Origin of the sequence: Belnapia mucosa, from assembly GCF_016775475.1 — a bacterium.
In the GTDB taxonomy this organism is placed as follows: Bacteria; Pseudomonadota; Alphaproteobacteria; order Acetobacterales; family Acetobacteraceae; genus Belnapia; species Belnapia mucosa.
On sequence record NZ_JAEUXJ010000026.1, the window covers coordinates 1 to 40,432 of the forward strand.

The following is a 40,432-nucleotide window of genomic DNA, read 5'->3' on the forward strand; positions in this document are numbered from 1 at the left end:
CCCAGCCAGCAGGGTGAATCAAATTTCGAGGCCGAGAGGAATCCCCAATGACTCCGATCGGTCAGATTTTGCTCTAGCGTAACCACGATGGCCTCGTACCCGGCCCGCTCGGCCCGCGCCACGAAGCTCGCCGTCAGCTCGTTCCGCGCCGACCAATAGAGCTGGAACCAGCGCGGACCGTCGCCGATCGCCCTGGCGATCGTCTCCAGCGGACGCGACGCCTGACTGGAAGTGACGAAGGGAATGCCCATCGCGGCCGCCGCGCGCGCGGCGGGCAGGTCGGCCTCCCGGTGCGCCAGATCGAGGACGCCAACAGGCCCGAGCAGGAGCGGCAGCGGGAGCCTGCGGCCGAACTAACTCGACGGACAGGTCCCGCTTTGCCACGCCGCGCATCATGCGCTGCATGATCCTGTGGCCATCGAAGACCGCACGGTTGGCGGCGATCGTGCGCTCCAGGCCGGCGCCGCCTGCGAAGTAGGCGCCAGCATTGCGGCTCAGCTTTGCAAGAGCAGTGCGTTCCAACTGCTCCGGCGATACCGGGACCGACTGCCGCCGGCCAGCCAGGCCGGAGAGGTAGATCCGTGCCTGGCGCGCGCGACCGTGGCCTGCCATGCATCCTGCTCCACTAACATTCCTCGTGGCGGCACCGAAGGCGGATCTCAGACCGGGTCGCGCTCGATGAGGCTGCATCTGGGCGGGTAGGTCAGATCTCCAGCAACGCGTAAAGCGGATCGCAATGGCACTCTTGAGCCGATCGTCCGAAGTCGGGCTACATCATTTCCTTGATACCGTTGCGGATCAGCCACCAGTTGATGGGATAGGGAGTGGCAAGGCTGCAAAGCATGGCGATCATGCGCCATGAACCAGAACTCGGGCATGGCGGTCTCGAGCCGCGCCCCAAACACCTGATACAACAGGTACGATTTGGCGAAGACCATGTGGCCGCGCATCCCGGCATGCCGGGCCGTCAGCGACAGGTGTCGGTCATGATCACCCGCACCAGGCCCTTGCCAACCGAAGACCGCGCATGGGCTTGATGGTGACGTACCGGAAAGCGATATCGATCGCGAAGGCGAAGAGGTAGTCGGTGACCTGGACGGCAAGCATCCGTGCTGCCGCTAATCGGCTCGCCGCCATTTCGCCTCACCCTCAAGCAGTGCGGTCACCTCCGCGTCCTCGATTTGGCGGAAGTCATCGTAGAAGGCCCCGACCGAGCCGAAGAGGGTTGGCTCGGCCAGGAACACCGCCTCGTCACAAAACGGCCGAAGCGCCTCCGCGACCTCGCGCGGTGCTACCGGGGCGGCGAGGATGCGGCGCGCGGCACCGGCACGCTCCAGCGCGAGCAATGCAGCGCGCACCGTCGCGCCGGTGGCGATACCGTCGTCCACGAGGATGACCGTACGGCTATAGGGCACCACAGGGGCATGCCTGTGCAGCCACCGGCGCCGCATGCGCTCGATCTCGGCGAGTTGGTCCGCTGCCTGCTCCGTAATGAAATTAGGCGGTACGCCGAGCATTTCCACGACATCGTCGTTCATCACCGTCTGCGGTGGCTCGCCCTCGACTATGGCGCCCAGCGCGAGCTCGGGCTGACCCGGCGCTCCGATCTTGCGCACCAGCAGCAGGTCGAGCGGTGCGTCAAGGGCTTCGGCAATGGGCACGGCCACCGGCACGCCGCCGCGCGGGAGGGCGAGCACGACCGGCCGGGAATCCTTCAGGTACAGCAGGCGTTCGGCCAGGCCGCGGCCGGCTTCGGCGCGGTCACGGAACTTCATGGCAGACGACCTACCCGGTCCATGACCCGATCACGGGCGAGCACGACGACAGCACCGAGGGTTCCGGGTTCTTCGAATTGATGTCCGGTGCCCTGCACGACCCGGATCTCGGCCGCAGCCGGCATTTGCGCCGCAGCGCTGCGGTTCAGGGCCAGCACTTCCTCGTCGAGGCTGCCTACGATCAGCAGCGTCGGGGCACGCGTATGGGACGGCACTTCGAGTCCGGCGAGGTCAGGTCGGCCGCCGGGGGAGTCGACGGCGCACACTCGGTCAGGACGCAGGGCTGCGGCAGCCAGCATTGCCGCCGCGCCGGTCGAGCCACCGAAATAGCCGATCGGCACCGCCCCGCTTACGCTGGCTGGCGAGGTCAACCAACCGGTCGCATTCATCAGCCGCTTGGCGAGCTGCGGAATGTCGAACACTTTGCGCCAATCCTCGGCCTCCTCCGGTGGCAGCAGGTCGAACAGCAGCGTCCCAGGGCCGCCCTGGCACGTCGCCGCCGCGACGAAGGCGTTGCGTGGGCTCAACCGGCTGCCGTCGCTACCACGGGCGAATACCACGACACCGTGGCGCGGCTCGGGCGCGGGGAGGACGCCGTACAGGCCAAGCGGTGGGATGATGTTCCCGCGAGGTTCGGCGCCCATCCTGACTGCTTTATCTCTGACTAGGCCACGGGAGGCGGCATCTCGCGCGGCCCGGGCGGCGAGAGCGGTGGGATTTCCGGACCAGGCCCCGGGGTAGGGACATCCGGCCCCGGCATCGGCGGGATATCGGGTCCGGGCGGCGTCGGCGGTGGAAGATCGGGCCCCGGCTCGGGCGGCCGCGGCATGGGCGGCTGCGGCGGTTCCGATGGCGCTATGAGGCTACGGTGTTGCCCGAGAGGCATGGTGTCGCCCTTTATCTTGGCTGTGCGGTGGGAGCACCACCAGGTGTGCCGGGCGGTGGGATCACCGGTGTGGTGCGTGGAGTCGGATCGGGGACAGTACCCTGGATGCCCGGGTCTACGCCCATGGGCGGGCGGATCACGCCGCGGGCCCGGCCTCCGCCTTCCCGATCTTCGACGGTATTGTCACCGGTAGGCCCGCCGCCCAGGCGGTCGCGCCGGGGGGCTGCTGCGCCGCTGCCGGGGCGGGCGCCGTCCACCTCCGGAGGTGTGCGCCGAAGGGCATCCGGTACGGGCGAGGCACTCGACTGGGCCGCGGCGGGTCCAACCGTGCCCAGCACAGCCGCGAGCGCCAGCACGGCCGGAAAGAAGGGGTGCGCCACGCTCGGCCCTACGCACCCGGACCGGTGCGCGGACCGCCGGTCTGGGAGTGCTCTCCACCTGGGCGTGACACACCGGACAGGGCATCGCCCGCAGGCTTCGGCCCCTCGCCCATGGCCACGTCGCCAAGCGAGAGGATGCCGACCAGCCGCTTGTTGCGGTCCATGACCGGCAGGCGTCGCACCTGCTGCTCGCCCATCCTGCGCGAAACCTGGTCGAGATCCTCGTCCTCGAAGCAGTATTTCACGTCCGGGGTCATCACGTCGCGCACCTTGGCGTCGAGCGCCTTGCCCTCGGCCACGCCGCGCACGGCGATATCGCGATCCGTCACCATGCCGACCAGCCGGTCATCCTGGCCTACCGGCAGCACCCCCGCATCGCACTCCGCCATGCTGCGCGCAGCCTGCTGGATCGTATCGTCCGGACTGGCCACGCGCAGGTTGCGCGTCATCTTGTCGCTGACCTTCATATCCGTTCCTCCAAGGCCGGTAATGAACAGCAGGAGCGGGTGTACCCCACGTTGCCATTGAGGCGTCGGGCGCAAATGATTGGCGACACCTCGGCCGGCCTGCTGGATCAACGTGCTGCCGCGTGCCACGTTCGGGCGGTCGAGGGCAGCGCGCGGAACGACCCCGCACATTGCCGTGCGGGTCGGTGCGGGCAAGGCTTCCGTAGGATGACCGCACGAGGTGGCGGTCCTCGTGGCGAGTGGAACCGTCCCTGCCGTCACGCTTTGGCTGGCAATGCAGCACACACCAGGACACGTACCGATGCCGCCGGAAAAACCCGCCGAGGCCGAGGCATCGCCGCAGGACACGGCAACCCATTCGCGTCGTCTCTTGCTCGGCAGCGGCGTCGCTGCCGCGCCGGCGCTGCTCGCTGCCGGCGCCGCTCCGGTCACGGCACAGACGCAGGCGCCGCCGCGCAGCCTCGGCGATCCGCGCACCGAGTATCCGCGCCCGCCCTTCCCGCGACAGGAACAGCCTTGGCCGGGCCTCGCCGCCCGCATGCAGCCGCGGCCGGATCATGGCGAGACGAGCTACCGCGGATCGGGCAAGCTCGCCGGCCGGAAGGCGCTGCTGACCGGCGGCGACAGCGGCATCGGCCGCGCCGCCGCGATCGCCTATGCGCGGGAAGGCGCGGATGTGGCGATCAACTACCTGCCCGCCGAGGAAGAGGATGCGCAGGAGGTCGTGCAGTTCATCCGCCAGGCCGGACGCAAGGCGGTGGCGTTGCCGGGCGATATCCAGAACGAAGGCTTCTGCCAGCGGTTGGTGGCGGATGCGGTACGCGAACTCGGCGGCCTCGACATCCTGGTCAACAACGCCGCACGGCAGAGCGCACAGAAATCCCTGCTGGAGATCAGCACCGAGCAGCTCGATGCCACGCTGAAGACCAACCTCTACGCGATGTTCTGGATTACCAAGGCGGCGCTGCCCCACTTGCCACCGGGCGCCACCATCATCAACACCGCCTCGGTCGTCGCCTATGACCCGCCGGCCATGCTGCTGGACTACGCCACCACCAAGGCGGGCATCGTCGCCTTCACCCGCGCGCTGGCGAAGCAGGTGGCGGAGAAGGGCATCCGCGTGAATGCGGTAGCGCCCGGGCCGTTCTGGACGCCGCTGCAGCCCAGCGGTGGGCAGATGCCGGACGCCTTGCCGCAATTCGGCGCCGAGAGCCCGCTCGGCCGGCCGGGCCAGCCCGCGGAGCTCGCCGCGATCTATGTCCTGCTTGCCTCGGCGGAGGCGAGTTATGCCTCGGGTGGCGTCTTCGACAGCACGGGCGGACGACCAGGGCCGTAACTCGGCATGGCGGGAGCCGGGCATACCATTTGCAGGCCGGCCAGGCTCGACCGAAGGCCGAGCGGCATCGGCGCAGACCGAGGCGGCAGTGAAGGAGCAATCTTTAGAAGAGACCAGCATGCATAGGGCAAAGCCGGGCGGAGAGGACGCTGGCGCTTGGTGGCGCTCCGACCTCCGCTTCCTTCGCCGCGTGCTCATCGTCGCCGCGGTCGCAGGCCTCGCCTTGCTGCTCTGGGCCATTCGCTCCGCCCTGCTGCTGGCCTTCGCGGCCCTGGTCGTTGCCGTGCTGCTGCTGGCTGTGACCAAGCCGCTGGAACGATGGTTCGGGCTTCGGCGCATCTGGTCGCTGGCGGCCCTGGGTACGGTCCTGGTGCTTGCCCTCGCGCTGGTGGGCGTGATGGTCGGGGGCCAGCTCAGGTCTCAGGTCGCGCAGCTTGGCGAGCACCTGCCCGGTGCCGTGCAGAAATTCGAGACGCGCTTCGGCATCGACCTCCCTGTTCCCGGCGAGCGCAACAACCAGGACGCCGCTCCCGGTGGCAGGATGGGCAGGACAGGCCAAGCCCCGTCCTCGGGTCAGGAGGGCGGGCTCGATGGCTCCCTGATCCGCGACGTAGCGCGACGAGCTGCCGGGATCAGCTTCGGGATTTTCGAGGCGCTCTCGGCTTTGGCGCTCGCTGTGATTGGCGGCTTCTTCCTGGCTGCCGATCCCGGGCTCTACCGCCGCGGCTTGGTGGCCTTGCTGCCAAAGACCCAACATGCGCGTGCGGACGAGGCGCTGTGCGCGAGCGGCCGCGCGCTCCGTGTCTGGCTCCGGGCGCAGCTTCTCTGCATGCTGCTGGTAGGCGTCCTGGTCGGCCTCGGAACCTGGGCGATCGGCCTGCCGGCGCCGCTCGCAATTGGTCTTTTCGCCGGGCTAGCGGAGTTCGTGCCGTTTATCGGCTCCGTCCTCGGCATCGTGCCGGCCCTGCTGCTGGCCCTGGGGCAGGGGTGGGAAGTGACGCTGTGGACCATCGGGCTCTACGTCGCCGTCCAGCAGCTGGAGGCGAATCTGGTGTTCCCGCTACTCGGCCAGAAGATGATCCACATACCGGCCATGGTGCTGCTCTTCGCCATCGTGGCGTTCAGCGCGGTCCTCGGCATCGGTGGCACGGTGCTGGCGGCGCCCTTGACCGTGGTGGCCTTCGTGCTGGTGCAGAAGCTCTATATCCGCGACGTCCTGGGCGAGCGGATGCAGGTTCCCGGTGAGCCCGACGCGCCATCATCCGGTCCTGGTCACCGTCCCGGCGAGGGTTGAACCCGACGGTGGTGAGGCTTGCAAGGCCGCAGGTGCCCGCGCCGGCGCCGCTGGCCGGGTTTGCCTGCACGGCCTATCGCCAGGAGCCTGGGTCGTGCCAGGCAGCCCGATACGGTCCCCCGGCGCCGTGAAGGTCGCCGTCAACCTCCCGCCGCCTGCTGGTATCGGCTGAAAAAGCGCCCGTCGATGCAGTGTATGGCGGGATCGGCGACGAAGCGCAGATGAGCGTCACGCGCAGCGCAGAGGCCACAGCGCCGGACCACCGGGTTGGGAGCAAGGCCGGTTGGGTTGAAGAACAGGTCGAAGGGGATCGCGCCGCCGTTCTTGAGCAATGCCTGGCCAGCCTCAAGACGCGCGACGCGGACGCCGGTCCGAACCACAACACCGCGATGACAAAGCACCAGGACAACGCGTCAAGCCGCCGCCGACGCCACCGGGGTTAGCGCATGCCCGGCACCAAGCAGGACGACGCGGCCGCTATGCGACCCGTCAGGCGCGGGCCGTAATGCGTGCCTGTATCCGTACGGCAGGATGGCGACGGGTCGTCACCGCAGCAGCACCAGCGCTGCATCCAGGCGGATGCGGAACAGGGAATAGGGCCTGTGCCGAAGGTCCTTCCCACTCTGGCATTTCTACTGGCGACGCAACTGGTTCGCCGTGACGTAGAGATACCCGTCGGTAGCGAGGGACATTATGTCCGGCCAGAGCAGGCGCGTGTCGTGCGCCACCGTCTCCCAGGCCATCCGGATTCTGGCGCAGGATGGCGTTGTGCTCGTAGCCTGTAACATAGATCCGGCCGGCCGCGTCGGATTCCAGTCCATCGGCGCCGCCACCCTTGTCGCCTTCGTCCCGCACCGTCGCCGCCACTGCGTCATCGCTGAGCGAGCGGTCGGCCAGCGCTTCCGCCGAGACACTGAACAGACGGCGGGAAGCGAGCGGACAGTAGTAGAGCCGTGCGCCATCGGCACCGATGGCGATGCCTTCCGATCGCATGGTCACTGGCTTGGTCGTGTCGTCCGGCTGGCGCTCCATCAGTGCCCTGCCCTCGACGGGCAGGAAGTCCGGCGGTGGGATGGCCTTGGTCGTGGGGTGATCGTGCAGCCGGCGCCAGCTGTCGCCCGTGGCGAGATCCACGACGATGATGCCGTTCGGTTCTTGGTCGACGCTGTCGGTGATGTAGGCCGTGCCCTCTGCCCCGCGCCGCAGGTCGAAGCGCAGGTCGTTCAGGTAAGTGGTCGGCAGCGCCACCTCGCGCGGAAAGATGATGCGCTTCATCACCCGGTTGGTCGCCAGATCTACGCAGCTCAGCTTCGGCGGGCCGACCCTGGTCTGCTGGAACATTGGGCTGCCGGTATCCAGGATCCACAGGCGATCAACTGGGTCCACCACCGCGCTCTACACCGAAACGAGTGCGGTGGCGGGATCGTCCGGATCGGTGCGGTTGAACGCCTCGTCGGGATAGGCGACGGGCTTGCCGTCGCGTAGCTCGGCCACCGTGAAGCGGACATCATCGCCCCATTTGAGGAAGTTGAAGAAGATGCGGCCCGACTGTGAGACGGTGACGCCGGTGGGCATCGGCCCTTCGAATTCCGCGACCACCTCTAATGTTTCAAAGGCTTCCTCGGGCGGCGGCCGGAAAGGTTGTACGGTCTTGGTCATTTCGGCACCACGGGGGTCTTGACCTGCGGCAGGCCGCAGCAGGGTCTCGTCCAGCTTCAGGTGATCGGCGACCAGGCGGGCCGGCGTGTTCGCCATCCAGTTCGCCAGGGAGACGTCGGCATATTCGCCGCTGGCGAATATCTCGAGAAAGCGCACTGGTGTATCGCCGGTGTTCTGGATGTAGTGCCCGAAGGAACGGGGCACGTTACCCACATCGCCCGCTCCGAAAACTACGGTATTGGCGTTGCTGCCGCTGGCGAAGACCGTCATCTGGCGCGGCCGCTGATGTAGTATTGCCACTCGTCCGCCTGGGGGTGCCAGTGCAGTTCCCGCAACCCACCTGGCTCCAATTCGACCAGCGCAACGGACATGGTCCGGGATGCCGTGAAGTTGCGGCAATCCGCGATGCGCACCCAACCACCTCGGGTGCGCATGGGCGGCACCTCCATCAGAGCGAAGTTGAAGGGTTCCGGCACGGTCGGTTGCGAGCTCGACCGCAGATCGTCCCAGAGCGAGCCGGGCTTGCGGCCGTTGAAGATGTAAAGTTCCTCGGACGGACTTCGTTCGAAGGCCTCGGCCGGCCAGCCGAAATTCTGCGCCAGTACCCCCTTCGGCGTGTGCGCGAACCAGTCGGTGATGAGGAAGGTACTATCCTCGGAGAAGGCGCCATCATCGAAGGCCAGCAGGAACTTGCAGCCATCCGGGCCCAGACCCTGGATCGAATGCGGGATGCCGGCCGGAAAGAACCAGAGGTCACCCTCCTTCACATCCGCCGCGAAGTGGCGGCCCTCCTGATCCACCGCGGTGATACGCGCAGCACCGTAGAGCATGAAGGCCCATTCGGATTCCTTACGCCAGTGCAGCTCCCGGATTCCACCCGCGTCCAGCCTCATGTTCACACCGGCGGTCCGTTGGGCAATCGGGAACTGCTGCACCGTTACCTCACGCGCCCACCCGGCCGCGGTGCGCCGGTTGTGCGTCGCTCAAAAGGAGTAACGGAGCGCACCGAGGTTGCCGTGGTCGGTGGGTGGTGGTGTAAATTCGCCGGGGTTGGTCGCTTCGATGGCCCTGTTGCTCGGGCCAGGGTCGGCGGCGGCATGGCTTGAGGGATCGGGCATGACCTGCCTTTGACTATGGACGAATCAAGTCGCCACGGGACACCGACGCGAATAGCCAGATTAATGTCGCCTGCGTCCGGGGAGGTCGAACCGCCACAGCATCAGGTGCAGCAGATCGCGCACGGGCGGTGGCAACCCTGTTTAGCACAAGGGCGTTGGCCCGCAGAGATGACGGGGCTGTGCCGTCCCACTCCCGTATCGCGCATTCTTAAAAGCATCGTCTCTCATGCAGGTTCAGGCCGCAGTTCTCGAAAAGCCCGATGGTACGCTGACGCGGCGCAGGATCCGCATCGAGTCCGTTGAACTCGACGGCCGTTGCCCCGATGAGGTTCTGGTCCGGGTGACAAGCTGCGGCGTCTGCGGCACGGACCACGGCTGTATTCACGGGCTCGAGCCTTATCCCATTCCGGGCGTACTCGTGTCGTGTACGCCGTCGGGCGCGAGGTCACCCGGCTTAAGCCTGGCGACCGGGTCGTCATGGGTTTCCCTTTCTGCGGCGTGTGCCGAAATTGCCGCCGTGGTCAGCCGCGCTACTGCGAACAGGGCCGTAAGCTGATGTTCAGCGGCTACCGCCTGGACGGCTCGAGCCCGCTGAAACGCAAGAGCGGAGAAAGCTTGGCCGGACGCTTCTTCCAGCGGTCCTCCTGGGCAACCCATACGCTCGCTCCTGAGCGCCAGTTGGCCAAGGTGCCGGACGGCATCGACCATGACCTTTTTGGGCCGCTCGGCTGCAGCATCTCCACCGGAGCCGGCACGGTGCTGAATGAGCTACGTTCCGCGCCGGGCTCCAGCCTCGTCATCTTCGGTGCAGGTGCGGTGGGGCTCTCAGCGGTCATGGCCGCGCGCCTTACCGGGCTCACGACGATCATCGCCGTGGCCAAGGAGGCGCACCGACTGGCCCTGGCCCGCGAGCTCGGCGCCACGCATGCCCTCCAACCCGGCAGCACTCTGCTCGATGCCATCAAGGATCTAACGGGCGGCGGCGCCGACTACGCCATCGAGTCCAAGAGCGGGGCGAATCTAGTCGCGGAGGCGTGCCAGGCGCTCGGGGTGTTGGGCGTCTGCGCCATGGTGGGCGGCGCCAAGCCCACCGCCGAGGTCCGCCTGAATCACCCGGACATGCTGCTGCACGGCAAACGGCTGATCGGCATCCTGGGCGGTGGCCAAACGCCCGACTTCCTGCTTACCCTGATGCATCTACAAAGCCAGGGCCGTTTCCCGCTCGAGCGTCTCGTGCGCTGGTACGATTTCGCCGACATCAACCAGGCCATCGACAACAGCGACGCCGGTGCCGTCGTGAAACCCATTCTGCGCATTGCCTGACCTGGCCGTATCGCCACAGCCCTTCGCCGCCGAACGCATGGAGCCCGCATGGACGTCCTCCTCAAAGTGAATGGCACGGAGCATCGCCTTGCGGTCGATGTGCGCACCACCCTGCTTGACGCGCTGCGGGAGCGGCTGGAGCTGACCGGCACCAAGAAGGGTTGCGACCTCGGCCAGTGCGGCGCCTGCACCGTACTCCTGGACGGGATGCGCGTGCTGTCCTGCTTCACCCTTGCCGTCGCGGCGCAGGAGGCGGAGATCACCACCATCGAGGGGCTGGCCGGTGAGAACAAGCCACTGCACCCGATGCAGAAGGCTTTCCTCGAGCAGGATGCCTACCAGTGCGGCTACTGCACGCCAGGCCAGATCCTCTCTGCCATCGCCTGCGTGCAGGAGGGGCACGCAAACTCGGCCGACCAGATCCGCGAATACATGAGCGGCAACCTGTGCCGCTGCGCCGCCTACCCGAAGATCGTCGCCGCCGTGCAGCAGGCGAAGTTGCTGATGGAAGGCCCCTGACATGCGCCCCTTCGACTACCAGCAAGCCCAGGGCACGGCGGCCGCGCTGGCGCTCGCCGCGCAGCACCTCGCCCCGCCCGGCGAGGAGCGCATCCTCGCGCCCGCCCAGTACCTGGCCGGCGGCACCAACCTGCTGGACCTGATGAAGATCGGCGTTGCCCATCCGCCCGCGCTGATCAACATCACGGCGCTGCGGCAGGACCATGGCCGGATCGAAACCGACGCATCCGGCCTCAGGCTCGGTGCACTGGCACGCATGGCCGAGGCGGCGGAGCACCCGGCGGTGCTACGTGACTATCCTGCAATCGCGCAGTCCCTTCAGCTCGCCGCCAGCCAGCAACTGCGCAACATGGCGACGCTCGGCGGCAACGTGCTGCAGCGGACGCGCTGCAATTACTTCCGCGATCCAAGCTGGCAGGCCTGCAACAAGCGGGTGCCGGGAACGGGCTGTGCCGCCATGGCTGGCGTGAATCGCAGGCTCGCAGTGCTCGGCGTCAGCGAGCACTGCATCGCCCACTATCCCGGCGACTTTGCGAATGTCCTCGCCGCCCTCGGTGCCGAGGTGGAAATTCTGAGCTCGGATGGCACCGCGCGTCGCATCGCGTTCGAGGAGCTGCACAGGCTGCCCGGCGACGCGCCGCATATTGACACGAACTTGCGGCCGGGCGAGCTGATCATCAGCTTCCGCGTGCCTGCGGGGCCGTGGACCCGGCGGTCGCTCTATTTGAAGATTCGCGACCGCGAATCCTACGACTTCGCCCAGGCCTCGGCGGTGGTGGCGCTCGATCTTCAGGACGGAGTCGTGCGCGAGGCACGGGTCGGCCTGGGTGGCCTGGTGGCGAAACCCTGGCGCTCGCATGAGGCGGAGGCGGCGTTGCGAGGGCGAAAGCTTGATCAGGCCTCAGCCCAGGCGTCGGCCGACGCGGCCTTCCAGGGCGCGGTGACCCATGGCGAGAACGCCTTCAAGCCTGAGCTCGGGCGCCGCACCCTGGTGCGCGCCCTGCTCCAGGCCGCAGCGATGGAGACCTGACCCATGCCCGACGGCAACCAGACCATCATCGGCCAGCCGGCCATCCGCATCGACGGCCGCGCCAAGGTGACCGGCATGGCCCGCTACGCCTCGGACGAGGTGGTGGCGAACCCGGCCCACGCTTTCCTTGTCACCAGCGCCATCGCCCGCGGCCGCATCCGCGGTTTCCGGCTTGACGCCGCGCGGGCCGTGCCTGGCATCCTCGACATCCTGATGCATGGGAATGTCGGTGGCGAGGCGGAGAAGCCCAAGCCCATGTCGGGCGGCGACACGACGACGACGCTGGAATCCGACCGCGTCTGGCATGACGGCCAGATCATCGCCGTCGTCCTGGCCGAGAGCTTCGAGGCGGCGCGCGAGGCGGCGCACAAGGTGGAGGTGGACTATGAGGCCGAGCCGCCCTCCGCCACCTTCGGCAGCCCGGGCGTCGAGGAGGAGGTGCGCAAGGCCGGCGAGCACAAGGACTACAAGGTCGGCGACGCCGAGGCCTCCTTCGCCGTCGCCGAGGTGAAGGTGGACGCGCGCTACGGCACGCCGACCCAGCATCACAATCCGATCGAGCTATTCACCACCACCTGCGAATGGCGCGGCGGCAAGCTGACGGTCTACGAGCCCAGCCAGTTCGTCTATGGGTTGCGGGGCAGCCTGGCGAAGCAGTTGCGGATGGACCCCGGCGACATCCACGTGGTCTCGCGCTTTGTCGGCGGCGCCTTCGGCTCGCGCGGCGGGATCACGGCCCGTACCGCCTGGATCGCGGTCGCGGCGCGGCGGCTGAACCGGCCCGTGCGGCTGGTGGCAACGCGCGACCAGGGCTTCACTATCGTCACCTACCGGGCGGAGACGCGTCACCACATCCAGCTCGGCGCCACGCGCGACGGCCGGCTGACCGCCCTGCGCCATGAGGGTTGGGAGGTGACCTCGCGGCCATCCGAGTACAACGTCTCGGGTACGGAAACGACTGCGCGTGTCTATGCCTGCCCAAACATCCTGACCAAGGTGAACATCGTCCACGCCGACCGGAACACGCCGGGCTTCATGCGCGCGCCGCCCGAGACGCCCTACATGTTCCCGCTCGAGGTTGCGATGGACGAACTGGCGGTCGCGCTGAACATGGATCCGGTCGAGCTGCGCCGCATCAACGACACGCAGACCGACCCTGCGACCGGCAAGCCCTACAGTTCGCGCTCGCTGATGCCGTGCTTCGACCAGGCAGCGGAGCGCTTCGGCTGGAAGGGCCGCAACCCGGCACCTGGTACGATGCGCGATGGAGACTGGCAGGTTGGCTGGGGCTGCGCCACCGCTGCCTATCCGGCGAATATCGGCCCGGCCGCCGCCCGCGTGACCCTGACGCTTGAGGGCAAGGCGCGCGTGCAGATCGCCGCGCATGACATCGGCACCGGCGCCTATACGGTGATTGCCATCACCGCGGCGGACCGGCTGGGGCTCGAGATCGGCAAGGTCGTGGTCGAACTGGGGGGGTCGGAACTGCCGGCGGCCGGGCTGGCGGCAGGGTCGAGCCACACGGCCGGGATCTGCAACGCGGTGGCCAAGGCCTGCGAGGGGGTCCGGCAGCGGCTGGCACAGGCCGCGGTGACAAGCAATGACGGGCCCCTGGCAGGCCAGGATCCGGCGAAGCTGACGCTGTCCGCTGGCGCACTGCGCGCCCCGGGCGGTGCCGCCGAGGATCTGCCGAAAGCCCTCGCCCGGGTCACCACCGGTGTGCTTGAGGTCTATGCCGAGAACATCCCGAAGGGATTGCCGCCGGAGTCCATCGGCAAGGTCTATCAGGGCCAGATGGCCATGTCCCGGGGCCACAGCCGCGAGGACGCCACCACCTACACGTTCGGCGCCCAGTTCGTGGAGGTGCGGGTGCATGCTCTGACGCGGGAGGTGCGGGTGCCACGTGCGGTCGGGGCCTTCGCCGCGGGCACCATCGTCAACCCGTTGACAGCCCACAGCCAGTACATGGGCGGCATGATCTGGGGGATCAGTGCGGCGCTGCACGAGGCCACCGAGATCGACCCGCATGCGGCCCGCTACGTGAACGACAACATCGCCGAGTACCTGATGCCGGTGAACGCCGATGTGCGCAGCATCGAGGTCATCATGGTTCCGGAGCAGGATGCGCAGGTGAACCCGCTCGGCATTAAGGGCATCGGCGAGATCGGCATCGTCGGAATGAACGCGGCAATCTCCAACGCCGTGTGGCACGCGACCGGCAGGCGCATCCGCGACCTGCCGATCCGGATCGAGGACCTGCTCTGACGCCAGGCGCGCGGCAGGCCTGCCCGCCGCGACGGGCTCGCCACGGCTATCCATCCGACCAAGGAGGCTCCGCATGAAGGCCGTCGTTTTCCACGGTATCGGTGACATCCGGCTCGACGAGGTGAAGGACCCGTCCGTCCAGGATCCGACGGACGCGGTCGTCCGCATCACTTCCTCGGCCATTTGCGGCACCGACCTGCACATGATCCGCGGTACCTTTGTCGGCATGCGGCCGGGCACGATCCTGGGCCATGAGGCGGTGGGCATCGTCGAGGAAGTTGGCCGGGGCGTACGTAACTTCCGCCGCGGCGACCGGGTAGTGATTCCATCCACCATCGCCTGCGACAATTGCAGCTATTGCCGCAGCGGCTACACCGCGCAATGCGACGACGCCAACCCGAACGGTGCCGCCGCCGGCACGGCCTTCTTCGGCAGCCCACAGGCGGCTGGCGGCTTCGACGGGCTGCAGGCCGAGTACGCCCGGATACCCTTTGCCTACCACAACCTGATCCGTCTGCCGCAGGCGGTTTCGGACGACCAGGCGATCCTGCTCTCGGACATCTATCCCACTGCTTGATTCGGCGCGGTGTTGGCCGAGGTGGGCGACGGAGACGTGGTGGCGGTCTGGGGATGTGGCCCGGTCGGGCTCTTCGCGGTGATGAGCGCTTTCCAGCAGGGCGCACACCGGGTCATCGCCATCGATGGCCATGCCGACCGGCTGGAGCGCGCCCGGGCGCTCGGCGCCGAAACGGTCAACTTCAACGAGGAGGACCCGGTCGAGGCGATCAAGGAACTCACCCGCGGCATCGGCCCGGATCGTGCCATCGACTGCGTTGGCGTCGACAGTGAGCGGCCGAAGCAGGACCCAGCGGCGGAGAAGGCCGGTCAGCAGGCGCAGCAATTCGCCCAGGAGGTCCAGCAGATCGTCCCCGACGCCAAGCCGCAAGGCAGGCAGTGGAAGCCGGGCGATGCGCCGTCCCTGGCGCTGACCTGGGCGGTGGAGACGCTAGCCAAGGCCGGCACGCTCGGCATCATCGGCGTCTATCCGCCGACGGATCGCTTTTTCCCGATCGGCATGGCGATGAACAAGAATCTCAGCATCAACATGGGGAACTGCAACCACAGAACCTCAATCCCGAAGCTGGTCGAGATGGTCGAGGGCGGCACGGTGGATCCTACTGCGGTGCTCTCGCATGTCGAGCCGATGTCGGACGTGATTGCGGCCTACAAGGAGTTCGACCTGCGCAACCCGGGCTGGATCAAGGTGGAATTGAAGCCGGGGACATGACCGGCTTCGGCGAATGTGACGGATTGGTCAGTACCGTCTACCGTCCCAGCTAACCGGCTTCTCCGGTATGAGGAACGACGCTACGGAACAGTACGGCAGGGAAGGTGTCAGGCATGGCTGCCTCCGGTTCTGGCCTGTCGCGGCCCTGTTGGCCGGGCTTGGGCTGGCCTTGGCTTCTGGACTACAGCGCTACCTTTCCCTCGATGCCCTCGTGGAGTACCGCGAGGCTCTGTCGCAGCAGGTGGCTGCCTCGCCGGTCCTGACGGCGCTGGGCTATGTCTCGGCGTATGTGATCGCGGTCACCTTCTCGGTTCCGGCTGGTCCCGTGCTGACCATGGCAGGAGGGCTGCTTTTCGGCCGTTGGCTCGGCACCGCGCTGGCCCTACCGGCCGCGACGCTTGGCGCCTGCCTGCTGTTTCTCGCCGTCCGCTCGGCATTGGCGCCGGCGGTGGCGCGGCGAGCGGGACCATTTCTTGATCGACTCAAGCCAGGGCTGGAGCGGGACGGCTTCTGGTACCTGCTCTCGCTGCGGCTCCTGCCGATCGTGCCTTATCCCGTTGGAAGCATCGCGCCGGCGTTGGTCGGGATGCCCCTTCCGGCTTTCGCCGTCGCGACCGGGCTTGGGATCCTGCCGGGCACCCTGGTCTTCGCCGGCATCGGCGCCGGGCTCGGGCAGGTCTTTGCCTACGGTGGACGGCCGGACGCATCTGTGATGCTTTCGGCGCCGATCCTGCTGCCGCTTATCGGCCTTGCGGCGCTTTCCCTGGTAGCGATGTGGTGGCGGCGACGGAGGAGTGATGCGTGAGGTTGCGGGTCGGGACCGGACATCGCCTGCCGGGCTCCCCCACCTGAGAGAAAGGGGCGTGAGTGCCGATAGCAGCGGGTCCGGGCTTCTCCTCAGCGGTGCGGAGCGGGCCGGGCCGATTGCGGCCTATGGCAGGTCGTCCTCGCTGCTGCGCCCAGGCGAGACCTGTTGGCGTATCGAACCGGCAGGGCGTGTCGCGGTCCTGCTCGACAGCGCCGCTTACTTCGCTGCTGCCAAGGCCGCCATGCTCAGGGCCGAACGGTCCATCCTGCTGCTCGGTTGGGACTTCGATCCGCGCACGCGCCTGTGCCCGAATACGGCGGCGACGGAGCCGCCGGACGAGATCGGACCGCTGCTGACCGGACTCGCCGCGCATCGGCGGGACCTCGACGTCCGGGTGCTGATCTGGGACATACCGCTCTTGATCACGGTTGGCCGGCAATTCTTCCCCAAACGGGCAGCCGCGCGATTCCGCAGTAGCCGCGTCCATTTCCACCTCGATCACGCCCCCGGTGGCGCTTGCCACCATCAGAAATTGCTGGTCATCGACGACGCCATCGCTTTCTGCGGTGGCGGCGATTTCGCCATCAATCGCTGGGACACGCCGAGCCATCCCGACCATGATGCGCGCCGACGCCTGCCTTTCGGCAGGGAGCACGCGCCCCGGCACGAGGTGATGATGCTGGTGGATGGCGGGGCGGCGGCGGCGCTGGGCCGGCTCGCGCGCGAACGCTGGTTCCATGCGACCGGGGAGCGAATCGAGCCACCGCTGCCCATTGGCGGCGACCCCTGGCCGCAGGAGGTGCCTCCCGACCTGATCGATGCGCCGCGCCTCGGTATCGCCCGTACCGAGCCCGCCTGGACACAGGAGCCGCCGGCGCGCGAGGTTGAGGCGCTGCATCTCGCGGCCATTGCCGCGGCGCGCCGCTTGATCTACCTGGAGAACCAGTATTTCGCCTCGCCGCGCTTGGCGGATGCCCTGGCTGAGCGGCTCGCGGAGGCCGAAGGACCGGAAATCCTGCTCGTTGTATCGGGGCGGAGCCCTAGTTTCTTCGACCGGATGACCATGGATGCGCCGCGCGACTCGCTGGTCGCGCGGCTCCGTGCCGCCGATCGTCACGGGCGCTTCGCTGCCTATGCACCGCGCACGGTGGGCGGCCGGACCGTCCTCGTGCACTCCAAGGTCGCCATCATAGACGACCGGCTGCTGCGCGTGGGCTCGGCGAACCTGAACAACCGCTCGGGCGGGTTCGATACCGAATGCGACCTTGCCCTCGAAGCCCCGGATGGACCTGCCGGCGCCCATGTGGAGACCGCGATCGGCCGCTTCCGGGAGAAGCTGATCGGCCATTTCCTGGATGTCGACGAACGCCGGATGGCGGCGGCGATCAGCCGAGCAGGCAGCTTGGCGGGCGGCATCGAAGCGCTGGACGGCGACCGCGACGTACGGCGGCTGCAACCTCTCCCGCCTGGCGGGCCCGGTCCGTTGGGCGCGCTCGTCGCCGCCTTGCAGTTGGGCGACCCAAACGGACTGGAGGATGCCTGGCGGCCCTGGCGGCGGCTGCGGGCCCCGTGACCGCCGCTCATCGTCACACCTGCCGGCGGATGCTTAGATCCACGACGAGCGGAAGGTGGTCGGAGGCTAGACGCTCGAGCGGACCGCGGCGCACCTCGGCGCTCCGCGCCTCGACACCCACACTGAGGAAGACATGGTCGATGCGCAACAGCGGCCACCGTGACGGGAAAGTGGGGCGCGGCTTTTGCCCGGGAAGCATGCGTTGTGCGTCGCGCAGTTGTGCCGCAATGCGTCGATAGGCAACCGAACGCGGAACAGCGTTGAAATCCCCTAGCAGCACCGCTGGCCGGCCGCGGCAGGTTGGGTGGCCAAGCCAAGCCTCCCCGAGCAGCGCCTCGACCTGCGCCAGCCGCTCTCGTGCTGCCAGGCCGAGATGTGTGTTTATCACCTGCAGCACACTACCGTCGCCAAGTTCCACTGCGACCCAGAGCGCTCCCCGCGGCTCCAGCATCGGTCGGTGCGCCAAGCCAGGCAGCGGTCCGGCCTTGATGAGACGCATGGGCAAAGCACTCAGGACTGCATCGCCATAGGCCTCCTCCTCGACCCGGAGCGCCGGATGGAAATGGAATTCCATTCCGAGCGCGCGCGCGATGCTGTGCGCCTGGTCCAGGCCGCCGGTACGGGCACGCCCAACATCGAGTTCCTGCAACGCCACGATGTCGGGTTGGGCCGCAGCGATCACGGCGGCGATCCGTTCAGGTGAGAGCGTGCCATCCATGCCACGGCAGCTGTGCACATTGTAGGTCAGGATACGAGGCATGCTGTGACAATGCATACGATCAGTGGTGGTAGCGATGTGATCCAGTACAAATCCGAAGAACCTCGCGGGCATTTGGCTAGCATAAGGGTCACTTCCGTCCGCGGCGCCAGCATAGTTAAGCGAGCCTGAGAGAGCTGGCGCGGCGCTACAGGGTAAACCCCAAGACGATTGCCAAATGGCGCAGGCGGACCTCGGTCGCCGATCTGCTGACCGGCCCGCGGGAGCCACGGTCCTCCACGCTGTCGGCCGAGGATGAGTCGGTCATCGTGGCCTTCCGGCGTCACACCCTGCTGCCGCTGGACGACTGCCTCTACACTCTGCAACCCACCGTGCCGCAGCTCACGCGCTCAGCCCTGTACCGCTGCCTTCGGCGCCACGGAATCTGCCGGCTGCCAGAGGTCGAGGACAACAAGCCAGCCAAGAAGGCGTTCAAGCCCTACCCCATCGGCTACTTCCACATCGACATCGCCGAGGTCAGCACGGAGGAAGGCAAGCTCCGTGTCTTCGTTGCCGCAGCTTCTGGCCGTTGCGCGCCCGGTCCTCGACGGAACCGTAGGCCCAGACGTGATTGGACCTCTCAGGCCACAGCCGCACGCAGGAGCCGTCGTTCAACCACAGCCGCCCGCGCTTTGGTTGCCGGGCCGGGACCTTCAGTCCCTCCATCCGCCAGATCCGCTCCACCCTCTTGTGGTTGCAGGACCAACCCTCGGCCCTGAGGAGGGCCGTGATCCGCCGATAACCGTACTGCCCGTACTGCCGGGCCAGGCCGATAATACTCTCCCTCAGCGGCGCCTCGTCGTCGGTCACTCTGGGTGCTCTGCGCTGCACCGAGCGGTGCTGTCCCAGCACACGGCAGGCGAACCGCTTGGAGACGTCCTGCTCCGCCGTAACATGCTTGATGCAGGCTCGGCGACGGGCAGTGCTTACCAGTTTCCCGACGGTGCGGGGCAATGCCCCGCACCAGCCGGCCGTTCGGGGTGGTGGTGTTGATGGCTGCTCCCTCGCCGATGAGGATGCGCAGCCCCACGCCGCGCCCGGTCGCTCGTGCACGACAGTGACTAGATGTTTGGTGCCAAGGTTTGATGGTGCAGTCTTCCAGCCGGCGTGGAAGGACGCGCTATGTGCCAGGTTCACCATGGGAGCGCAACAACGACAGCGGCGATCCGTCGAGCGATACAGCATAGTCAAGAGAGCCTGAGAGGGCTCGCCAAGCGCTACGGGATCAACCCCAAGACGGTCGCGAAGTGGAGGAGGCGGGCCTCCATCTCCGACCTGCGCACCGATCCTCAGGAGCCCAGGTCAACGGTCCTGTCGGCCGAGGATAAGGCCGTTGTGGTTGCCTTCCGCCGTCACACGCTGTTGCCGCTCGACGACTGCCTCTACGCCCTCCAGCCCAGCATGCCGCACCTTACCTGCTCCAGCCTGCACCGCTGCCTCCAGCGCCATGGCATCAGCCGGCTGCCGGACACCGAGGGCGACAAGCCGAGCCGCTCCAAGTTCAAGCGCTACCCCATCGGCACCTTCCACATCGACATCGCCGAGGTCCGGACCGAGCAGGGCAAGCTCCACCTCTTCGTTGCCACCACAGGACTTCGAAGTTCGTCTTCGCCGAGTTGCACGAGAAGGCCACGCGCCGTGTCGCCAGCAACTTTCTCCGAGCGCTCGCCGCGGCGGTTCCATACAAGATCCACACCGTGCTCACCGACAACGGCACGCACTTCACTGAGCCCACAGGAGATGGCTGAACGCCCGAAGACATCCGGCAAATGATGGCCCGCAACGAGCCGTTCCTTTGCCACGCCTTCGAGTTCGCCTGCGCCGAGCTCAGCATCGAGCACAGGCTCACCAAGCCTCGACACCCCTGGACCAATGGTCAGGTCGAGCGCATGAACCGAACCATCAAAGATGCCACCGTCAAGCGGTTCTACTACGAGAGCCATCAGCAGCTCCGCCAGAACCTCGCCGCCTCGGCCTGCGACTATGGGCCGGTGTTCCGCAAGGTCGACCGCTAGGGCAACATCGAGCATGCCCGACTCAGTGGCGAGGCGGTCCGCACCATCCTCGCTGGCCGGGCCAAGGCGGCGGGGATCACGGTGCCCAGCACGGAGCGGCTGTCGCCGCACGGGCTGCGGGCGGGGTTCGTGACCGAGGCCTACATGGCCGGCGCCCGGGATGAGCAGGTGATGGACCATACCCGCCACCGCGACCTCAAGACCATGCGCGGCTATGTCCGCCGGGCCAAGCTGGTCACCGAGAGCGCCAGCAAGCTGCTCGACCTGTGACAGGGGTCCGGGCGGCGAGGAGGCTGCCGAAGTCGGCCGGCGGGGCAGGGGAGGGGGCTGCAGCCTCGCCGGTCGAGGTGCTGGCGCTGGCGCAGACCGACTGGCTCTACCACCACCTCCGGGTCGCCGGGGACCCGGCCGAGGTCGCGGCCTTTCGCCAAGCCGCGGCCGGGGCTGGAATCATCCCCTGGCAGCACAGCCTCGGGCGGGCCGAGGAGGACTGGTTCCACCTGCTGGTCGCGCCCCCGCCGCCGCTGCAGCGCAGCCTCAGCCTCGAGGGCGCCCGCATCCTCGCCGGCCAGCTGCGGGTGGCGGCCGAGGAGCGGCTGCGGCTGGTGGCCGAGCGCTCGGGCGAGAGCCGGGCCTGCCCGCTCGACCTGCACCGGCTGCTGCCGGTGCCGGAGGCGGTGCTCCGGCTCGGGCCGGAGCATCCCGAGGCGCGGGCCTGGCTGTGGTCCCACTGGGGCACGACCGAGGCGCTGCGGCATGTGGTCGAGCTGCCGGTCCCGAAGCGCGGCCAGCCGCCCAGGCGCGACCCCGGCCTGCTCTGGCTGGGCTTCTGGTCGGCCGATTGGACACCCTGGGCGGCGATCCGGCAGTTGCGCAAGCGCTGGCCAGGGCTGCGGCTCGCGGTGCAGCCGCGCTACGATGACCCCTAAGGCCGACAGCGACGAGGCCTTCCTGGATGCCGCCACGGCCGCGGTCGGCAACAGCGGGGCGCCGGCGCTGCGGCTGGGGGCCTATGAGGGCCCGCTTGACCTGCTGCTGGAGCTGGCCCGGGCGCAGCGGGTCGACCTAGCGCAGATCTCGGTCGCCACCCTGGCCGAGCAGTTCGAAGCGGTGGTCACGGCGGCGATCGACCAGCGGCGGGTGCCGCTGCCGCGGCTGGCGGACTGGCTGATCATGGCGGCGTGGCTGACGCTACTGCGCTCGCGCCTGCTGCTGCCGGCCGCGGCGGCGGAGAGCGCCGAGGCCGAGCGCGAGGCGCAGGGGCTGCGCCGCAAGCTGGCCGATCGGGAATGGGCGTCGCGGCTCGCGGACTGGCTGGAGCGGCGGCCGCAGCTGGGGCGGCAGGTCTTTGCCCGAGGGGAGGCAGACCAAACTGCCACCGTCGGCGCGGTGCCGCTGGCGGACACGGCGGAGCTGCTGCGGGCCTGCTCGCGGCTACTGGTGCTGCCACACTGGGACCGGGTGTATCGGCCGCGGCCGCCCACGCTATGGCGGGCGCCGGATGCGCTGGAGCGGATATGCCAGCTGCTGCCGACGGTGGGAGAGGGGGCAGACCTCACTAGCTTCCTGCCGCCGCCGTCCGAGGCGCGGGTCCAGTCGCCGCTGCAGCGGCGAGCGGCGCTGGCGACAACGCTGATGGCAGGGCTCGAGCTCAGCTGGGATGGAATCGTAGCGTTCGCTCGGGATAAAGCATTTGGCGAAATCCGACTGCGACTGAATGGCGAGGCTGTCGTTCTGGAATGAGCAATCGCGAACAAAGGTCACGATTCGGGTCCTTGCGGATAGTGCTGACCGCACACCTACCGATGCTTATGATTTCAGGGCAAGCTCCCGATGCGGAAACGCCAGCACCACAAGAAAGCCGGAGCACGCCATGCAGATTGGTGTCCCCAAGGAAGTGAAAGTCCACGAATATCGCGTTGGCTTGGTCCCCGCCTCGGTGCGGGAACTGGTGCAGCGCGGCCATCACGTCTTGGTCGAAACCGGTGCCGGCGCAGGCATCGGCTTTCTCGACGCAGCCTATGCCGCCGCCGGTGCCAGCATCGCGCCGAGCGCTGCTGAGGTCTTCGCCGCGGCTGATCTCGTGGTCAAGGTGAAGGAACCGCAGCCGGCTGAATGGGCGCAACTCCGCCGTGGTCAGATGCTGTTCACCTACCTGCATCTCGCACCCGATCGCGAGCAGACCGAGGGCTTGCTGACAAGCGGCTGCACCGCCATCGCCTATGAAACCGTAACTGACACAACGGGCGCCCTACCGCTGCTGGCGCCGATGAGCGAGGTGGCCGGCCGCATGGCTATCCAGGTCGGCGCCCGTTGCCTGGAGAAGGAAGCAGGCGGCGCCGGCATCCTGCTCTCGGGTGTACCCGGAGTACCGCCCGGACGTATTGTCGTGCTCGGCGGCGGTGTCGTCGGCTCGAACGCTGCACGAATCGCCGCCGGAATGCGAGCCCAGGTCACGGTGCTGGATCGCAACCCGCGGGTACTCGATGCACTGGACCGGGAATTCGCTGGCCGTGTCGCCACCGTCTTCGCAACGGCGGAGGCAGTGGAACAGGCGGTGACCGAGGCCGATCTGATCGTTGGCGCCGTGCTGATCCCTGGCGCTGCGGCGCCCCGATTGGTGAGCCGCGCTATGGTCGCCGCAATGCGACCCGGGAGCGTGTTGGTCGATGTGGCGATTGATCAGGGTGGCTGCTTCGAGACCTCCCGCCCCACAACCCATGCTGAGCCGACCTATGTGGTGGATGGCGTGGTACATTACTGCGTCACCAATATGCCGGGCGCGGTGGCCAGAACCAGCGCTGTCGCGCTGAACAACGCGACACTGCCCTTCGTCCTGCAACTGGCTGATAAGGGCTTCCCACACGCTCTGAAAGAGAATGCAAATCTCGCGCAAGGGCTGAACATCCATGCGGGGCATGTTGTCCACCCTGCGGTGGCGGAGGCGCGCGGGCTGACCGCTCTGCCGTTGTCAGAGGCGCTAAGCGGCTAGCGCTGCGGCACACTTCTGAATTGAGCGCGGCATTAGGAACCGCTGCAAGCTGGGGCGGCATCCTGCTTGGATGGGCTTGACCGTGGCGCTGCGGGCAGGCGATGGGAAGGCAGGGTGTGATTTATTTCGTATGGACGCTGCCAGCACTGCTTGTCATCGCTGCCATTGCAAGCGGCCAGATTGGCGTGCTCGCCGCATCAGCCATCGGCTTGGCCTCCGCGCTTGTGGTCGCTTTTGCAGCGGCCCCGCATAGCTTCCAGCTTGCGGAGGCCGCTGTCTCGCTCGCACGAGGTGTCTGGATCGGTTGGATCATTGTCCCTTACATCGTAGGGGGGCTTTTGTTCTGGCAAATCGCGATGCGAACCGGCGATGCCGGCACGCCCACTGCGATGCCCATGCCGAATGCCCGCGCCGGGCGGCGACTCCTTTTCATGGCCTGCTTTCTGATAGGCCCTTTCGCGGAATCGGCTACCGGCTTCGGCGTCGGCATCATCGGCACCATGGCGCTGGTGCGCCGACTGCAGATCAAGCCGATCCAGCTTCTCGTTTTTTCCCTCATCAGCCAGACCATGATCCTATGGGGTGCCATGGGCAGCGGTGCGATCATCGCTGCCGCCTTGGCCCGCACGAACCCGACTGCGCTTGCCGTTCATGCCAGCATCCTGGTTGTCGGATTCAATATTGCATGGCTGGTGCTCTACTGGCGCCTGGCCGACCGAGCCGGCTTCGCCCTAGGCCCTCGAGAGCGGCTGAGCGAAGCCCTGTGGCTTGGAACCAGCTTGGCCCTCGTGGTCGCCGCGACGGCCGTGCTTGGTCCCGAAACGGCAATGCTCGCCGCCTACGGTCCAGTGATCGCATTACGCTACTTGGTGGACGAGCGCCCAGATCGCCGGACCCTCGGTCAGATGTTCCGTCGGATGCTTCCCTTCGGCCTCCTGATCGCCTGGCTAGGTGCTACCCGTCTGGTCGCGCCGCTTGAAGGCTTTCTGCTGCACGCAGGACGCCTGCACCCTTTCGCCGGCGCGCCGGCTTGGGCGCCCCTTTTCCATGCCGGGACTTGGCTCCTCGTTGCGGCAGTCCTTACGGGCCTGTTGCGTGGTCACGCCCGAGCCTTCCCGGTGGAACTGAGGGCAGCCTGGACAACCGGGCGCCTCGCCATCCTCAGCATCTTCACCTTCTCCGCCATGGCGGAGGTGCTGTCCGGCTCAGGTATCGCCACTGGCCTCGCCCAGGGCCTTTTCCAGACATTCGGTCGTGCGGCAGTGGTGGTGATGCCGATTCTCTCAGCGGTCTATGGCGTATTGGCCAACAGCAGCAACGGCCCCAACGGGCTTTTTATGGCGGCGCAGGTGAGCTTGGCGACGGAAGCCGGCCTCAACCTCGCCGCGGCAGTCGCGCTGCAGCACGTCGCGGCCTTTTCGCTCAACATTGTCTCGCCCGTACGCATGTCCATCGCCTGTAGCCTTGCTGGCACCCCGGGCCACGAGCGCGATGCTTACCGCGCCATGCTGCCATTCGCCGTGGCCGCGGTCGCTCTCCTTCTTGTTGCGGCAATCTTGGTTGCCTCAGGCCGAGTATGACGTCACTCAGGCCAAAGGCTCCGGCGGTCTGATGGGCACCGCAAGTGGCACCCGCTGTCGCAACTTCTGTGCCACCTCAGATGATTGAAGCGTTACCTCCTCCACCACCATGAGACGATCTCGACCTGTCGGAGGGGTTCTCTCAGTGCTCGCGCCAAACCTGGCGGCGTGAGGTGAAAGCCAGATTCAGGTTATGCTGCGTCGAGAATGGCGAGCGCGCTGGTAGCACGACGGAGGTGGGGCAGGCGACGGCGGCCGGAGGACAAGCTGCGGGGCCGAGCTGGACGAGCCCGGCGCGAAGTTCGCCGAGGTGGCGCGTCGGCACAGGTGAGCCGCGGGCTCTTGTGGCAGTGGCGGGATGCGCAGCGGCGCGGGACGCTGGTGGCCGACGAGCCGGTTTTCGTGCCGCTACGCGTCGTGCCGGAGCTGCCCCCACCCGAACCGCAGCCGGAGACGGCGAGGATACCGTCTGCCGAGCTGGGCGCCGAGGCATTGAGGCACTCCGCGCCGCGCTGGCCGCGGAGCGCGAGGCGCGCATCGCGGCCGAGACCCGCGCCACCGACGCGGAGGCGCGTGTGACCGGCGTCGAGGCGACCATCGCCCACCTGAAGCTCGTCATCGCCAAGCTCCGCCGCGACAAGTTCGGCGCCTCCTCCGGGCGTAGCCGCAAGCTGCTCGACCAGCTCGAGCTGGAGCTGGGCGAGCTCGTCGCCGCGGCGGCGGAGGCCGCCGCCAAGGCCGACATGGCGGAGAGCGGGGCGGCGCCCCGTCCCGAGGCGCCGCCCCGCCGCAAGCCGTTCCGCGGGCCCTTGCCTGCCCACTTGCCGCGGCAGCGGGTGGTGCTCCCCGCGCCCTCCGCCTGCCCTGCTGCGGGGGCAAGCTCTCCAAGCTGGGCGAGGACATCACCGAAACCCTGGAGGTGGTGCCCCGGCAGTGGAAGGTGATCCAGACCGTGCGGGAGCGGTTCTCCTGCCGCGCCTGCGAGAGGGTCACTCAGCCGCTCGCACCGTTCCACCCGATCGCGCGTGGCCGGGCAGGGCCGAACCTGCTGGCGACCGTCCTCGAAGCGAAGTTCGGCCAGCACCTGCCGCTCAACCGCCAGAGCAAGACCTACGGCCGGGAGGGGGTGTAGCTGGGCGTCTCGACCCTCGCCGACTGGGTCGGCCCTCGGTGGCGGCGCTGGCGCCCCTGCACGCCTTGATCGAGGCCCGTGTCCGGGCGGCCGCGCGGCTGCATGGCGACGACACCACCGTCCCGCTGCTCGCCCGCGGCAAGACGGTCACGGCTCGGCTCTGGACCTACGTATGCGACGACCGTCCCTTTGCCGGACCAGCCCCGCCTGCAGCCCTGTTCTACTTCTCGCGCGACAGGACGGCCGAGCATCCGAGGCGGCCTGCTGGGCTCACTTCCGCCGCAAGGCGGGGGCGATCAGCCTTGTCTACACCATCGCCCGCGTCGCCGAGATGCTTGGCGAGGACGAGGAGCGCCTGCACGACCTCGCCCTCTACATGGAACCTGAAGACGGGCGCCTCTGGGTCTACGGCACCGGGGAGGACGCCACGCTCGCCTTTACCCGCGACGGCGTCGAACGGCTCCGCGAGCTGATCGCCGAAGAAAAGCACTGAACCCGTCAACGCCAGCGACCGCGGCCATCACCGGGTGGGTACGTTGCCGGCTGCCGAGTTGGGCCGGCTCTAACTGGGGCCAGAGCCGAGAGAGGCCCTCGGACGACAGGACCGCGAGCAGGCGGTTGCGGGTGCGCGGCGGCGATTGGTCGGGGAGGGCCATGTGGAGTTCCGGCGACGGTGTGTCGGCGGGAGCACTCGATACTCTCAGCCGCCTGCGCCGGAGGACGTCAGCAGGCGATGGGCCGCCTATGGTGCCGCGCGGGACCGGTGTCGATGCCAAACCGTACGCTCGTCAGAAGGCGGGCCGACCATCTCCATGTCGAAGCCTGCCCCGCTGACTCGCTCTGCGCGGGACCAATCGCAACTTGAAGTTGTTTAGCGATGCCTCCTTTCGGTCGACGCCGTGGCTTGAACTCTCTGCAACCGCCACGCGTTCAACGCTTGCTGGTCACCCTGCGCTTGCAGTGGCTATTGGATCGCCAGCCCAAATCTAATCAGGAGCACGGCCATGGGATTACTATCAAAGCCGATCAAGACACTGGACGATCTCTTCGTTCACACGCTGCAGGACATCTACTACGCAGAGAACCAGATTACGAAGTCGCTGCCGAAAATGATTGCGAAGGCCACGGACCCACAACTGAAGCAGGGTTTCGAAACCCACTTGGCCGAGACGCAAAATCAAATCAAGCGCCTCGAGCAGGTGTTCCAAATGCATGGGCAGCCAGTGAAGGGCGTGACCTGCGCCGCCATGGACGGCATCCTGGAAGAAGCAACGGAAACTATGAGCGACGTCGGCGACAAAGATGTTCTTGACGCTGCCATGTTGTCCGCAGCCCAGGCCGTCGAGCACTATGAGATCACCCGTTATGGCACTCTCATCGCTTTCGCCAAGCAGCTCGGCCGTCAGGATTGTGCCAGCGTTTTGCAGCAAAACCTTGATGAGGAAAAGGCCACCGATCAGAAGCTCACAAGCCTTGCCGAAACTCGAGTCAATCGCAAAGCGCCCTGATGGTTTGTCAGATCTCAGGCCAGTAGGGCTGTTTGGTCGGAGCGGGCCTGGTAAGCTCCTAGGGCAAGCGGAGCTTGAGCCGGAAATGGACTGCGCGGTACGCGCTTCCGTAGACGTGACCGAGCAGCCCGGGGCTGCAGCAGGCAGTTCAACGAGCGCAGTGACGGGCTGCTGAGCCACGCATAGTATCTGCGCCCGTCATCGTCCTGGTGGTGCTGTAGTGGCTGCGCTATCGCCTGAACCCTGCGCGACTTGACCGAGATGTTTCTCCGGCGTGGCTTCGTGTTCGATCATAAGGCTGTATATGCTTGGAAGGCGAAGCTCGCACCGGTGTTGGCGGACGAACTCCGCCGACGCCGGCACGGCAAGACCGGCGCTCACCATCCTTGAAGCAGCGTAGATCAAGCTTTTCCTGCATCTCTCACCGTCAGATTTGGCGCGAGCGCTGACAGCTTCTCATGGACCGGCTGAAAGCGAACGACTGCTTTCAGCATTAGACGAGCACGGTGAAGCAGGTTCCAGGTCCTTCAGCGGAGCCCACCTCCAGCTCGGCCCCAATCCGCTCAAGCATGACCCGGATCACCCGCATCCCGAGCCCGCCGCCATCGCTTCGCGGCCGGGTGGCCCAGTTCGGCGGCAGCCCACGCCCGAAGTCGCACACCCGCACCTCCACCCCGCCGCTCGGGCGCGCCTTCGCGCTCACTTCGACCCGGCCCGGTTCGCCGGGCCCGTAGGCGTATTTGAGCGCGTTGGTGACGAGTTCGGTTGCCACCAGCGACAGCGCCACCGCCGTCCGGCTCGACACAGTCAGCCCCGAGTCGGCCTCGACTTCCAGCCGCTGCGCCGCGCCAGCCACGCCGGCCGCGAGGTCGTCGCAGAGCCGACGCAGCGTCTCGCCAAGGTCGACGCTCTCGATGTCCGCGGATTGTTGCAGGCTGTCGTGCACGCGCGCCACACTCATCACCCGCGCGTAGGTGTCCTCAAAAGCAGCCCGGGCCGCCGGATCGGCGACGGTGCGGCCCTGCAGCCGCATCACCCCCGCGACGATCTGCAACGAGTTCTTGACCCGGTGGTCGACCTCGCGCGCCAACACCTCTTTCTGCTCCAGCGCCCGCATCAGCGCCTCACGCTCCGCACTGAGTTCGGCGACGCGGCGCATCTGCCGCAGCACAACGCCTTCCATCGCTGAGGCAAACGCCAGGGCGGTGCCGACCTGCCACGCTGACCATGGCTCGGCCTGACCGCGCCGCTCCTCAATCCAGCGCTCGAAGGAACGCCGCGGCAGCACGGTGCCAGTCGCGGCATCGGCCAGCACCGGCTTGCGCGGATCCCCGCCCCACACCACGGTCGAGGCCACCTCCGGGCGGAACCAGAGCAGGGCATGGCCGCGCTCCCCCGCGTCCCCGCCGACAAGCACCGCGAGCAACCCACTCGCCTCTGTACACCAAGCGGCGGCTGGAACGTAATGCTCCGACAGATGATCGCTGGCGAAGACCCGCTCCTCAGCGGGTAGCGACCGGCGTAACCAGTCCACCAAGCCGATGATGACGTTCGGCGGCGGCGTGCTGCCGACCGAAGCCACCTGCCCGCCGGTCACCATCGCCGCCCCGCCGGCTCCGAAAAGGTCGGCAAGCGTTACGCCGGCCCGACTGTTCGCGGAGGTGAGTGCCGCGACGAGGTCCTCCGAAGCCGCTACCTTGGCCAGCAACGCATTCCGCGTGGCCAGAGAGCGCTGCTGCTCCGCCCACAATCGCCGGCTTTCGAGTTCGTGCACCCGGAGCGCGAAGCCGTCCGCAACCAAGCCGGCAAGCGCTCGGGTTTCGGGCGTGACGTAGTGCGGCTTGCGGTGGTGCCCGATAAGAAGCCCCCAGAGCGCGCCCTCCACCAGGATGGAGAGCGACATCGAGCCGTTCACGCCGAGGTTTCTTTGGTACTCCAAGTGGACCGGCGAGAGAGCGCGCGACGGGGCGAAGCTAAGGTCGATCGCCTCGTTGGCCATGGCCGGCTGCCCTCGCACGGCCGCAGGCACGGCGTCGCGGTCAACCACAAAGCGGGCAGGGCTCTTGGCGTAAAGCGCCCGCGCCTGTGCCGGAATGTCGGAAGCGGGAAAGCGCAGGCCAAGCAGCGACTGCCCCCAGTCGGTCGCCCTGTCCTCCGCGATCGCCTCGCCGTTCCACTCTGGGTCGAAGCGATAAACCAGCACCCGCTCGAAGCCGGTCATAGCGCGGACCTCGCGCGCAACCGCCGCCGCCGCCTGATCCAGCGAGCCCGCCGCGCAGGCGGGAGACGGCGTCCTGTGCCTGGAGGGGGGTGGCGGCGCCGAAGTCCTCCGGTCGGTCGGGCACGCGTTCCAGCTCAAGGACGAGCCGGCCGTCGTGCAGGTGCACCGCCGCCAGGAACGGCGCCTCCTGTGGGCCGAATCTCGCCAAACGCCGCAACGGACGGGCAGGGTTTGCTAGGGCGCCAGCAGCGAGCGCTTCCCGGACCGCGATCACCAAGCTCTCCGGCAGCACCCGGGCGAGCGGACGACCGATAACCGAACCCGACCCGGCACCCCCTAGGGCATCGCTGACATTGTCGCTGCAGGCCGTGACGGTCAGCTCCGGGCCCCCTGGATCGCAGGCCAGCATGATGGCATGGGGCTGCCCCGCGCCGGCCAGATGGATCGGCTCCCGCTCGCACAAGCTGGGGTCGACAGGCTCGGCCCGAGTCCGGCGCGTGACAGCCTCGACCGCCGCCTCGGTAGCCAAGCGGTGCCGGCTCGGCGGCAAGGTGCTTAACGGGCGGACTACGACCCAGTAGCGGTCCGGCTCGCGTGCCCGAAGAAGTCGCACCTCGACCCGAACGGGATGCGGTTCGAAGCCGAAGGTGAAGAGGAAGCGCTCATCCATCGCTCCGCGCCGCACGCCCTCGAGGAAGCGGCCGTGGAAGGCAGGCAGGTCAGTGCAGGGCGCGACGTCACGGAAGAAGTTGCGCCCGACCACCGCCTCGGCTGACCGGCCCGAGAGGCGGCTTTCGGCGGCGCTGTAGAAAACAACCCGCCCCGTCCCATCTACTTGGATTACGCCGAAGGGGAGTGCGTCGAACTCGCCGCGGTTCAAGCCATCGAGCCGCGAGATGCTATCCTCGTGGTCGGGTGCGGGATCAGTTCCGTCCTGCTGCAAGGGCATGCCCACGCCGTTCCGTCATTGCCTTGAGTTCTGCGGGAGCCCTGCTCGCTGGCCTTGGGCTCATGCCCTTTGTGCTCCCAGTTAGCCGCTCTCAAACCGGCATGTCACCGATCGTTGGGACATGCCAAAAAGCGCCCGGGTTCAGCACTGCCAACAACAGCCAGGTACAGAGAAAGCGACGCCGGAAGACTGGGTGCCCCAGTGTTGGCTCGACCTCTGAAGCAGCCTGTCCGCGTTCCAGCACGGACGCTCAAGATAGCCACAAGCCGTTGACGCCAGCTGGCGGCCAGCACTTGCTAGCGTCAGCCATGCTCTAGTCTCCAGGCCGTCCTCCTAGACACTCCGTCAGATCTTCTTTTGGATGATCGCCCGCTGTAGGGCTACGATAAGCTCATCGTAATCCACTGGCTTGTGCAGCAGAGCACATGGCTGAGGACTTCCATCAGATCCCTGTAAATCCTCTAACCCACCAGGCGGCGCCGAGCCGGTTACAACAATCATGGGCAACCCTGGACGTTCGGCTTGGAGGGCACGGATCAAGTCCTCGCCGCTCATGCACGGCATGTTCAGATCGGTTAGCAGCACGCTCAGGTCGTCTCCAAGCTGCCGCGCGGCCACCAATGCCTTCGCACCATCACCGGCGACGGTCACCTCATAGCCTTCGTCCTCTAAAAGATCAGCCATCGAGAGCGCGACCATGACTTCGTCTTCGGCGATGAGTACACGCAGCGGCATCGGGTGTGGTTGACCACGGAACAGTCTATCGCGGGCTATTCCCATTGACCGCTCCATTCGAGCACGAATACAACTTTAACGTGTGCCAAGATGTATGGTTCGCTCGCGGTTTAGAAATCTCAGACAGCCTCACATGTCGAGGTGAGCGCCTCTCGCAATGCAACTAATGCGAGCTTTATTCGTTCGGCTGCAACCTAAGGGTCAATCGCTTGGCTGGTTGGCTGGTTGGCTGGTGACAGCCGAAAAGGTGCTATCCGTTCCGTGCAGAATCCCAGAGACGGCATAGCGCCTCTACTAGCCTCGTTTAGGAGGAGGGCGCATGTTGCTGATGTCCGAGCTTAGGCAGGCCGCCTGCGATGAGGGCGATTTCTCTTTTGCCTTTGGGGGCGGGGACGCATCCGAACTGGTTGCGCTGGTGAGCCAAATCGCCGACCGGGAGCGTTGTACCGTCGATTTCGATGTGACCCAGGGTAGTCCAGGACTGATTACAGCCCGGTTCGTGCGGCGGAGCCATGCAATCGCGAACCTGGATAAGCCGCGCCAGTCTGCAAACTGACCGAAGCGGTACCTGAATGGCCGAAGCGCAACGCGATGGTACCTGCTTCGAGACGGTGTCGGAGTCTGTGCCTTACCCCGGGGACGTCGCCGAGGTGGTGCCCATCACCCGAAATTCTGACAAGCAGGCCGGGCTCGGCATCCATTCGCAAAAGCTGCGGCTTGGGCCGAGAAGCGCAGCGATGCCATCGGGCAGACGAAGCGGAAAACGTAGCTGGTGCCAAGCCCTGGTTGGTGCACGGCGGAGACTGACCAAAGTTCTCCTGCAACTGTGCAAGCGATGCGACGGCAAGCCTCGAAGACCATGCCAAAACGATGACCTAAAACCTGAACCGAAAGGTCGGGAAGATGCACCACCTGAGGCAAAAGCGCGACGGCAGGAGCTTGGGTAATCGATACGTTCGGCATGCCCCAACCTACGACCAAAGCTTAACTTCCTCGGATCAACTAAACGAGGGTGAACTGCCCTTCTCGCTGGAAGGGTTGCTGATCGCGGCGTGCTGTCAATTTTGGGCTGCGGGCGAGCTGGCGGGTACGGCGCCGGGCCTGAGCGCGCAAAAGATAGCTGAGCCTGCTCTCCTAAGGCCCGGACACGGTCCCGCACTTCCGTAAGGGGTAGGCGTATTGGTCCTCACCCGTGAATCTGGTCCAGCGAAGGGCAAGATTTTCGCTCAATTGGGGACTCAAGGCTCGCACCTGAGTGCCGAATAGATCTGCCTGGGCCACGTTCGCTTTGCCTTAGATGTGCGCCGCTAAGTAGCGCTTAACCCAAAGCGGTTATCAGCCCGGGCGAGAGCCGGAAGGAGCCTGTTGTCCCCAAACGTTCCTCCCCGGCCATTTGCGGTCAGGGCAGGCTGGTGCCGGATGGCACCCTCTCAAAGCCTTGGGTGGTGATGGCGGCTCGGGTCGATCTCCATCCTGCAAAATGGACCTACCTGAACTCAGCTTCCCAACGCAACGACCCCTGCCACTGATGAAACTACTCACGGCCATCAGGCGCCACAGTGCTGCCTCTGCTCTCGGCCGGCCGTGTAGCCCTTGGTGCTGGGGTGGCTGCAGGCTCCATTGCCAGGGGCAGCGTAGCCTCGAGAACGCGCTGAACGCAGCTACCTACAGCATCAGGGCGCACGTAGAGGGCTTGGCATACTTGTTCGACATGCGGGCGGAACACTGCGATGGCTCGCACCTGCTCTGGTGTCGCCAAACCAGGAGCGGCCAGGGGACCGGCCAAAGGCGGTGCAACAGTTTGCGCAGACAAAGGGGTCAATGCAGCGAAGATTGGGATCAGCACCACCACAAACATTACGGATCTCATCGAGAACGGTGGCATCTGAAACCTGTCTCTTCTCGCGGCTTGAGGAGGTGCTGCTGGCGAAGTTGCAAATGCCGGCTTGGTAGGTTGTTTTCAACCATGAGGCCAAGCAAGCCACGAGAGCAGAAAGTGCAGACCGTCTTCACAACCTGAAGCTGTTTGCAGAGCAACACACAACCTATGCGGGTAAATTCGGCGTAATTTCCCACTCTCGCGACGTCACATATATCAGAAGCGGGAGCACTCTCTCAGCTTGGGGTGTCGGAACTCAGGTGAGAGGAAACCACCGATGACGGTGCTGTTGGTCGAAGATGACACCATCGTGCGTCTTACCCTCGCCGATCTTTTCGACGCGGCTGGGCTCGATTTTCTCGAAGCAAGTAACGCTGATGACGCTTTGATCATCCTCGACGACCCGTCGCAGCCTGTCGATGTACTTATCACCGACCTCAACCTGGGCGTAGGCGATAGCGGCTTGGCCTTGGCCGCGAAGGCGCGGCAAAGGCGGCCGAAGCTGCGGGTCGTCTACGAGACCGGCAGCCCGGAGATCCTGGCCGGCCGTGATTTCTCTCCCTGGGAGAACGTGTTCTACAAACCCTTCGATCCGCTGGCCCTGGTGGCTACGGTGTCAGCCCTGAACGGGTCGCGCTGCTCAGGGAGGCGCTCTCACCGGCGCTCGGCAAGCAAGATGGTGGCGTCCAGCTTGTAGCCACCCGGCTTGGTCAGCAGCAGGCGCGGCTGGCCGGGATCCGCCTCGGTCTTCTGGCGCAGGCGGTAGACATGCGTCTCGAGGGTGTGGGTGGTGACGGCGCTGTTGTAGCCCCAGACCTCGTTCAGCAGCACCTGGCGCGGCACCGGCTTGCCACCGGCTCGGTAGAGGAACTTCAGGATCGCGCTTTCCTTGTCGGTCAGGCGGATCTTGCGGTTCCGCGCCGGCTCCAGCAGCAGCTTGGCGCTGGGGCGGAAAAGGTAAGGACCGATGAGGAAAGTAGCGTCTTCGGAGTTGTCGAAGACCCGCAGCTGCGCCCGGACCCGAGCCAGCAATTCCGGCAGCCGGTAAGGCTTGGCTAGGTAGTCGTTCGCGCCGGAGTCGAGGCCGCGGACGACATCCTGCTCGGCATCCTGGCCGGTCAGCATGATGACCGGCATGCGCCGCCCCTCGCGCCGCAGCTTGGCGCAGAAGTCGCGGCCATCGGCATCGGGCAGGCCGATATCGAGCAGGATGGCGTCGTAGCGCGCATCAGCGCTGGCGAGCTTGGCTTCTGCCTCGGCCGCGCTCTCCGCCTCATCGGCGCTGAACTCACCACCGGACAGGATCTGTTCGGCCAAGGTGGCGCGCAGCGCGGCATCGTCCTCGATGATGAGGATCTGGCGAAGGGCGAACATCGTGGTCTCCAACGGGAAGAAGCAGGGCCTCACCTCAGCCCCCAATTCGTCTACAGGTTGAGATAACGACTTACAAATCACCGATATGAGATTTTTGTCTAAAAATTTCTGCGGCCTTCTAGCACCCGGTGGTGCCGAACTCGCTTCACACTCTCCTATCGTTCGAGGTTGTACGCCGGATTGCGAAAGGGCCTTTTCTCTCGAATGCGTGAATTGTATACCACATCACATCGCGCAAACGTGAGGATAGCTGTGCAGACCAAACTCTCCTCCTGCAAAACCCACCGCCTGCCCCTGGCGACAGCCGATGCCGCCAATAGCCGCCGGCGCTCGCTCCACACCATGATCGCCCATAAGCGGCGCTGCCGCGATGCGGGTGTGCCTGACAGCGCGACGATCAGCCGGATGGTCAATGCCTTCCTCGCCGCTGGCGGGGCCGTCACCGCCTGCCCACCGGCCTACGTCCTGCCGGTGCAGAACGGCGCCGGGCGCCAGGGCTAACCGAACCGGCCGGCCCTGCCTCTTCCAACGGATACCCTATCGGTGTCCGAGATCGTCGTCTTCCCGTCCGTCCGCCGGCGCCGGGCTGCCTCGAGAAGCCAGGAGGTCGCCCCTAGCGAAGCGCCTTGGAAAGTCGAGTGCAGCGAGAGCGACGATGAGGCGACTATGGCGCTGCTGAGCACCGTAAGCGACGTTGACCACATTAGTCCGTCCGCGGTGCCAGCCTGACAGGATGGTTCAGTTCGCTAGGCCACCGCTCTACACCAGCACCCGGAACACGACCGATAGCCGCACGAACTGCCAGCGTCAGCAACAGGTCAACGTCAAAGCGGGCTGGTATCAGTCCCGCCTCACAAGCCAAGCCAAGCGCCTGTACAGGCTTATCCGACGACGCCAGGAGGTTTGCATAGGCGCCAGCATGGCGGTCTTCGGAACCGCTCCCGACCGCTCAAGCGCGGCTCGCGCTGCGTCCTGGGCACGCCAGACGGTTTCGACCAACCGCCGCAAGTCAGCTGCGTGCTCGGTGCGTAGCCGCTCGATCTCCGCTGCATGAGCCGCTCTCACAGAGTCCAAGGCCTGTGTCAGGCGCACAATCTCGGCCGCGTGTTCGGCTTGATGCTTCGTCTCTCCTTCACGCACCTGCTCCTCATCCTCCATCACCCGACACCAAGCGCCAGCCACAACGGTATGTGGTGAAGGTGCCACAGGATATTGGGCTGCTGACGTCGTTTGGTCCGCCACTATCGATTCCGGCGGCAGCACCGGGGCCGTCGCATCTGGTGGACGAAGCCGGGGCGTGAACGGCGTGGTCTTGGCTTTCGCGGCAATCGAACATGATGCAGGCGGCATAGTATGCCCCGTTGCGATTCTAGCTTTGTCGGCAGGCGACAACCCATCCATGAGATAACACTAACCTGTCTGCGAGCGGCCGCGGAAGTTGTGCTGGGGCTGCCGCAAGCAACTCCGGCGGGTGCGGCATTTGCGTCACAGGAGTGGCGCCGTCTTTGTCACCTGCCGGCTACCACCCAGCCGCATCGCCGTGCGTGCTAGGCTCCTCGGCAGCAGGGGTGCTGCGCATCGGCTACCTGGCGAGCTACAATCTCGACGACGTCCAGTCAGTAGCGGCCTGCCTCGAACACCTCGGCATTTAGCGGATACACCGCTTGGCGCCGCTGCCTGTGATCGCCATCGCATGGCTGTGCATATCAGCGGTTGAGGCGAGGTCGGCATAGTGTCAATGGTTGGGAGGCCCGCGGCTCTGTCACCTTGCCGGCGACCGGCGACTTGAACTGGCCGCTTCCCCTGTTCCTTCGCCCGCGTGTTGACGAGAGCGCATCATGCAAAAGCACGTCATCCTTGCCGACAACATCGACTCGACGCAGATCCGTTATTTTGTTGGCTACAAGGATGATGGCGGGTTTTGTGAAGCTTTTTGGACTTTCGATCCGTGGCGGGCTCGCTGGGTCGATGCTGTCGAAGCGGCGGTGGAGGTCAAGTTGCTTGCCACGCTCTGTCCGAACTACCAGCTGAAGTCGTGTTCTTTGGATGTTATCGGGAACCTCAAAGCGTAACAGGGGCAGATTTCCGAGCGAGATGGTTGCGCGGGAGAGGGGGAGAACCAGGCTGCGGGACGAAGTCGCCCGGTTGAAGGTCATGCCGTCGCGGCCGCCGCCTCGTCGCGCTTAATGATGGTGAAAGCTGCCGGTGGTACCGGGTCGGGCAAGGGTGGCGACACGCGTGCCACGACGCCAGCGGAGCGCCAAGCGCGACCGCACCCTGGTGACCGCCGAGGTGGTGGTGCAGGGCGCACCGCCGCCAGGCTCGCAGTTCAAGCAGTACTCGGCCGAGGAAAAGACTTCCATTGTGCTGGAAGGCCTGCAGGACCAGCCAGCCAAGTCGACGCGGCCTTCACGCTGCCCTTGCCTCCTCCCGATGCGCACGTTCCCAGAACTCTTGGGCCCGGCCCTCAGGGCGCCCCTCCCGCTCCCACAGGAAGTAGGCCCGCTCCCGCAGGCGATGTTCAGGCTCATGCGCAACGGGCGGCGTGGTGTCTTGTCGTCTACTCCGACGAACATCGGTTGGGGGCGACGATGGCCTTCCATGCGCCACTGGCACACGCTCCCCGCTACGGTCCTCCTGCAATACCTTGCTGACCGCCTCGTCGGCCGCCCTAAGGAGGGCGTGGACGGGTTCGATAGCTGGCTTGGGATCTTGCGTGACGCCGCACCGACCGCGGTAGATCGTCCGGTGGCCAGACCCGAGCTGCGGATGCATCTCGACCGCTACGGAAATGGCGCCATCCGCGACGACTAGTGTGCGGTAGAGAGCGACTTTGCGGTCGACCAGCGGCGCCACCCAGGTAACCCAGTCAAGGGCCTGTTCTGGTGATGGGCGCCCGATTTCCGTCCAAGCATGAGCGGGAGGCATCGCGGGCGAGAGCGGGGGCGAGGACAAGGCCAGACCTCCGGTTTGTGCGTGACCTGATCTTAATGGCAAGCCGCGGAAATGGGACGCCCGCAACCCTCTCCGACCAATCACGCCTCCGTGGCGCAGCCACGGCACGAGCGGCTGATTGTCGCGCGGCGTGTCGCAAGGCCTGCGGCTGCCGATTCACTATTGTGGCACTTTGCTGTGTGAGGTGCACCCGCCCGCTCGCGCCACCTATATCACTGTGGTGCCTGACCGTGGAGCAAGCCGCGGCGGACCGAAGGACGCCGCCAAGTGGAGTAAGAAGCGGTGCTGAGCGAGGAAATCTTCGACTTCGAAAGGTGCTTCGGCATTCCCGCCGACCACACCCTTCGGCAATCCGATCTCCCACCGGTCACTGGAGCGCGGCTGGTCCGCGGCCGATGGGAGCATGAGGAATACGACAGAGGCGGAAATCTAGTTGCTGTCTACGAAAGCTGGGCGCGAGGGGGTGATCGCCTTACCTTTGTGAAGTATTCTCCCTATGGCTGGGTGCTCAGCATCTCCGGCCGGTCGCCACGTCTCCCGCCACCCAAAACGCGTACCCGATCGGGCATAGCAGCGTAAAGGGCTGTGCTGCGTGAGTTATCGGGAAGCATGCGTGAAGATCGGTAACCTTGCGGCCGGGTAACTAATTCTAGCTCTTGAAGCTCCAACCACCGCAGGAAAACCGGTAGCATCCGTCAGCGCTGGAGAATTTACTTATGGACTGCGGGTAACCACCGCTGAACAGCATGTTTCGGATTTGGGTTGAGGTGATCAGGCCGACAGCGTCGCGTCGAGCCAATGGCATTTCACCTCGGCCCACAAATCGCGGGCGCCACTAGCAGGGTTGGCTACAACCGCAGTAAGCGGCTGACCGCCATAGGCGCCAGCCCCTTCCAGACCCAAGAGATCGCAAGGCGCGTTGTCAGCAGGTCCCTTCTGGCCAAAGGTGGCTGAACCTGCTGGCTGCACCGTCCCGGCCCTATCGCCCTGCATGCTAGGCTCCTCGGCAGATGGGGTACGAGCAACGGCTGCTCACCGGGCCGCGATATCGGCGAAGTCCAACAGGTGGTGGCCTGCCTCGAACACCTCGGCAGCGGAGGTCAAGGCTTCCACCCACTCCCCGCTCGGGGTTCCACCGTCTGGTTCAGTGGCAAGCAGGCGCCTGATCTCCATCAGAGCCCGGGCGTAATCGGCTTCGGTGACGATCGGCGCGACCAGCATGTGCCACTTGTCCACGGAAACAGAGGTTTGCAGGGCACATCTCTATCATAAGTAGAGCGAATTCGTCGAATTTCCCTTGAGGCGCGGTCGCGGTAGTCCCTGTCGGTGTGCTTTTTCTGCATCACTGTCGCGCGTGAGCAAGCCAGGAATTGAATACACCATCCAACATAACTTATGGTTGAGGTACGTAGCCCAGGAAATGCACTATGCGCCGCGGTGCCGTCCTCTCCTTCCCCTACCCACGAGGTCTCCGAGACGCCGAGCGCGATTGCTTGCAGCGCTTTGTATCGGCGGTTCCGGGTGCACAGGCCGACATCCTCATTGGACGAGATCGCCAAGAAGTCGCCATCCTTACCCTCGCCGGGCGACATCTGTGGATCACCCGCAACGAAACGGGCATCGGCGCGCGGGATGCCGCTACCGGGCAGTATCTGGCCAGAGACACCTGCATCGGCCGTCTCTTGGTGACGGTGCTAGGCGCTCTACTGCCGGGTGGTGTGGCCGCGTGCAGTGATATGCCCGAGGCCTCGCACTCAGATCCATGCGGACCGGCGTAGCCTTGACGGATTGTCTCAGCGGCTCTGAAGACCGCCCAGTCAGGGTAGTGGGTCATAACGGTTCGGCTGTGTGCGACCACACCGCTGTCGAACCCATCGTGCAGTAGCGGAAAGCCATGATGCACCTCACAGCCGGGACGAAACTCGGCAGTTCGGAACTCGACCAGATGCCATCGAGCTTCGGCGGCTGGCGGGATGACGTTGCGATCAGAAGCGCAGCAAACGGGACCGACGCGCTCCGGGACTATGCCGAGCGGCTGGGGGTTCAGTTGACGGTGCATGATGGACCGACCGCCATTGACCTCGACTGGCTCTGGCGCCGTCCACTCGCGCCACGAGGGGCGGGTGCTGCTGTGCTGCGCGCGGTTTGCGGCTATGCCGACCGCACAGGTCGTCCAGTCCGCCTCATCGTATTAGCTGGCCGCGGACGGTTGCTCGGCTATTACACGCAGTTCGGCTTTGAGGTTGTGTCCTCGGCCGAGGACGACACCAGCAGCACGGAGCTGGTGCGTACGCCAACAAAGCGCGGCGCCCCCCGCCCCGGCCTCGCTGGAGCTGCTTTACTGCATGGGTTCTGATCAGCGGGATTTGGTATGAGCGCGAAGACGAAGGTCCCGGCGAGGTCAAGCGCCTGGACCAGAAGGATCGTCGGTTCCATACCGCTCAAGACTGCGCCATCCAATCATTCAGCGAAGCACTCGCCGCTGCCATCACCTGAGACCCCGTTTGAGAATGGCTACGGGTGAGCGACACGGCGGAGCAGGAGCGCGCCGAGACTGACGCGGATCATGGCTTCGCTGACGTCGCAGCGGCGCTCGTAGTCACGGACGAGGCGG

General features: G+C 66.2%; 36 protein-coding genes and 8 pseudogenes. 26 read left to right on the forward strand and 18 right to left on the reverse strand.

What is annotated here, in order from left to right:
- Both JMJ55_RS31790 and JMJ55_RS31795 read right to left on the reverse strand, forming a co-directional pair.
- Nucleotides 1-335 (reverse strand): alpha-hydroxy-acid oxidizing protein (locus JMJ55_RS31790; RefSeq protein ID WP_328702789.1); only part of this gene is annotated, 335 nt, incomplete at its 3' end.
- Nucleotides 336-411: 76 nt separating this feature from the next.
- A pseudogene (locus tag JMJ55_RS31795) lies at nucleotides 412-690 on the reverse strand (hypothetical protein); the annotation flags it as partial.
- Nucleotides 691-842: 152 nt separating this feature from the next.
- Between JMJ55_RS31795 and JMJ55_RS27540 the strand changes: the two are divergent.
- Entirely contained in the window at nucleotides 843-1,037 is a 195-nt protein-coding gene (locus JMJ55_RS27540) for a hypothetical protein (protein WP_202828821.1), read from the forward strand.
- A gap of 81 nt (nucleotides 1,038-1,118) precedes the next feature.
- Here JMJ55_RS27540 and JMJ55_RS27545 read toward each other — a convergent pair whose 3' ends face one another.
- The 3 genes from JMJ55_RS27545 to JMJ55_RS27555 form a co-directional block, all read right to left on the reverse strand.
- Entirely contained in the window at nucleotides 1,119-1,775 is a 657-nt protein-coding gene (locus JMJ55_RS27545) for a phosphoribosyltransferase (protein ID WP_202828822.1), read from the reverse strand.
- A complete protein-coding gene (locus JMJ55_RS27550) occupies nucleotides 1,772-2,419 on the reverse strand; it encodes a dienelactone hydrolase family protein (protein ID WP_202828823.1) in 648 nt (215 codons plus the stop codon). Before JMJ55_RS27550 ends, JMJ55_RS27545 begins: the two co-directional genes overlap by 4 nt.
- Nucleotides 2,420-3,049: 630 nt before the next feature.
- Entirely contained in the window at nucleotides 3,050-3,508 is a 459-nt protein-coding gene (locus JMJ55_RS27555; protein ID WP_202828824.1) for a CBS domain-containing protein, read from the reverse strand.
- Nucleotides 3,509-3,809: 301 nt separating this feature from the next.
- On the opposite strand from JMJ55_RS27555, the gene JMJ55_RS27560 reads away from it, so the two are divergent.
- Together JMJ55_RS27560 and JMJ55_RS27565 are read left to right on the forward strand one after the other, a co-directional pair.
- The gene (locus JMJ55_RS27560) at nucleotides 3,810-4,844 is read left to right on the forward strand and encodes an SDR family oxidoreductase (protein ID WP_202828825.1); all 1,035 of its coding nucleotides are present in this window, start codon (nucleotides 3,810-3,812) and stop codon (nucleotides 4,842-4,844) included.
- A 190-nt stretch (nucleotides 4,845-5,034) separates the two neighbouring features.
- A complete protein-coding gene (locus tag JMJ55_RS27565) occupies nucleotides 5,035-6,138 on the forward strand; it encodes an AI-2E family transporter (protein ID WP_202828826.1) in 1,104 nt (367 codons plus the stop codon).
- Between the two features lie 140 nt (nucleotides 6,139-6,278).
- Here JMJ55_RS27565 and JMJ55_RS27570 read toward each other — a convergent pair whose 3' ends face one another.
- The 4 genes and pseudogenes from JMJ55_RS27570 to JMJ55_RS31805 all read right to left on the reverse strand — a co-directional run.
- On the reverse strand, nucleotides 6,279-6,470 hold the full coding sequence (locus JMJ55_RS27570) for a hypothetical protein (protein ID WP_202828827.1): 192 nt from the start codon (nucleotides 6,468-6,470) through the stop codon (nucleotides 6,279-6,281).
- Between the two features lie 157 nt (nucleotides 6,471-6,627).
- Nucleotides 6,628-7,527 (reverse strand): L-dopachrome tautomerase-related protein, encoded by a 900-nt coding sequence (locus JMJ55_RS27575; RefSeq protein ID WP_328702788.1) that lies wholly within the window; start codon nucleotides 7,525-7,527, stop codon nucleotides 6,628-6,630.
- 6 nt (nucleotides 7,528-7,533) lie between these two features.
- Nucleotides 7,534-8,067, reverse strand: a complete 534-nt coding sequence (locus JMJ55_RS31800; RefSeq protein ID WP_202828829.1) for a cupin domain-containing protein — start codon at nucleotides 8,065-8,067, stop codon at nucleotides 7,534-7,536.
- A pseudogene (locus tag JMJ55_RS31805) lies at nucleotides 8,064-8,750 on the reverse strand (cupin domain-containing protein); the annotation flags it as partial. The pseudogene JMJ55_RS31805 and the gene JMJ55_RS31800, both read right to left, overlap by 4 nt.
- A gap of 588 nt (nucleotides 8,751-9,338) precedes the next feature.
- Here JMJ55_RS31805 and JMJ55_RS27590 point away from each other — a divergent pair.
- The 8 genes from JMJ55_RS27590 to JMJ55_RS27625 all read left to right on the forward strand — a co-directional run bounded on the left by JMJ55_RS27590 (nucleotide 9,339) and on the right by JMJ55_RS27625 (nucleotide 17,721).
- Entirely contained in the window at nucleotides 9,339-10,238 is a 900-nt protein-coding gene (locus JMJ55_RS27590; RefSeq protein ID WP_202828830.1) for a zinc-binding dehydrogenase, read from the forward strand.
- A gap of 48 nt (nucleotides 10,239-10,286) precedes the next feature.
- Entirely contained in the window at nucleotides 10,287-10,757 is a 471-nt protein-coding gene (locus tag JMJ55_RS27595; RefSeq protein WP_202828831.1) for a (2Fe-2S)-binding protein, read from the forward strand.
- 1 nt (nucleotide 10,758) lies between these two features.
- Nucleotides 10,759-11,787 (forward strand): FAD binding domain-containing protein, encoded by a 1,029-nt coding sequence (locus tag JMJ55_RS27600; RefSeq protein ID WP_202828832.1) that lies wholly within the window; start codon nucleotides 10,759-10,761, stop codon nucleotides 11,785-11,787.
- Nucleotides 11,788-11,790: 3 nt separating this feature from the next.
- The gene (locus tag JMJ55_RS27605) at nucleotides 11,791-14,052 is read left to right on the forward strand and encodes a xanthine dehydrogenase family protein molybdopterin-binding subunit (RefSeq protein ID WP_202828833.1); all 2,262 of its coding nucleotides are present in this window, start codon (nucleotides 11,791-11,793) and stop codon (nucleotides 14,050-14,052) included.
- 73 nt (nucleotides 14,053-14,125) lie between these two features.
- Complete coding sequence (locus JMJ55_RS27610) at nucleotides 14,126-14,629, forward strand: alcohol dehydrogenase catalytic domain-containing protein (protein WP_202828834.1); 504 nt, start codon at nucleotides 14,126-14,128, stop codon at nucleotides 14,627-14,629.
- Between the two features lie 21 nt (nucleotides 14,630-14,650).
- The gene (locus JMJ55_RS27615; protein WP_328702790.1) at nucleotides 14,651-15,340 is read left to right on the forward strand and encodes a zinc-binding dehydrogenase; all 690 of its coding nucleotides are present in this window, start codon (nucleotides 14,651-14,653) and stop codon (nucleotides 15,338-15,340) included.
- Nucleotides 15,341-15,407: 67 nt separating this feature from the next.
- On the forward strand, nucleotides 15,408-16,145 hold the full coding sequence (locus JMJ55_RS27620; protein WP_202828836.1) for a TVP38/TMEM64 family protein: 738 nt from the start codon (nucleotides 15,408-15,410) through the stop codon (nucleotides 16,143-16,145).
- Entirely contained in the window at nucleotides 16,138-17,721 is a 1,584-nt protein-coding gene (locus tag JMJ55_RS27625; protein WP_202828837.1) for a phospholipase D-like domain-containing protein, read from the forward strand. Before JMJ55_RS27620 ends, JMJ55_RS27625 begins: the two co-directional genes overlap by 8 nt.
- A gap of 13 nt (nucleotides 17,722-17,734) precedes the next feature.
- On the opposite strand, the gene JMJ55_RS27630 is transcribed toward JMJ55_RS27625, so the two are convergent.
- The gene (locus tag JMJ55_RS27630) at nucleotides 17,735-18,481 is read right to left on the reverse strand and encodes an endonuclease/exonuclease/phosphatase family protein (protein ID WP_236034144.1); all 747 of its coding nucleotides are present in this window, start codon (nucleotides 18,479-18,481) and stop codon (nucleotides 17,735-17,737) included.
- Nucleotides 18,482-18,603: 122 nt separating this feature from the next.
- Between JMJ55_RS27630 and JMJ55_RS27635 the strand changes: the two are divergent.
- Nucleotides 18,604-18,993 (forward strand): annotated as a pseudogene (locus JMJ55_RS27635) (IS481 family transposase); the annotation flags it as partial.
- On the opposite strand, the pseudogene JMJ55_RS27640 reads toward JMJ55_RS27635, so the two are convergent.
- Nucleotides 18,992-19,417: pseudogene (locus tag JMJ55_RS27640) on the reverse strand (IS3 family transposase); the annotation flags it as partial. The pseudogenes JMJ55_RS27635 and JMJ55_RS27640 sit on opposite strands and share 2 nt — an antisense overlap.
- Before the next feature lie 183 nt (nucleotides 19,418-19,600).
- Here JMJ55_RS27640 and JMJ55_RS27645 point away from each other — a divergent pair.
- The 9 genes and pseudogenes from JMJ55_RS27645 to JMJ55_RS27685 all read left to right on the forward strand — a co-directional run.
- A pseudogene (locus JMJ55_RS27645) lies at nucleotides 19,601-20,442 on the forward strand (IS481 family transposase); the annotation flags it as partial.
- A 57-nt stretch (nucleotides 20,443-20,499) separates the two neighbouring features.
- Entirely contained in the window at nucleotides 20,500-20,763 is a 264-nt protein-coding gene (locus tag JMJ55_RS27650; RefSeq protein WP_328702791.1) for a tyrosine-type recombinase/integrase, read from the forward strand.
- Nucleotides 20,760-21,422, forward strand: a complete 663-nt coding sequence (locus tag JMJ55_RS27655; protein ID WP_202828840.1) for a hypothetical protein — start codon at nucleotides 20,760-20,762, stop codon at nucleotides 21,420-21,422. The genes JMJ55_RS27650 and JMJ55_RS27655 overlap by 4 nt, the downstream gene beginning before the upstream one ends.
- Nucleotides 21,412-22,236, forward strand: a complete 825-nt coding sequence (locus tag JMJ55_RS27660; RefSeq protein ID WP_202828841.1) for a segregation and condensation protein A — start codon at nucleotides 21,412-21,414, stop codon at nucleotides 22,234-22,236. Before JMJ55_RS27655 ends, JMJ55_RS27660 begins: the two co-directional genes overlap by 11 nt.
- A gap of 130 nt (nucleotides 22,237-22,366) precedes the next feature.
- Nucleotides 22,367-23,485, forward strand: a complete 1,119-nt coding sequence (gene ald, locus JMJ55_RS27665; protein ID WP_202828842.1) for an alanine dehydrogenase — start codon at nucleotides 22,367-22,369, stop codon at nucleotides 23,483-23,485.
- Between the two features lie 116 nt (nucleotides 23,486-23,601).
- Nucleotides 23,602-25,065, forward strand: coding sequence for an L-lactate permease (locus JMJ55_RS27670; RefSeq protein WP_202828843.1), 1,464 nt, complete (start codon nucleotides 23,602-23,604; stop codon nucleotides 25,063-25,065).
- 491 nt (nucleotides 25,066-25,556) lie between these two features.
- Nucleotides 25,557-26,472, forward strand: a pseudogene (gene tnpC, locus JMJ55_RS27675) (IS66 family transposase); the annotation flags it as partial.
- Complete coding sequence (locus JMJ55_RS27680; RefSeq protein ID WP_202828858.1) at nucleotides 26,370-26,690, forward strand: hypothetical protein; 321 nt, start codon at nucleotides 26,370-26,372, stop codon at nucleotides 26,688-26,690. The pseudogene tnpC and the gene JMJ55_RS27680, both read left to right, overlap by 103 nt.
- Nucleotides 26,691-27,201: 511 nt before the next feature.
- Nucleotides 27,202-27,705 carry a YciE/YciF ferroxidase family protein gene (locus tag JMJ55_RS27685; protein WP_202828844.1) on the forward strand — a complete coding sequence of 168 codons (504 nt, stop codon included), beginning with the start codon at nucleotides 27,202-27,204 and terminating at the stop codon, nucleotides 27,703-27,705.
- A gap of 493 nt (nucleotides 27,706-28,198) precedes the next feature.
- Here JMJ55_RS27685 and JMJ55_RS31295 read toward each other — a convergent pair whose 3' ends face one another.
- The 3 genes and pseudogenes from JMJ55_RS31295 to JMJ55_RS27705 all read right to left on the reverse strand — a co-directional run bounded on the left by JMJ55_RS31295 (nucleotide 28,199) and on the right by JMJ55_RS27705 (nucleotide 31,655).
- The gene (locus JMJ55_RS31295; protein WP_268885436.1) at nucleotides 28,199-30,064 is read right to left on the reverse strand and encodes a histidine kinase dimerization/phosphoacceptor domain -containing protein; all 1,866 of its coding nucleotides are present in this window, start codon (nucleotides 30,062-30,064) and stop codon (nucleotides 28,199-28,201) included.
- Nucleotides 30,063-30,875 (reverse strand): annotated as a pseudogene (locus JMJ55_RS32200) (PAS domain-containing protein); the annotation flags it as partial. The gene JMJ55_RS31295 and the pseudogene JMJ55_RS32200, both read right to left, overlap by 2 nt.
- Before the next feature lie 345 nt (nucleotides 30,876-31,220).
- Entirely contained in the window at nucleotides 31,221-31,655 is a 435-nt protein-coding gene (locus JMJ55_RS27705; RefSeq protein ID WP_202828846.1) for a response regulator, read from the reverse strand.
- A 274-nt stretch (nucleotides 31,656-31,929) separates the two neighbouring features.
- Between JMJ55_RS27705 and JMJ55_RS27710 the strand changes: the two genes are divergently transcribed.
- Nucleotides 31,930-32,166 carry a hypothetical protein gene (locus tag JMJ55_RS27710; protein ID WP_202828847.1) on the forward strand — a complete coding sequence of 79 codons (237 nt, stop codon included), beginning with the start codon at nucleotides 31,930-31,932 and terminating at the stop codon, nucleotides 32,164-32,166.
- 1,600 nt (nucleotides 32,167-33,766) lie between these two features.
- Entirely contained in the window at nucleotides 33,767-34,186 is a 420-nt protein-coding gene (locus JMJ55_RS27715; RefSeq protein ID WP_202828848.1) for a response regulator, read from the forward strand.
- Here JMJ55_RS27715 and JMJ55_RS27720 read toward each other — a convergent pair.
- Nucleotides 34,144-34,863: a response regulator transcription factor gene (locus JMJ55_RS27720; RefSeq protein WP_202828849.1), complete on the reverse strand. Its 720-nt coding sequence runs from the start codon at nucleotides 34,861-34,863 to the stop codon at nucleotides 34,144-34,146. The two genes, JMJ55_RS27715 and JMJ55_RS27720, sit on opposite strands and share 43 nt — an antisense overlap.
- A 252-nt stretch (nucleotides 34,864-35,115) precedes the next feature.
- Between JMJ55_RS27720 and JMJ55_RS27725 the strand changes: the two genes are divergently transcribed.
- On the forward strand, nucleotides 35,116-35,364 hold the full coding sequence (locus JMJ55_RS27725) for a hypothetical protein (protein WP_202828850.1): 249 nt from the start codon (nucleotides 35,116-35,118) through the stop codon (nucleotides 35,362-35,364).
- 1,337 nt (nucleotides 35,365-36,701) lie between these two features.
- Nucleotides 36,702-36,935: a hypothetical protein gene (locus tag JMJ55_RS27730; protein ID WP_202828851.1), complete on the forward strand. Its 234-nt coding sequence runs from the start codon at nucleotides 36,702-36,704 to the stop codon at nucleotides 36,933-36,935.
- 337 nt (nucleotides 36,936-37,272) lie between these two features.
- Here the strand turns inward: JMJ55_RS27730 and JMJ55_RS27735 are convergent, their stop codons facing one another.
- Nucleotides 37,273-37,791, reverse strand: a complete 519-nt coding sequence (locus JMJ55_RS27735) for a DUF2934 domain-containing protein (protein WP_328702792.1) — start codon at nucleotides 37,789-37,791, stop codon at nucleotides 37,273-37,275.
- 1,059 nt (nucleotides 37,792-38,850) lie between these two features.
- Complete coding sequence (locus JMJ55_RS27740) at nucleotides 38,851-39,039, reverse strand: hypothetical protein (protein WP_202828852.1); 189 nt, start codon at nucleotides 39,037-39,039, stop codon at nucleotides 38,851-38,853.
- 673 nt (nucleotides 39,040-39,712) lie between these two features.
- Between JMJ55_RS27740 and JMJ55_RS27745 the strand changes: the two genes are divergently transcribed.
- Nucleotides 39,713-40,174, forward strand: a complete 462-nt coding sequence (locus JMJ55_RS27745) for an N-acetyltransferase (protein ID WP_202828853.1) — start codon at nucleotides 39,713-39,715, stop codon at nucleotides 40,172-40,174.
- A 158-nt stretch (nucleotides 40,175-40,332) separates the two neighbouring features.
- On the opposite strand, the pseudogene JMJ55_RS27750 reads toward JMJ55_RS27745, so the two are convergent.
- Nucleotides 40,333-40,432 (reverse strand): annotated as a pseudogene (locus tag JMJ55_RS27750) (IS5-like element ISRso1 family transposase); the annotation flags it as partial.

Coding starts and splice junctions, on each gene's coding strand:
- JMJ55_RS27540 (WP_202828821.1), top strand. CDS start 843: ATGGCGATCATGCGCCATGAACCAGAACTCGGGCATGGCGGTCTCGAG.
- JMJ55_RS27545 (WP_202828822.1), bottom strand. CDS start 1,775: ATGAAGTTCCGTGACCGCGCCGAAGCCGGCCGCGGCCTGGCCGAACGC.
- JMJ55_RS27550 (WP_202828823.1), bottom strand. CDS start 2,419: ATGGGCGCCGAACCTCGCGGGAACATCATCCCACCGCTTGGCCTGTAC.
- JMJ55_RS27555 (WP_202828824.1), bottom strand. CDS start 3,508: ATGAAGGTCAGCGACAAGATGACGCGCAACCTGCGCGTGGCCAGTCCG.
- JMJ55_RS27560 (WP_202828825.1), top strand. CDS start 3,810: ATGCCGCCGGAAAAACCCGCCGAGGCCGAGGCATCGCCGCAGGACACG.
- JMJ55_RS31800 (WP_202828829.1), bottom strand. CDS start 8,067: ATGACGGTCTTCGCCAGCGGCAGCAACGCCAATACCGTAGTTTTCGGA.
- JMJ55_RS27595 (WP_202828831.1), top strand. CDS start 10,287: ATGGACGTCCTCCTCAAAGTGAATGGCACGGAGCATCGCCTTGCGGTC.
- JMJ55_RS27600 (WP_202828832.1), top strand. CDS start 10,759: ATGCGCCCCTTCGACTACCAGCAAGCCCAGGGCACGGCGGCCGCGCTG.
- JMJ55_RS27605 (WP_202828833.1), top strand. CDS start 11,791: ATGCCCGACGGCAACCAGACCATCATCGGCCAGCCGGCCATCCGCATC.
- JMJ55_RS27610 (WP_202828834.1), top strand. CDS start 14,126: ATGAAGGCCGTCGTTTTCCACGGTATCGGTGACATCCGGCTCGACGAG.
- JMJ55_RS27620 (WP_202828836.1), top strand. CDS start 15,408: ATGAGGAACGACGCTACGGAACAGTACGGCAGGGAAGGTGTCAGGCAT.
- JMJ55_RS27625 (WP_202828837.1), top strand. CDS start 16,138: ATGCGTGAGGTTGCGGGTCGGGACCGGACATCGCCTGCCGGGCTCCCC.
- JMJ55_RS27630 (WP_236034144.1), bottom strand. CDS start 18,481: ATGCCTCGTATCCTGACCTACAATGTGCACAGCTGCCGTGGCATGGAT.
- JMJ55_RS27660 (WP_202828841.1), top strand. CDS start 21,412: ATGACCCCTAAGGCCGACAGCGACGAGGCCTTCCTGGATGCCGCCACG.
- ald (WP_202828842.1), top strand. CDS start 22,367: ATGCAGATTGGTGTCCCCAAGGAAGTGAAAGTCCACGAATATCGCGTT.
- JMJ55_RS27680 (WP_202828858.1), top strand. CDS start 26,370: ATGCGACGACCGTCCCTTTGCCGGACCAGCCCCGCCTGCAGCCCTGTT.
- JMJ55_RS27685 (WP_202828844.1), top strand. CDS start 27,202: ATGGGATTACTATCAAAGCCGATCAAGACACTGGACGATCTCTTCGTT.
- JMJ55_RS27705 (WP_202828846.1), bottom strand. CDS start 31,655: ATGGGAATAGCCCGCGATAGACTGTTCCGTGGTCAACCACACCCGATG.
- JMJ55_RS27710 (WP_202828847.1), top strand. CDS start 31,930: ATGTTGCTGATGTCCGAGCTTAGGCAGGCCGCCTGCGATGAGGGCGAT.
- JMJ55_RS27715 (WP_202828848.1), top strand. CDS start 33,767: ATGACGGTGCTGTTGGTCGAAGATGACACCATCGTGCGTCTTACCCTC.
- JMJ55_RS27720 (WP_202828849.1), bottom strand. CDS start 34,863: ATGTTCGCCCTTCGCCAGATCCTCATCATCGAGGACGATGCCGCGCTG.
- JMJ55_RS27730 (WP_202828851.1), top strand. CDS start 36,702: ATGCAAAAGCACGTCATCCTTGCCGACAACATCGACTCGACGCAGATC.
- JMJ55_RS27735 (WP_328702792.1), bottom strand. CDS start 37,791: ATGCCTCCCGCTCATGCTTGGACGGAAATCGGGCGCCCATCACCAGAA.
- JMJ55_RS27740 (WP_202828852.1), bottom strand. CDS start 39,039: ATGCTGGTCGCGCCGATCGTCACCGAAGCCGATTACGCCCGGGCTCTG.
- JMJ55_RS27745 (WP_202828853.1), top strand. CDS start 39,713: ATGATGCACCTCACAGCCGGGACGAAACTCGGCAGTTCGGAACTCGAC.